The following is a 57,671-nucleotide window of genomic DNA, read 5'->3' as shown; positions in this document are numbered from 1 at the left end:
TCGGCGTCGTCGATGCCGGAATTCGCGCCGCGCACGCCGAAAATCGGCACGAGATGCGCGGCATCGCCCGCGAACAGCACCGAGCCGTGGCGGTAGCGTTCGAGCGTCAATGCGTTGGCCCTGTAGACCGTAATCCAGATCGGTGACCATTCGCCCGTTTCGCCCATCGAGTCCAGCACGCTCTGCACGCGCGGCATCACGTTCTCAGGCTTGATTGCGGCCTCGGGATCTTCATCGTCGCGAAGCTGGTAGTCGATGCGCCAGACGTTGTCGGGCTGCTTGTGCACCAGCACGGTGGAGCCGGGATTGGAGGGCGGATCGAAATAGGCGAGACGTTCGGTGGCGCGCTCGCTTTCCAGTTCGATATCGACAATCACGTAGCGCCCCTCGTACGTGGTGCCGGTGAGCTTGAGGCCGAGCGCCTCGCGAATTGTGCTGCGGCCGCCGTCGCATGCGACGACCCAATCCGCGTGCATTGTCCAGGCGGTATCGCCGGTGCTGAGGTCGAGCGTTGCACCAGTGGCGCCGTTGCCGGTATGTTGTTCAATACCGGTCACGCGGGTTTGCCAGCGGATGTCGATCAGATCGGCATGCTGTTCCACTTCGTCGAGCAGCAACTGTTCGATCTGGTATTGCGCGATGTTGATCATCGGCGGCAGCGATTGCTCGTCGTCCTGATGCATGGCGAAGCGGAACACTTCGGCATCGCGGTAGAAGCTGCGGCCGCCCGTCCACGGCAAGCCTTTTTTCAGGAAACCGTGCACGGCGCCGAGGCGTTTGAAAATCTCCAGGCTGCGGCGTGAAATGCAGATCGCGCGGCTGCCGGTGCAGACACCGTCATCGGCTTCGATCAGCACCGAGCGTACGCCCTGGCGAGCCAGCGCAAGCGCCAGCGTCATGCCGACCGGACCGCCCCCGACAATCGCTACGGCGCGCCGCTGAGGGTCGCACCCGTCGACCAGCGGCGGCACCTCGCCCGCATAGTGACGCGGCGTGAACGGATAGGGTTTGAAACTGCGGCTCATGCGTGTCTCCTGGATCTTCGTTGCCGATGGATTGCCCGCCGCGGCTTGAGTGCTCTCTGGAGGCGGTGCGAATCGATTGGTGAAGTATGAAGGAGGGGTAGCGCGTGGCTGTCCTCATTTTGGGTACAAGGACTGGGCGTTCCGGCGATAGAAAAGGCCGCAGGGCGCTCACGCCCCCTGCGGCCCTTCTGATTCTTGCAATGCAATGCAGACCGCGCGGAATTGCCTAATCGGCCCCGGCCAGATGCGAAGCCTGGCGCGAGTGCTGGACGCTCGCTCCCACCGTGCATTCCTCGATCATCGCGCGGAACGTCGGCGCCGCGTGCGAAGCGCCGGTCGCCCCAGTCTCCGGCCCGCTTTCCGGCGCGCCGCCCACGCCTACAACCAGGGTCGCCCTTGGCCGCCATTCCCGCGTGCGCCGCAGCATGTTGCGCAAATACGGCGGCGATTCCGGCGCGTCGAGCGAGATGATGCAGATGATCGGCGCGTCCTTGAAGCTCGGTTCGTCGGCATGCGCGCTGCGATAGCCCGAGTGCGTGGCCATCATCGGCGCGAGACCCTGCCGGCCGAGCAATTGCACGGCGATCGCGGCGGTGACCTCATCGAATGCGCCGCGTCCCGGTACGCACAGCACCGAGGTCCTGTCGGTTTCATGGCGCATCGCCGGATGGGCCGAAATGTGGCTGTCGTGCCGATCCGAAAGGTCGGCCGTCGCCGATGCCGAGATTGCCCCAGCGGAGTCAGCCGGTTCCGTGCGCGACAGGCGATCCGGCAGGCCGTCGGAAATTTCCAGGTTTTCGACGATATCGACCAGTGCGTCGTTGATTCGCGCCAGTTGCTCAGGCATCAACACCCCGCGCATCGCATCGTTGCGCGCGAGCTTGAGGCCTTCCAGCGCGACATTGTCGTAGTAATCGATCAGCGACATCTCGCGCAGCAGGCGCTCGGCCTGCACGATGGCTTCATGCGGATCGTCCGCCAGAAGCCGCTGATAGAAGTTCTGCGCAGGCGTGAGAGCAGGCTGGTCGCCCAGCAGCACCGTGAGAAAGTTCAGACGATCCGCGTAGCGTCCCAGCGTGACGACGCACAGCGTGAGCGGCGTGGACAGCACGAGGCCGATCGGCCCCCACAACCAGCTCCAGAAAATCGCCGCCACGACCACCGCCAGTGGCGACAGCCCCGAGCGATGACCGTACAGCAGCGGCTCGGCGATCTGCCCGGCTACCACATCGACGACGATAAACAGGATCAGCGTATAGACCGCCATGGTCCATTGCGGCTGGATAGCGGCCGCGAGAAACACAGCAAGAATTGCGGCGATCCAGATGCCGATATACGGCACGAAGCGCAGCAACGCGGCAATCACGCCGAACAGCAGCGCACCCGGCACGCCGATGATCGCGAGCCCGATGGCAATGATCCCGCCCGCGCTGAGATTCACGCCCAGTTGCGCGACAAAATAGCGGCTCAACCTCCCGGCGGCGTCGTTGATCGCGGTGGTGGTGCGGTGCAGATCGCGCGAACCGAAAAGACTGATCAAACGGTCGCGCAGGTCTTCGCGCTGCAGCAGGATGAAGATCGTGACGACCAGCACGATAAAGGTGGTCTCGATCGGCGCAATGGCCGGTGACAGCGCGCGTTGAGCGAGTTGCATCGGCGTGGGCGACGGCTCGTGCACTTCGACGGGCGTCGGCACAGCGGGTGCGTTGCGCGCTGCACGTCCGGTAAGGCGCGGCGGGCTCGGCTTGGTCGGCGCGACGCGTTGCAGTGTGGCGGCGGCGCGGCTCATCAGCGAATCGGCCCGGCCGACGGTTTTCTCCTGCACCGTCTCGATCTTTTGCTCGATCGCCGCCTGATACTGCGGCAGATCGCCCGCCAGTTGCACCAGTTGTGCTCCGATCAGCCCGCCGACTGCCAGCAGGGTGGCGAGGGCGAACAGCACCGCGATAAAGATCGACGGCAACTGGCCCATGTGCAAGCGCCGCAGCGCCTGCACCAGCGGTGCGAGCAGAAAGCTGAGCAGCACGGAGAGCGTGATCGGGATCAGCACCTCGCGGGCGAAGTACAGCGCGCAGACCACCACGACGCCGGTGATGACCGAGGCCAACCCATGCAGACTGGGCGTGCCCGGTGGGTATACGCGGTTCGGCCGCCCGGTTGGCGGTAACGATATTTTCATGGACACACTTCTCGATGTTGTGGCGCTGACGTTTTTACTGAGGGTTCGCGCGGCTGGAACGGCGGCGATCGGTTAAAGCGCCCGAGCAATTCATATGCCCGGATTGTAGGCGCTTTGTAGTGCGGCGGCCGTATCCCTAGCCCATGTGCAAACGCAACAGCTCGAACAGCTGTGAGCTTGCATACAGTAGCAAGCCGATAAAGCCGCCCACAATCGTCCCGTTGATGCGGATGTACTGCAAATCCTTACCGATGTTCAACTCGATTTGCCGTGACATGTCGCGTGCGTCCCAGTTTTTCACTGTATCGCTGATGTGGCGCGTGAGGAACTGGGCAAAATCCGGCGCCATGGCGCGCGCCGCTTCTTCCAGATGGTCGTTCAGCGACTGGCGCAGCGCGGGGTCATGCGCCAGTTCGCGGCCTACCCACTGGCCCATCGCCATCACCCGGGCGTGCAGGGCCGAATCGCTGCTTTGCAGATCGCGTTTGAGCCATGCGCGCAATTCGCCCCACATGTCCTTCACATACGTGCTGAGCGCTTCGCCTTCCACCAGATAACGCTTCAATTCCTCGCCTTTCTGCAGGAATGCCGGATCGGTTTTAAGTTTGACGATCAGTTTCTGGGCGGCGTCGTCGAATTTCTGGCGCAACTGATGAGCAGGGTTCTCACTGATCTGCTCGAGCATCCGGTTCACCGCATTGGCGATCGCCTCGGCGCCTTTTTCCCCAAGCCACGCCGACGGTAGGATCATTTCCATCTTCGGATATTCGCCCTTCACCCATTCGACGATCCGCTCAGCGATAAACTCGCGCGCCTGCGGTTCGCGCAGCAGCGCCACGACCTGTTCGATACCGGCGTCGAGCAGTTCCTGATGACGGCCGTCCTTGGTGAGCGTGTCGAGAATCGAGCCCATGGATTGCGACAGATCGACTTTGGCCAGCACGTCGCGCAAGGCGTCCTTGATAAAGACCTGGATACGCACGTCGTCAGTCAGTTCGAGAATGCCGCCGGTCAGTTTGACCACGTAGTCGCCCAGCCGCGCGGTATTGGCCGGTTTCGTCAGCCAGCCGGTGATGCTTTGCGCCGGGTCGTGTTTCTGGATCAGTCCGACCAGCGACGGCACGTCCAGAAATTTGTCCTGCACGAACACCGCGAGGTTGTCGGCGATCTTGTGCTTGTTCTTCGGAATGATCGCGGTGTGGGCGGAGACGATCGGGATCGGCACGCGGCGAAACAGCGCGACCACGGCGAACCAGTCGGCTAGCGCGCCGACCATGGCGGCCTCGGCTATCGCCTTGATGCCGTCCACCCAGAGGCCGCGCGGCATGAAGGCGGTCACAAGGAAAACGCAGGCGGCGGCCGCCAGCAGCAGTAGCGGGGTGCGCTTGGCCTTCTTCAATTCGGTTTCTTTGTTCATCGGCAGCAGAGCAGCGAGGTTTTATTCGATTGGAATGGTGCGGTGCGATCGGGACGCTGGTCCAGAAACGGGAGTGTAGCGCCGCTGTTCCGGCCGTGTGGGGCCGGCTTGGGACAGTTTTTGACCGCAGGCGCGGTAACATGAGCGCCGAATGAACATCGAGCGACGACGCAATTGAACGGAATGGAGGCACAGTGATCAGGTTTCTGCACACCGCGGACTGGCAGATAGGCACGCAATTCGGTCAGTTCGAGCCGGACGAAGCCGCGCATCTCGCGGAAGCGCGCTTCGAGACCGTGCGCCGGATCGCTGAGGAAGCGGCTGCGCGCAAGGTCGACGCCGTGCTGGTCGCCGGCGACGTATTCGACCTGCAGACCGTCTCGGACACGGTGATCCGCCGCTTGTTCGGCGCGCTGCAGGCGTTCTCGGGGCCGTGGATCATGTTGCCGGGCAATCACGATGCGGCGCTGGTCGAGAGCGTCTGGACCCGTGCGCAACGCCTGAACTGCGTGGCGCCGAACGTACAGCTCGTGCTCGAACCCGGCGTGGTGACGCTCGATGCCTGCCAGTGCGCGTTGCTCTGCTCGCCGCTCACGCAACGCATCACTTACGACGACACGACGGGCTTCTTCGACACGACGGAGACGCCGCCCGGCTATCACCGCATCGGACTCGCGCATGGCAGCGTCAGCGGGATTCTGCAGGAGGGCATCGATTCATCGAACCCGATCGCGCCGACGCGTGCCGCGAGCGCGCGTCTGGACTATCTCGCGCTCGGCGACTGGCACGGTCATTTGCGCGTCGACGAACGCACCTGGTATGCCGGCACGCACGAGCAGGACCGTTTCCGCGCCAACGATCCGGGCTTCATGCTCGACGTCACGCTGACCGAGCCAGGCGCCGTGCCGTCCGTTGAAGCGGTGCGAGTCGGAAAATATCAATGGCATCGTTGGGAAGAGACGATCTCCGTGCCGACCGACGTCGATTCGCTCAAGCTGCGCCTCAGCGCGTTAGGCAGTCACGACGTGCTGCGCGTGACCGTAAGCGGCTCGACCGCACTGGCCGAAGCCGAAGCGATTCACGTCGCGATGGAAGAAACCCGTGCGCGCGTGCGTGCGCTACGTGTCGATCTGAGTGGTCTGCAGGTGCTGCCCACCGCCGCCGACCTCGCCGAACTCGGCGCGCAGAGCGGCTACCTCGCGAAGGTGGTGGCGCGTCTGCGAGGCTTGCAGGAAGACCCGCAGTCCGACCCGCAACAGGTCAAACGCGCGGCCGAGGCGTTATTGCTTCTGGCGCGTTTTCAACGTGAACTGCCGCGCGAAGCGAGGTCCGCATGAAGCTGGAAAGCATCGCGATTCAGGAGTTCAAGCAGTTCACCGGACGGCTCGTTATCGACGATCTGCAGCCCGGACTCAATCTGTTCACCGGCCCGAACGAGGCCGGCAAGAGCACGATCGCCGAAGCCGTGCGGGCCGTGTTCCTCGAACGCTATAAGGCTTCGCATCTGAAAGACCTCCTGCCGTGGGGCAAGGCGAGCGGGCAGCCGTCGGTTGAAGTGACGTTCGATATGGACGGCACGGCGTGCAGGTTGTCGAAGCAGTTCGTCACCCGGCAGCGCTGCGAATTGAAGATCGGTCAGACGGTGTTCGGCGAGGACGAAGCGGAAGACAAGCTCGCCGTGCTCCTCGGTTTTTCGCGTGCAGCGCGTGGGCCGCTAAAGGCGGAGAACGCCGGCGTTCCCGGATTGTTGTGGGTGCAACAAGGCGGCACGCAGGAGGTTCGCGATTCCACGGGACATGCTGCGCAGTATCTGCGCGATGCGTTGTCGCAACTCTCGGGCGGCCATGAATCGGCGGGTGAGGATGCGCTGATCGCGGCGGTGCAGCGCGAGCTCCGGCATCTGCTCACGGCGCGTACGCAGAAGTCCACCGGGCCATTGGCTGAGGCCGAACAGGCGTTGGCAGCGCTGATCGAAGAGCGCGACGAGCTGGAGCAGCAGCGTCAGCAGTTCGACGAGAACATCGTGCGGCTTGCCACGCAGCAGGAAGCCTTCGACGACGCGCAACGCAAGCGCCCATGGGAGCTTCATGAGCAGAAGGCCGTGCAGGCGCAACAGCGCGCTGATGCCGCGGCCGAACTCGAACGGAGTCTTCAGGGCTTGGCGCAATCGCTGCAATTGAAGGACGCGGAGTTAGCGCTTTCGTTGCAACAGGAACAGGCGGCGACTGAACTCGAAACCGCCGTTGCACGCGAGCGGCAGCAACTCGACGCCGCACGAGCCAATGTCTCGACGGTTCAGAACGAGCATGCGCAGGCTCAGGCGAGCGTGGCGAAATTTGAGCAGGCGTCTGCCGATGCCAACCGTGCGTACGAACTGGCGAACGCCGCGGTGACCGCGGGCGATTTGCGCAGTCAGATTGCGTTGCACCGCACAGAAAGCGAACGGCTCGAAGCATCGATCGCGGCTGCCGGCGAGGCGAACGAGGCCGTGCTGGAGGCGACGCGCGCAGCGGCCGCGCTCGAAATCGACGGAGCACAATTGAAGCGGCTCCAATCGCTCGATGCGGAATTGACAGTGCTGCGTGCGCGGACCGAAGCGGCGATGACGCGGATCGAATACCGGTTGAATGGCACGATCACAGTCGGTGATGCGAAGGTAAGCGGCGAGGGCGTGCTGCGGATCGACGAGGAGAAACTGATCGGTCTTGGCGAACTCGGCGAATTGCGGGTGATTCCGGGCGTTTCCGATCTGTCGGCGCGCTTGTCCGAGTTGGCGTCGCTCGAAGCCCAGCATGCGCAGTTGTTGCAGGTGCTGGGCGTGGCGTCGTTGGGTGAGGCCGAGGCCAGGCTCGAGCAGTGGAAGACGCTGGTCGCGCAGCAGAAAAGCCAGGCGAAGATTCTTGAGGTGCATGCGCCGCAGGGTATCGACGCACTGCGGGCAGCGTTGGCTTCGGCGGATGCGCGATTGCAAACGGCTAACGGACGGCTTGCGGCGTTGCCCGATGTCTCCGCCGCGCCACCGCTCGATGAGGCTCGCCGCAACGCCGACATCGCACGCGATGCGCTGGATGCCGCCAGAAAAGTATTGGCGCAAGCGGCGGAAAAGCGCTCGACGGCTACGGCCACGACGGAATCGCTCGCCGCGCAACTCCAGCGCAAGGAAGCGCAACTGGCCGACGAAGCGTTCTGCCGCAACCGCGCGCAGTGGCAGACGAAAATCGTCGAGCAGCGCGTGCAGGTCGAGGCGTTGAAGAAACAGCTTGAAGGTCGCGAACGCGAGTTGGAAGCGGCGCGTCTCGACGATCCGGCGGCTGAGGCGAAACGCTATCGGGCGTCTGCGGAACTTGCGCGCAACGAGCAGCACGAACGGCAACTGCGGATCGCGCAGTTGCGCAGTCAGCTTGAGACGGTTGGCGCGTCTGGGCTCGGGGAGCGTCTCGCGACAGTGAACGCTTCGGTCGAACAGGCCACGCGGCGTAAAGAAGAACTCAGCTTGCGAGCAAGCGCTTTGAGTCTGCTCGACGAAGTGCTTGTCGACGAACGCGATGCGGCGGTGGCGCAGCTGCGTGCGCCGTTGACCGAGCGTCTCGGGCACTATCTGAAGCGGATTTTCCCACAGTCGACGATTGCGCTCGGCGACGATCTGAGTCCGGCAACACTAGATCGTTATGGCCGCGCGGATACGCTGGATGCGTTGAGCTTCGGAACGCGGGAGCAACTCGGCATTCTGACGCGGCTCGCGTATGCGGATCTATTGAAGGCGTCGGGTAGGCCCACCTTGCTCATGCTCGACGACGCAGCCGTGCATACCGACGCGACGCGGCGCGATGCGATCAAGCGCGCGCTGATCGATGCGGCTACGCGGCATCAGATTCTGGTGTTCACGTGCCATCCGGAGCTTTGGGACGATCTGGGCGTCAGGCAGCGGGCGATTGAGGATTTGAAAGTGGCGGCATAGGGCGTCTTGGGACGCCTTGGTTTCGTTGAATGTTTCGTTGAATGACCCGGGAACGTCATGACTCAACTTTATCGCGGCATGGATCAGGCGGCACTGCGTGCGGCCTACGACAACGTGGCGGCAGTGGCCGACGTCGCTGAGCGCATGCTCGGCTTTCAGGAGCGCAGCGCGGCGTTGTATGCCGCTTCGCAGTGTCGGCGTGATGTGGCGTACGGCCCGCGGCCCCGGCAACGTTTCGACTGGTTTCCGTGCGGGAAGCCTGACGCGCCGATTTTCGTGTTCATACACGGCGGCTACTGGCAGGCGCGCAGCAAGGAAGATTTTGCGTTCGTCGCCAGTGGGCCGCTTGGGTGCGGCTTCAATGTTGTGCTCGCGGAATATACGTTGGCGCCGGACGCGTCGATGACGCAGATTGTCGGTGAAGTCGATGCGCTGCTGGCGGCGCTGGCGGCTGATCGTGATGGGCTCGGCACGCGTGGTCCCGTTTGCCTTGCGGGGCATTCTGCGGGCGGGCAATTGAGTGCGCTTTATCGCACGCATGAGTCTGTCGTGCACGCCATGCCGATCAGCGCACTGGTGGACCTGGAACCGATTGCGATGTCATGGCTCAACGAGAAGCTGCAGCTAACGCCGGCGGAGATCGATGCGTATAGCCCGATGCGGCACATCGGCAAAGGTGTGCCGATGACTGTTAGCGTCGGCACGGCCGAGTTGCCGGAGCTGGTTCGGCATTCAGAGGAATACGTGGCGGCGTGCCGGCAAGCGGGTGAGCAGGTGGAGTTCGTGCCGCTCGCCGGGTGTAATCACTTTACGATTCTTGAGGACCTTGCGCGGGCCGATGGGGTGCAAATGGAGGCGTTGGTGAAGGGAATGGGGCGAAGGTGACCCACTGTGCTCACTCATACCACCGCGGTGTGTAAACCCATTCACCGCCATCGATACCGTTAGCAAACGCGCGTGTCGTCGACGACCCGACGATCACCATCGTGCGCATGTCCACATCGGAGGAACGCAGTTCACCGAGCGTGATCGTGCGCATTGTGCTACCCGGTCTGCCGATATCGCGGCCGAGCACGACTTTCGTCGCGGCAGTGCGATATTCCCGCACGATATCCAGCGCTTTATCCAACTGCCACGGGCGTGCGCGAGAGATCGGGTTATAGAACGCCATCACCAGATCTGCTTCGGCCGTATGCCGAAGGCGTTTTTCGATGATGCTCCACGGCTTCAGATTGTCGGATAGCGACAGCATGCAGAAGTCATGGCCCAACGGCGCGCCAGCTTGCGCCGCGGTTGCCATCGCAGCGGACACTCCCGGCACGATGGCAAGTTGGACTGCGCGCCAGTCAGCGTTCGTCGAAGCGCCTTCTTCGAGCGCCTCGAGCACCGCGGCCGCCATCGCAAACACGCCCGGGTCGCCCGAGGACACCATTACCACTGACCGTCCAGTGCTCGCAAGTTCGAACGCATGGCGTGCCCGCTGCATCTCTTCGCGATTGTCCGTGCCGTGTACGCGTTGGTCGGCCCGCAAGGGGCCGGCCATTTTCACGTAGGTTTCGTAGCCGAGAATATCGGTGGCTTCATTCAGCGCCGTTCGGGCGGCGGGCACCATCAGGTCCGCGCTGCCGGGGCCGAGGCCGATCACGGTCAAGCGGCCGCGTGTACGGCCAATCGTGTCTGGGTCGATTGCCAATGCTGCTAGCGCGAGCGCGACTCCTGCTTCCGCGTCGTCATGCAAGGTTTGATAAGGGACGCGCAGCGCGGCGTGCAGCAAATTGCTCGGCGGCTCGCCGTCCTCCGGGCCCGCATGGGCAAAACGCAGCGGCACGTTCAGGCTCGCCGCGGCATCGGCGAGCGCCGGGTTCGCCATGTGTTCGGAAGGAACCAGCAATGCCGCGAGCGAAAGCGGTGCAAGACCGTGCGCGTTCAACGCCTCGTGTACGAGCGCGGCGATTCGCTCGCCGGAAGTCGTCTGCGTATCAGGATCAGAATTGGCAGCAAGGTCTGTATCGGTGCTGGAAGACGCACCCGGACCCGGAACGGCCACCGCCGCCACCACACTCCGCGGATGAATCACTAACTCATCATCGCGCCCATCCCACGCACGCGGCGTTACGCGGATCGCGAGGCGTGCCGATTCCGAGCGCGGCAATTGCGCGTCTTCGAGCCACGGCGCTTCACCCTCAATGCGCGTGCTTTCACCAGCCAGAAGATCCGACACGAAGCGCTTACCTTGCGCTATATCGGCAAGCGCATAGCCCTCAGGCGGATTGAGCACACATGTTCCGAAGCGCAATTCGCCACTCGTCGTAATCGCTGGCGACACGTTCAACGCAGCCGCAATCTCGCGAGCCATCACGTTGACGCCTGCAAGGCCGCCGAGCAAGGGCACGACCGCACTGCCATCTTCTGCAACGGCCAGCACCGGCGGCTCGACGCCCTTATTCGACAGCAAGGGCGCCACGCAACGGATCACGATCCCGGCGGCGCACAACGCGATGATCGGCGTGCCGCGCGCATACAGATCACCCAGGTGCGCGCGGAGCTCCGTGTACGAGACGTCAGCCTCGACTCGGCCCTGCAAGGCATGAACCTGGCATCCGGCATACAGCATCTGGATACGCCGTGCGGTCTCCAACGCGCCCGCACCGAGAATCACGATCGCGGGTGGCGTCAACCTTGCCATTTTTCCCCCGGCACCACGAGCAGCGAAAAATACGGCGAGGCCATCGGATCGACTTCGTCGAGCGGCACGATGCGCTGATTGCCCATGGTCGCGCGTTCGACGTAAAGCGCACGATGCGCGAGCCCCAGTTCGCCGAGCACGCGCCGCACCTTATCGAAATTGCGGCCGAGCTTCATGATGACCGCAGCATCCGCATCGGCGAGACGTCGGCGTAGTTCGTCTTCGGGCAACACGCCGGAGAGCACCGACAGACTCTGATTGCGATACACCAGCGGCGAGCCAAGTACCGCTGCGCCGCCGAGCATCGAGCACACACCGGGCACGACTTCAGCCTCGAACCGGGCTGCGAGGCGGTCGTGCAAATACATGTACGAGCCGTAGAAAAACGGATCGCCTTCGCAAATCACCGCGACGTCGCGGCCCGCGTCGAGATGGCCGGCGACGACCTCCGCAGCGGTATCGTAGAAGTCGGCGATGATCGCTTCATACGACAGCGGCGGCTCGAGCGCTTCGGTCGTGACGGGATAGACGAGCGGCAGATGCTGTTGAGCGTCATGCAAATGCGCCTCGATGATGCTGAAGGCGTTGCCCTTCTTACCCTTCGCGACGAAATACGCGACCACGGGTGCCGCTTTCAGCAAACGCAGCGCTTTCAGCGTGATGAGTTCCGGGTCGCCGGGGCCGACGCCGAGTCCGAATAAACGTCCTTGCACGGTCATTTACTCGACCTCCGTCGCGAGCGCGTTCACAGCAGCGGCCGCCATCGCGCTGCCGCCGCGTCGTCCGTGAACCACGACGAAGGGCACGCCGCGGCTGTCTTCGGCCAGCATCGCTTTCGATTCGGCCGCGCCGACGAAACCGACCGGAAAGCCGAGGATCAGCGCGGGCTTTGGCGCACCGGCATCGAGCATATCGAGCAGATGAAAGAGGGCGGTCGGCGCATTGCCGATCACGACGACGCTGCCGGCCAGCTGCGGCCGCCACAATTCGAGCGCGGCGGCCGAGCGCGTATTGCCGAGTTCGCGCGCGAGCGCAGGCACGTCCTGATGCGTGAGCGTGCAGATCACGTTGTTGTTCGCGGGCAGTCGAGCGCGCGTGATGCCTTGCGCCACCATGCCGGCGTCGCACAGAATCGGCGCGCCTTGCGCGAGCGCCGTACGGCCCGCGGCGCCTGCGCCTTCGGAAAACTGAAGATCTTCAACGACGTCGATCATGCCGCAGGCGTGGATCACGCGCACCGCGAGTTTCTCGAGGTCGGCAGGGATACGCGATAAGTCGGCCTCCGCACGTATCGTCGCGAAGGATTGGCGATAGATCTCCTGACCGTCGCGAATGTAATCAAGCATCTGAGGGGCTCCGGGCCGGGTGTGCCAATGGGTCGAGCATATCGGCGGCCTGTTCGATCGTGAGTTGGTGCGCGACGCACGAGCCGAAACCCGGCTGGCCGTCGCGGCGATAAAGGTCGTAGGTGCCGGGCGCCGCGGCCAGCAGCGTGTACGGCGCGCAATGTGCGGCGGCGCATGAGCGCGGACAGCCGCTCAGATGGACGTCGACGCCGTCGGGCAGGCGATCCGCTAGAAGTAACGCGTCGGCTTTGGTGTTAGCGAGGCTTTTCGCGCAGCCTGTGGAACCGGCGCAGGCGATTAAGTGCGTAATGGGTTGTGCGGGATCGCAGGCGAGCCCCAGCGCATTCATTTCAGCGAGCACGGCGGGCGCGGCATCGGCAGCGATATCGGGCAGTAATACGCTTTGCCAGGGCGTCATGCGCAGCGTGCCGTTGCCTTGCTGTTGCGAGAGCGTGGCGAGGCCGCGCAAGGTCGTGGCGTCGAGGCGTCCGAGCGGCGGTTGGCCGCCTACGTGCAGCATTCCCACAACTCGCTGTGCGTGCGCGCCGAGTCGCAAAGTGGCATCGGCAGGTGTGGGGCGTTGCCAGTTTGCAAGCGATGTGTCGCGTGACAGCGGGAAATCGACGTACGTTTGAGCGTGCTGCAATACGGCGTCGATGGAATGCGCGGCGAGCAGGTGACGCATGCGCGTGTCATCTGGAGCGGCCAGATCGAGGAACGTGTGCAGCAGCGCGCAGACGAGGTCTGTGACTTGCGAAGGCAGCACGGCGGCGAGAGCGCCGGCGTAGTTCGGACGAGAATGGTCAACGGCGCTATGCGCGATGTGTTGGAAGGCATCGGAGTTCGCCGCAGCTGACGGGCAACCCGCCAATCCGAACACAAATCGCACACCGTCTTCGGCCTGCATGGCTGCTAGCCAGACATCGTGCGGATGATCCAACCTGGCAAGGCGCTCACCACCATCGAGCAGTAGCGCGAATTTCGGCGATAGCGCCGCGAAACGCGGTTCGGATTGCAGCAAGGTGAGCAGTTCGACGCAAAGCGGCCTTGTATCGAACAGCGCAAACGGATCGCGTCCGGCAGTCGGGCTCACCATCAGATTGCGCACATCGTCCGCCGAGGTCGCTACCAGCACGCCGGAAGCATCCACCGCACCGCCCGTCGGAATCGGCCCAAGCCCCGCATCGACCAGCGCCGCGATCAACGCCGCCTCATGCCCGCTTCGCACACCACGCACCTGCAGATTCGCGCGATTGGTCAGCTCGACCACACCCGCCGCATGCCGCTCACTGACATCAGCAATCACCGCCGCCTGCGCCGCGCTCAACTCGCCTCCGGGCAATTTAATCCGGCAAATCCCCCCATCACGCGCCGCGACGATGCGCAGCAGCCCCGGACACGCCGAGGGCCGCAGCACGAGAGCCGCGTCGGGCAAAGCAGTGGAGGGCGAAGCTTGATTCAAGACGGACACCGGGTTGAGCGTCGCGCGACGGCCCGAGCAAGCCGCAAAGCGGCCCTTGCTACGGCATCGGTACACCCCGCCCGATGTAGGCTGGCACGAACAGTCTGGCCGGCAGGTCTCCTGGCTGGCAGGTCATGGTCCGCCGCGGCCTTCCCGGTCGAACCAGTGGCGCGGAGCGCAGGCGGACTCGCTGCATACAGTTGCGGGGGCAGCCACAGCGACACTGTGTTCCCTCTTCGGCCCCGAAGGGCACCGGCGGCTGTATTATGCCTTTTTTCGAACAGTACAACGAGGCTGGACGCTTTGATCGGCGTGGCACAGCGGATTATTTGAAGATACAGAAAGAGGATGGATGCATGCCGGCGTGGCTGACCGTGGTGGGCATAGGCGATGACGGCTTCGCCGGCTTGGGGAGGCCCGCGCGGCGCGCTTTGCTGGAAGCGTCGGTGGTTTATGGCGGTGAACGTCATCTGGCGATGCTGCCCGCGCGCCTCGCCGCGCGCCGTGCGGCATGGCCGAAGCCGTTCGATCTCGCGCCTTTGCTGGCGGAGCGGACAGGGCCCGTGTGTGTGCTGGCGAGTGGCGACCCGATGCTGTTCGGCGTCGGCGCAACGCTCGCGCGGCACTTGCCGGCAGGGGAGTTGCGGGTGCTGCCCGCGCCCTCGTCGTTGTCGCTGGCGGCCGCGCGGCTTGGCTGGCCGTTGCAGGATGTCGCCACGGTTTCGCTGGTGGGAAGGCCGTTGCCGACGCTGAATGCTCATTTGCACGACGGCGCGCGCGTCTTCGTGCTGAGTGCCGACGGGCGTACGCCTGCCGCGCTGGCCGAACTGTTGAATGCACGCGGTTTCGGCGCGACGCGGATGACCGTGCTGGAACATCTGGGCGGTGATCTGGAGCGGTGCATAGATGGCCGCGCGCACCAGTGGCCCGCAGGGGAAGTGGCGGCGCTGAACCTGATCGCGCTTGAATGCCGCGCAACGGAAGGCGCGCCGCGTTTGCCGCTGACCGTCGGCTTGCCTGACGACGCCTTTCGCCACGACGGTCAGTTGACCAAGCGCGACGTCCGCGCGATTACGCTGGCGCGCCTCGCGCCGACGCCCGGCGAATTGCTATGGGATGTGGGCGCGGGCAGCGGCTCGATTGGCATCGAATGGATGCGCGCACACCCGACCTGCCGCGCGATCGCGATCGAAGGGCACGCGGAGCGGCAGCGCTTCATCGAACACAATCGCGATGCGTTGGGCGTGCCGGGTTTGCAACTGGTGGCCGGCCGCGCGCCTGATGCGTTGGAAGGTTTGGCTGTGCCGGATGCCGTGTTCATCGGCGGTGGCGTGACGGTGCCGGGTGTGCTTGACGCCTGCTGGGCGCGTCTGCGCGACGGCGGACGTCTGGTGGCCAATGCCGTGACCTTGCAAGGCGAGGCAGCGCTGGCGGCGTGGCGTGAGCAACACGGCGGCACGTTGACTCGCATCGCGCTGGCTGACGCGCAGCCGCTCGGCGGCTTCGATACGTGGCGCCAGGCGTTGCCGATTACGCTGCTGGAGGTTACGAAGCTGGCCAGCAGCGCGGACGGCACCTCAAGCACGAGCGCCGCATCCAGCACGTCCACCAGTTCAGCCGACTCACCATTCCATCCGTAATGCGCGAAGAAACGCCCGAACAACCCGCGCCGCTGCGTAGCGGCTACACGACCGGCAGTTGCGCCACCGCGACGTCGCTCGCGGCCGCGCGTCTGTTGCTCGCGGGTATCGTCAGCGAGGTCGCGGAGATCGTGTTGCCGAAGGGCCGGCTCGTGCCGATGCCACTGGTGTTCTGCCGCCTGACCGCCGATGGCGCGGAAGCCGGCACAGTAAAAGACGCAGGCGACGATCCCGACGTGACGCACGGCGCGATCGTATTCGCCCGCGTGCGTTTGCTTGCCGAACCGGGTGTGATATTCCGCGCGGGGCCAGGCGTTGGCACGGTGACACGCGCCGGCCTCACGCTGCCAGTCGGCGAACCAGCGATCAATCCCGTCCCTCGCAAGATGATGACCGAACATCTGACCGAACTCGCCGCGGAACATGGATACGCAGGCGGCTTCGAAGTAACGATTGGCGTCGAAGGCGGCGAAGCACTCGCACTGAAAACGATGAACCCGCGCCTCGGCATTCTCGGCGGTTTGTCGATTCTCGGCACCACCGGCATCGTGCGGCCGTTCTCGTGCTCGGCCTATATCGCCTCGATTCATCAGGGCATCGACGTCGCGCGTGCGAACGGTTACCTGCATCTCGCGGCCTGCACCGGCAACGCAAGTGAAGACGCGATGCGCGCGCATTACGGTCTGCCGGACATCGCACTGATCGAAATGGGCGACTTCGTCGGCGCGGTGCTCAAACATATGAAGCGCGCGCCGGTCGAGCGCTTGAGCGTGTGCGGCGGCTTCGGCAAACTCAGCAAATTGGCAGCCGGGCACCTCGATCTGCATAGCCGCAATTCGAGCATCGATCTGGAACGGCTTGCAACATGGGCCGCCGAATATGGCGCCGACGACGCGTTACAAGCGGCGATCCTCGCCGCCAATACGAGCCAGCAGGCGGTCGCGTTGGCGCATGCGCAACACGTGCCGCTCGGCAACATTGTCTGCCAGCATGCGCTGGCTGTAGCGCGCGATATCGTGCCGCCGCAGGTCGCGGTCGAAATGTTCGCGATTGACCGCCAGGGCAATCTGATCGGGGTCGCGCAATGACAAGCATTCTGCTGCTCGGCGGAACCGGCGACGCCTTGCGAATCGCGAGGCAACTCGGCCCTGAGCACGTGTACAGTCTCGCGGGCCTCGGAAAGGTGCCGGACGATTTGACATGCGAGGTGCGCGTAGGCGGCTTCGGTGGCAGCGAAGGCATGGCGCGTTATATCGAGGACAAACGCATTAGCCTCGTAATCGACGCGACACATCCCTACGCCGCGCAGATCAGCGCCAATGCCGCGAAAGCGAGCAGTGCGGCGCGCGTACCGTGCTGGGCGCTGCGTCGCGCGGGCTGGCAGCCGCAAGCCGGCGACGACTGGCGCGTGGTCGGCGATTGGCCAGAACTCACGGCCGCGCTAGCCTCATTCAATCGCCCGCTGTTCACACTTGGCCGCGAACCGCTCGCGCATCTCGACGAAATCCGGCCGCAGCAATTCTGGACCGTACGCTGCCTCGAAGCACACGAAACCAATCCACGTGCGCGAATTCTGGCGACACGCGGCCCGTTTACGCTCGAAGGCGAGCGAGCGTTGTTCGACGCCGAAGCATTCGATGTCGTCGTCAGCAAAAACAGCGGCGGCAGCGCCACCGAAGCGAAACTCGAAGTCGCGCGCGAACGTAGCCTGCCGGTGGTCATGCTGCGGCGTCCTGCATTGCCTGCAGTCGATCGCGAGTTTGCAAACGTGGCCGACTTGCTGGAAGCATTGCAAGTCTCAGGTTAAGTGGCGCATGTCATGCATGACATGCCGGCCAAACGAATCATGGAGTAGTGAATGACGGTGTTTTTTATCGGCGCGGGTCCCGGCGACCCGGAACTGATCACGGTGAAAGGGCAACGCCTTGTGCGCACCTGCCCGGTGATCCTGTATGCCGGCTCGCTGGTGCCGGCCGCTGTACTCGAGGAGCATAGCGCGGAGCAGGTCGTGAACACCGCCGAACTCGACCTCGATCAGATCATCGCGTTGCTCAAGGCCGCACACGACAAAGGCCAGGACGTGGCACGCGTGCATTCCGGCGACCCGTCCTTGTACGGCGCGATCGGCGAGCAGATCCGCAGACTTCGCGAACTCGATATTCCCTATGAAATCGTGCCCGGCGTGACGGCAACCGCGGCATGCGCGGCGACACTCGGCTGCGAACTCACCTTGCCCAATATTTCGCAAACGCTGATCCTCACGCGCTTTGCAAGCAAAACGACGATGCCGGAAGGCGAACAACTCGGCGACCTCGCGAGACATCGCGCGACGATGGCGATTCACCTCGGCGTGCGCCATCTCGCGCGCATCGTCGATGAACTACGGCCGCACTACGGCGGCGCGTGCCCGATCGCAGTGATCTATCGCGCCAGCTGGCCGGATGAAGAAAAAATCACCGGCACGCTAGACGACATAGTCGGCAAAGTGCAGTCCACCAACATTGAGCGGACTGCACTGATCCTGGTGGGACAGGTGCTGGCGGCCGAAGGATTCGCGGAGTCGACGTTGTACGCGAAAGGCGGCTGACCCGTCCACCGTCGATTCAGCCGATTCCTTATCCCCCTGACTTCAACTGTGCCCAGAGCCTGCTTTCCAGACGTTTGATCTGGGCGGGCAGGGGCTTGAGCAGAAACAGCGTTTTCAGCACGGATTCAGGCGGGTACACGGTCGGATCGTTGAGAATTTCCGGCCGCACGAATTTGCGCGCGGCGGCGTCCGCATTCGGATAGAACACCTCGTTGGTGATCCCGGCATGAACCTCCGGGCGCTCGATGTAGTTGATCCAGTTGAGCGCCGCTTCCGGATGCGGCGCATCTTTGGGGATCGCCATCATGTCGAACCAGATCGGCGCACCGCCTTGAGGAATGAAGTATTTGACCTCGTAACTCTTGCCGGCTTCGCGCGCGCGATGGCTCGCCATCGACACGTCACCCGACCAGCTCAAAGCAAAACAGATGTCGTCGCCCGCAAGATCGTTGATATAGCTCGTCGCGTTGAACTGCGTGACGTACGGACGGATTTTCTTCAATGCGTCATACGCAGCCTGATAGTCGGCCGGATTCACGCTGCTCGGATCGCGCCCGAGATAGTGCAACGTCACCGCGAAAACATCACTCGGCGCGTCGAGTATGGACACGCCGCAAGTCTTCAGCTTGCTCAGATACTCGGGCTTGAAGAGGATGTCCCAGCTATCGAGCGGCGCATCGTTGCCGAGAATTTTCTTGACCCGTGTAACGTTATAGCCGAGCCCCGTGGTGCCCCATGCCCACGGCACCGCGTACTGATTGCCGGGGTCCGCATCGGCGACCAGCTTGAGCAGATTGTGGTCGAGGTTCACCAGGTTCGGCAGCTTCGATTTGTCGAGTTTCTGGTAGATGCCGGCTTCGATCTGCTTGGCGAGAAAGTTCGAGGTCGGCACCACGACGTCGTACCCCGTAGAACCCGTCAGCAGTTTCGCCTGCAAGGTTTCGTCGCCGTCGTAGACATCGTATTGCACATGAATGCCGGACTCTTTCTCGAAGTTTGGCACGGTGTCTTTCGCGATGTAGTCGGCCCAGTTGTACAGATTGAGCTGCTTTTCGTCGGCGTGCGCGGCGGTGCCGAACGAGCAGAACAACAGCGCTGCCAGCAGCGATGCGCTCGACCTCGACTTCATGAAGGTGTGGGGCATGGTTGTCGTCCAGAGAGGGTTCAGCAGAGCAGTCATGGATTTACATACGCTGATGGCGTTGCAGTTTCTGATTGCGCATCAGGCACACCATGTCGGCGGCAAGGTGGGCCGCGGCGAGCGCGGTGACGTCGCTGTGGTCGTAGGGCGGTGACACTTCCACCACGTCCGCGCCGACCAGATTCACGGCGCCCAGCGCGCGAACGATTTCCAGCGCCTGTGCCGAGCTCAGGCCACCTGCCACCGGCGTGCCCGTACCGGGCGCGAAGGCAGGATCGAGACAGTCGATGTCGAAAGTGAGGTACGTGGGCGCATCGCCGACCATCGACAACACTTCGTCGATGGTCGCCTGTGTGCCGTTGCGATGGACCCACGGCGCGTCGAGAATGCGCACGCCCATGAAGTCCTCGTTCCAGGTGCGAATGCCGATCTGCACTGAGCGCACCGGATCGATCAACCCTTCGCGGATTGCCTTGTAGAACATCGTGCCGTGATTGAGGGAATCGGGGTTGTCGTCCGGCCACGTGTCGCAATGCGCGTCGAAGTGGATCAGGCTCAACGGCTTGCCGTACTTTTCAGCGTGAGCGATCAGCAGCGGGTAAGTGATGTAGTGGTCGCCGCCGAGCGTCAGCATGCGGGTGCCCGTGGCGAGGATCTCGCGGGCGTGGGCGATGATCGCGTCGCGAATGCCGAGCGGGTTGTGGGCGTCGAACCAGCAGTCGCCGTAGTCGACCACGTTTAGATGATCGAACGGGTCGATGCCCCACGGAAACGCGCCCAGTTCGGCCAGTTGCACGGAGGCGGCGCGAATGCCCGCCGGGCCAAAACGCGTGCCGGGACGGAAGGTGGTCGCGAGATCGAGCGGAATGCCCGATACGGCGACGTCGACGCCGGTGAGATCGCGTGTGTAGGGCCGCCGCATGAAGGACAGCACGCCCGCGTAGGTGGGCGGATGAGGTTGGCCGGCCGCGTCAGTGCCTGCGGCAGGAGCGGTCGAGGCGGGGAGCAAAGCGTTCAGGTTCAGGGTCATACACGTCGATCCGGTCAGTTTCAATGAGCGCCGTCACACAAATATTTCTCATGTCTGAAAAACGGCACGAGGCGTGTGAAGAGCAACTGGCGCTATGATTGCGAGGCAATATTCCGGCGAAAAGCGAAGAATCTTGCTGGAAGTATCGATATTTCTAATATCTTCCCTGACCGTGGCGATCCGATGCGTAGACTTCCCCCTCTGCAGGCCTTGCTCGCTTTCGACGCCGCCGCGCGCCTCGGCAGCTTCACGCGCGCGGCGCAAGAACTCGCGCTGACCCAGTCGGCGATCAGCCATCAGATACAGCAACTCGAGGAGTGGGCCGGGGTGCCGCTGTTCCGGCGGATTGGACGCGGCGTCGCGCCGACGGCGGCCGGTCTGCTATTTGCGCAGACCGTGACGTCGGCCATGACGACCCTAGCGGATGGGCGCGATCGCATCGAGCCGTATGGCAATCCCGATTCCGTGATCATCTATTGCGCGCCGCAGTTCGCGACGGGCTGGATCATGCCGCGCATGCCGGCATTTACGGCGGCCATGCCGAACATCGAGATATGGCTCGTTACCGGGGACGAAGTCAACGAGATCGATCGTGTCGATGTCGACCTGATCGTTTCCGCGAAGGAGATCCGCACGCCCGAAGTGATCTGCGAGCCGTTGCTCGACGAGCAGGCGGTCGCTATCTGCGGACCTGTGACCGCGCGCCGTCTGCGTTCGACGTCCTTTCCCGAGGTGTTGACGCAGGCGCCTTTGCTGGTGCTCGAGCAGCGTCCGGAGTGGGCCCCGTGGTTGCCAGAGTTGAGGCGCGGTGGTTTGCGCACGCGGCGTGCGATGACGGTCGACGACCCCCGCATCCTCGTGGCGGCAGCCGAGCAGGAAGCGGGCATCGCGATGGTGTCCCGGCTTACCGCCGGGGATGCGTTGACGAACGGGCGCGTCGAGGTCTTGCCGCAGGTCCCGGGTTTCCCACTCGCGCCGCTCTGGTTGATGCGCTCCGCCCAACCGGCGCGTTCCGCTGCGGTGGATGCGGTTTATGCGTGGATGGTGAGGCTCTGCCGGGACGGCGGTTGAGGTGCAGCCCATGCGTGCTGCGCCTTGAAAATTTCGCAAGCTCTGCACCAGTTCGACAGCACCTCATTCGCGGACGTCAGCGTTCCCGTGTCGCTACGGGCGATCGATTTTTTCGCCGCCACGTTGCCTGCGGGCGGCGAGTAGCAAAGCTCAGTCCTCGAGTGGCGAGAGCGCTTCAAGCGGCACCTGCTTCGCCGGCCCGATGTTGATCGCCGGCACGAAGCCCAACAGCACGACCACAAAAATCGCAATCGCGAAGATCGAGATGAAGGTCAGGTGCAGCGACTGATGCAACACCATGCGGATCATGTCGCTATCGGCAAGACTCGCCACCTGATTCTGCAGCAGCGCCTTCAACTGATCGGACGTCACCACGGCGACGTCCTTCGAGTGACTGAGTCCGAAGTTGAGCACCGCGCCGAACAGCGTCGCGCCGAGCGTGCTGCCGAGATTGCGCGAAAAGAGATTCGATGCGGTGGCGCTGCCGCGCTCGTCCATCTTGACGATCTCCTGGATCAGCACCAGCGAACTGACGCTCGACGTGCCCATGCCGAAGCCCATGATGAGCGAACCGAACGCCGCGATAAGCGGCGAGCCGCCAGGCTGCAGGAACAGCAACAGCACCGCGCCAATCGGGATGAACGCGCTGCCGCCGATCAGAATGCGCCGCAAGCCGATACGGTGAAACGTCTTCGCCGCGAGTGTCGCGCCCGCGGGCCAGCCCACCATCATCATCGTGAGCGCAAGACCGGCAACCACCGGCGAGCGGTGCAGCACGCCCTGAACATACATCGGCAGGAAGGTGGTGGAGCCCATCAGGATCATGCCGGACAGCACGGTTGCCGCATTGCACGCGGCAATCGGCCGACGGCTCCAGAGCGCGAACGAGATCATCGGCTCAGTCGCGCGGCGTTCCTGAAACACGAAGAACAGCAGGCACAGCATGAACGCGCCACCCGCGAGCGATGCCTTGGCGATGTCGTCGTCACCCGCGTAGGTCAGCGCCATCATCAGCGCCGCGATCGCCGCCATGAATAGCGCCGCGCCCGCGAAGTCGATCGACGGGCGCGCATGCCGTTCCGATTCGCGCAGGAACGCGATGAAGCCCGCCGCTGAGGCAAGTCCGATCGGCACGTTCATCCAGAAGATCCACGCCCACGACATGTTGTGAATGATGAAGCCGCCCACCATCGGGCCGACCACTGCTGAAATGGCCCACACGCTGGCGAGATAGCCTTGCACCTTGCCGCGTTCGCGCGCCGGATAGAGATCGGCGACGACGGTCAGCGTGACCGGCTGGATCGCGCCCGCGCCGACACCCTGAATCAGGCGGAACACGATCATGGCGGGCATAGACCAGGCGAAGCCGGCCAGTACCGAGCCAAGCAGAAAGATGGCGATGCCGGCGAGTATGACCGGCTTGCGCCCATAGAGATCGGCAAGCTTGCCGAACACCACGGTCATCGCCGTTTGCGTCAGCAGGAACGACGAAAAGACCCAGCTATACAGATGCAGATCGCCGAGTTGGGCGACGATCTGCGGCATGGCGGTGGAAACGATGGTGGCTTCGATGGCGACCATCGCCATTGATGCCATGACTGCGGCAATGACTAAGGGACGCGACGATTGCGGGCTGCGGGACATGGGGCGGGTAGTATTAGGATGTTGGAAGCGTCTGACGGCTTGAAAGGTAGCACGCACGCCGCGACGCAAAAGCGCGGCCGCACGAAGGCGGCCGATGTCGAGTATGCACCTTGCGGAGAATGTGTGCTGAGCGCCCAGCAATGGCCAGGCTCAAGCGGCTTTGATTCGGCTTCAAGGCATCAGCCTGGCACAGCCTTTGCGCGCTCATCGCTACTTTCGCTAAATGGAGGGTCATTATGAGGATCGAATTCACCGGACGCCGTGAAGTGGTGGCAGCGGCGCGCGTAGCCTTCGAAGCTAATGTCGATGGGGCTGACGTCTGGTGCAGCGTGTCGCTGGATGCGCTGAACGACCATTTCGGCAACGAGGGTCCGTCGGCCCACAATCTGGTCGGTACCTTCGAGGCCAATCGCGCGCGGATTGAAAATGCTACGCGGCGAGTCCTCGAGAAAAACGGGGGACGATCCGTGGAGCTCGAAACCGGGGATTTCAACTGAGGTCTCAACGTTCCGGGCCTTGACCTGGGAGGGCGGTCCGGTATCTATTCGCCGGGCCTGCTCCGATAGCTTTTCACTCGCAAACCACCTACCCTTCAAAGCACTCGAGCACTCGAGCACTCGAGCACTCGAGCACTCGAGCCCTCGAGCCCAATCCGCACTAGCGAAGCGCGATGGATTCGTCTGACCTCACGTCTCACGTCCTCGCGCGCGTGGAGAGCGTCATGAAACCAATGCCAAAGGTCTTCGCCGCCATCGTGGTCGCGTTCGCGGTATTGTGCGCGCCCATGCGAAGCGTTTTTGCTCAAACCGCGGACAGCCTCGTGGGGTCGTGGTCGCTCGTTTCGCTGACGGTGGCGAAGAGCGGTAACGAAGTGGAATTGCTCGGTCCGCATCCGCAGGGGCAACTCATCTTCGGCAATGACGGGCGCTACGTGCTGCTCGTGCTGAGTTCCGATCTGCCGAAGTTCACTTCTGGGGAAAGGCAGCAAGGCACGGCGGAAGAAAACGCGAAGATCGCTCGCGGCAGTGTCGCGCATTTCGGCACGTATACCGTGGACCCCGCGGCGCGGATTATCGTCTTTCACATTCAAAAGAGTTCGTTTCCGAATTGGGACGCGGATGTTCAGCGCCGCCCATTTACGCTCGACGGCGACCGGCTGACGTACATCACGCCCGGCGCCTTCGGCTATGGATCGTCGAAAGTCGTGTGGCAACGAATCAAATAGCGCGCTTCGCCTGTAATCACAGGGATAATCTGAACTGCCCGGTGCGCATGAGCGATGCCATCGAGTCCCGACACGATCAATTGCAACGCCGTCAAGTACGTGAACGTGAGCTTCGGCTTTTTTATGTGCTGCGGTATAGTCGCGCCAACCGATCGCAGATACGCCTTGGACCTTTGCCGCGTGCCTGGCAGGCCGAGGCATTGACTATCCGGAGAACGTCGTGCAGGAAATCATAGAAGGATTCATCCGCTTTCAACGCGAAGTCTTCCCGCAGCAAAGCGCATTGTTCAAGCGCTTATCGATTGCGCAAAATCCACGCACACTGTTCGTGACCTGCTCGGACAGCCGTGTCGTTCCTGAGCTATTGACCCAGGTGGAGCCCGGCGCGCTGTTCGTGATCCGCAACGCGGGCAACATCGTACCGTCTTACGGCCCGGAACCGGGCGGCGTATCGGCCACTGTCGAATACGCGGTGGCAGTATTGGGCGTGCGGGATATCGTGATTTGCGGCCACTCCAATTGCGGGGCGATGACGGCGATCTGCACGTGCACGAACCTCGACCATCTGCCGGCCGTGGCGGGTTGGCTCCGTCACGCCGATGCGGCGAAAGCGATTAACGCATCGCGAACTTATGCGTCAGATGCCGAGCGTCTCGACGCTCTCGTCAAAGACAACGTGATGGCGCAACTCGCGAACATTCGTACGCATCCGTCAGTGGCCGTGGGCCTCACGAACAAATCGTTGCGACTGCACGGCTGGATCTTCAATATCGAAAGCGGCGCCATGCTCGCACTCGATGGGCGCACAGGAGAGTTTTTGCCGTTGGTGGACAACCCTGAAATTTATGCAGTCTAGCTTCGGACCGCAGCCCCACGAAAAGCACATGCGGTAAAACCGGAAAACCTCTTCGGCGTTCCGGATAGCAACCTATACTGCCAGAGCGCCTGAAGCAGGCGGCATCGCTCCAGCGCTTGTTGCAACACGCGCCGATGACGCCGCTCGATGGAGCGCCACGAGCCAGGCAGCTAGCCGCCTTTCGATGCATTGGATCTTTTTCAAGGAGCCGCCATGTCTACCGAATCCGCGCACGTCGATAGCTACCTGTTCGAACCGGTCGCGCTCGGGCCGCTGCAGTTGCCCAATCGCATCGTGATGGCGCCGCTGACGCGCAGTCGCGCGAAGGAGGCCGACGTGCCGAGCGAACTGGCCATCGAGTATTACGCACAACGTGCAACGGCCGGTCTCATCATCGCCGAGGCGACGCAGATTTCGCAGCAAGGCAAGGGCTATGTGTTCACGCCTGGTATTTATGACGACGCCCAGGTACAGGCGTGGAAACATATTACCGATGCCGTGCATGCGAAGGGCGGCCATATGTACCTGCAGTTGTGGCACGTGGGCCGTATTTCTCATCCGTCGCTGCAGCCGGGTAATGCGTTGCCCGTAGCGCCTTCGGCGATCAAACCCGAAGGCCAGGCCTATACCGACGAGGGCTTCGTGCCGCTCGTCACGCCGCGTGCACTTGAAACCTCGGAAATGCCGGGCATCGTCGAGCAATATCGTCTGGCCGCGCAAAACGCGAAGGCCGCTGGGTTCGATGGCGTGGAAATCCACGCGGCAAACGGTTATCTGCTCGATCAGTTTCTGCGCGACAGGACCAATCAACGAACCGATCAATATGGCGGCTCGATTGAAAATCGCGCGCGCCTGTTGCTGGAAGTGGCCGATGCCGTGACGGAGGTCTGGGGTGGTGAGCACGTCGGCGTGCGTATTTCTCCGCTCAGCAGCTTCGGCGATATCGCCGACAGCGATCCCGAACCGCTGTTCACCTATGTGGTAAAGCAACTCAATGCCCGCAAGCTCGTGTACCTGCACGTCATCGAAGGCGACACGGGCGGCACGCGCGACGTCGAGGGCGGTTTCGATCTGCAGGTGTTGCGCCAGGCATTCGATGGATTGTTCATGGCGAACAATGGCTATGACCGGGAGCTCGCGCAGAAGACGCTCAAGGCAAAACGGGCAGACCTGATTGCGTTTGGCCGACCTTTTATTTCGAACCCGGATCTGGTCGAGCGGCTTCGGGTTGGCGCAGCGCTGAACGAGCCGGATCAGAGCACGATGTATGGCGGCGGTGCGGAAGGCTACACCGATTACCCGACGCTGGACGAGGACGCGAAGCGCTGAGTGGACCTACGCTTCCGCGCACACGCCGCTATGGGCGACGTGTGCGCCTCCTTGCATTGCTACACCGTGCAGATCAGTCGCCCGGGCTATACAGATCGAGTAGCTTGAGCGTCACCCCGTTGGTCCATCCAAAGCCGTCCTGCAGCGGATATTCGCCACCGCCGCCACCTCCGGTGCCCGCGCCTTCCACCACGTACTTTTCAACCAGCTTGTTCTCTGACGCGTAAACCCCTTTCACGTCAGTCAGAAAGCGCGTGCCGATCTGCTGCGCAAGCGCATCCTGGCCATAGCGCTTCAAGCCTTCAATCGCGACCCAGTGCAAGGGCGCCCAGCCGTTCGGTGCATCCCATTGCTGCGTGGTGTTGTAGGTGGTGGTCGCAAGGCCGCCCGGTTGCAGCAGGACGGATTGCACCTGCTGAGCCGTCTTCTGCGCACGGTCCGGCCACGCTGCACCGACCCACAACGGAAACACCATTGCCGCAGTCTTGTTGTCGCGCGGCTTCGCAAGCGTCCAGTCGTAATCGCCGTAATAGCCCTTGGCGTTCCACAAGTACCGGTTGATCCCGAGCGCCCGTTTGGCGGCGCGCTCGGCGAACTCGCCGACACAACGGAAATCGCGCGTCTCGCCGCAGCCTTTCGCGATGGTGATTTCAAGGTGGAACATGAGGCTGTTCAAATCGACCGGGATGATCGACGTGGTGCGCACCGTCGCGAGTGTCATGTTGTCGCCGAACCAGCGGGAACTGAAATCCCAGCCGCTCTCGGCAGTCGCCCGCAACTCGCGGTAGACGTCGTTCGGATTGCGGCCCGTTGCCTGCTGGGCGGTCTGAATGTCCTCCAGATAAGACTCGTCACGCGGCGTGTCGAGTTCATCCCAGTAACGGTTGAGCACCGTGCGATCCGGCATCACGACCACGTTGCGGGTGGCCTGGCCCGGCTGCGTCGAGCTTTCTCCCTGCATCCAGTAGGCGTACTCCTTGCGCAGGGCAGGCAAATACTTCTGATAGACGCCGCGGCCTTCGACCTTCTCCGCCAGTGCGACCATGTACGAGAAGAACGGCGGCTGGGACCGGTCGAGGTAGTAGGTGCGATTGCCGTTCGGGATGTGGCCGAACGTATCGATCTCATAGGCGAAGTTGTCGAGCATGTTGTCGACGAGATCTTCATGCCCCGACTCCTGCAAGCCTAGCATCGTGAAGTACGTGTCCCAGTAGTAGCCCTCGCGGAAGCGGCCGCCTGGCACCACGTACGGCTTCGGCAACGGGATCAGCGAACTGTTTGCCGGCGCGCTCGTGGTGGTGCGGGTGAGGGCAGGCCATAGCCAGTTGATGTGCTCACGCAGCGTCTGATTCGCGGGCGGCGTGATGACGGGTTCACTCGGCGGCGTGAAGTACTGGTTGACGAAGTTCGCCAGCGAAAAGCCGGGATTGTTCTTCTGCTGTTCGTACAGTTGCACGATCGCGGCAGGATCGGCGTTCGGCGTTGCGTCGACGAAAGTCTTCTGATCCGGATAGATCTGCGCGGTTTGCACGGCCACGAAAAGATCGCCGTATAGCTTGTCAGGAGCGGGAGGGAGCGTGCCGCCGACCTGGGTGTCGGCGTAACACACGCCGCTGAGACTGGTGAGAAAAACGAAGCTGGAAACGGCGCTTGCTTTTCTTAAACTGGCAGCGCCCAGCGGCGGGGCGAATGACAGACGAGGGGCGACGCCGATGCGGCGCAATTGCGATGACACAATCATGTCTCCTCCTGAGGAATGGACAACAGGATTGGTCTGCCTCGCGCCCGTGTTCTTCTCATGATTGCTGGGGCGCGGCTAGCATCGCACAAAACGGAGGGTGATTCAAACTATGCGGAAGGAATGCGCCGAGGTGCGCTGAGCAAGCCGATGGCTAACGGCGGCTACCAACAGCCCGGCAGCTTGCGCGCTGCCGGGCTGTTAATTAAGCCTTCCTTCAGTTCGATGTCACGAGCGAATCCGACGGCACGATCCTCAGTGCCCCTGGACCCTGCGCCGCCGGGCTCGACCATGACAGGTGCATGCTGGCCGGGCCCGTACCGTGCACATACTCCACCTTGATCGACGCGCGCTGCTTCGCGTTCAGCCAGGTCGTACCGCTCACGGTGCCTGGCGTCGAGGTCTTCTTGTTGATGACCCGCACCCCGTTGATCCACAGACGAGCCACGTTGTCGCTATTGATCGAGAACGTGTAGAGCCCGGTTCTGGCGGCCTCTATCGCACCGGTCCACCGCAGGCCATAACCCGTCGCGTTGACGCCCGCTGAGGCATCCGGCGAATCGGTGCCGCGCTCGGTGTTCAGGTCGAAGTCGATCAACGGCGCAATCGATGTCTTGACCGGCGCGCTGCTGAAGGTCGGATCGTTGTAGTAGCCCACCTGCAGCACCGGCAGCTTCACATCGAACCCACCCGTCAAGGCCTGAGTCTCCGACGTCTGCCACGGATGACCGTCCGGATAGATCGTTCCCTGGAACGGCGTGGCAGGTTCGACGGTGGCAGGCGCGCTTGGCACCTGGCCCCAGTGGAAGCGCGTATTGGTGCGGCCGATCATCAGTTCCCACACGATGAAGCCCGTCGTGCCGCCGTAGTTCGACACAATGCCCGGCATCGTCTGACCCGTCGTGCCAGGGAAGCCACGCTGCAGCGTTTCGGAATTCAGCGCGCTGACATTGCTGCCGTTCACTGGACCCGTGTACGGGTTGTTGTACGGATGGAACGCATAGAAGTCCGAGAAATACGAGCCTTCGTCCTCCTGCACCTGCGGCGAATTGATCGGCTGCGTCGCACCCGCATTCAGGATCGCGATGCGCGCATCGTTCATCATCACGGCGCGCGTTTGCTGCAACGAGCCGTTGCCGCTGCAACCCGGTTCGTTCATCGGCTCCCAGAAAATGATGCGGGGGTCGTTGCGGTGCGGCGCGACGAAGTCGGTGATGTAGCTCGCGAGACTCGCCTTGTACGTGATGCTGGCATTGGCCGCTGTCGGCTGGAAATACGCCTGCTCGACCGGTGTGCCGGGCGACTGGACCCACTGGCTGTTATGCACGCCCCAGACCGGCGCGGGCTGCGGACCATATGCGGGCGTCGGGTTCCAGCAGTCGTCGTAGAAGATCGGCGAGACCTTGATGCCATGCCGCGCGGCGATCTTCAGCAGGTTCTCGAACTTGCTCAGGAATGCGACGCGATCGTTCGCCCACACGAGGTAGTGCAGATACACGGCAATCGTGTTCATACCGTACGTTTGCGCGTACGTCAGCTCGCGGTTGACGATCTCGGGGTCGTAGTTCTCCCAGAAGTCGATCGCATTCACCGCGTTGGACGGCGTGTAGACCGCACCGACAACCTTGGAGAAATCGAAGCTGGGTGACGTAACGGTCGAATACGTGTGGATTGTGATGTTGCTGAAGGTCGCGCCGACGCCGAAGCGCCGCAGCCCGAAGCTGCCCGACTGGAAGGCCGCGGGGAGGGCGTTGGTGGCGTCGTTGACGCTGATCACGCGCTGCTGGTCGAAATCGACGGTGATGGCCGTGCCGCTCGTCGTGACCTTCAGGTGATGCGTGCTGCCGCCCACGATCGAGCTCATCGGATACGCGATGAAGTTCGTCCAGTTGTTGTTTTCGCGGCCGACCTGCAACACGTGCGAACCGGTATCGAGGCCGATGTAGTAGCCGGTCAGGCTATCGGGGCCGCCGGCGGTGGGGTTGGTCGTGCGCACGATAAAGCCGGCGTTAGCGGCGCCGTTACCCACGGGCGCGCTCACCGTCACATCCGCTTCGTAGGACGCCGTGGCATAGGTGCTTGCGAGCGCAACGGTTTTGTCGCCGGCGCCTGTGCCGTTGGTGGCCGGTGGGGCAATCGTGATGGTCGAACTGCTCGTGCCGGGTTGCCAGCCTTGTGTCGATCCGGGCGCGAGGTAGCTCGTGAAGTCGCCGAAGTTGAGGGTCGTGGTGGAAACCGGAGTGGGCGGCGGTGGCGGGGTGTACGGCGGAAGGTTGAGGGTGGGGTCAGTGATCACAAGCGGGGGTGTCGTCGTTTTCATCCCCAATGGAATGGTCTTCGCGGCCCTGAATTCGGCTTCGACGTTGGCGGTGTCCGCGAGAGCCGCCGCAGAGGCCGCCGACGCTGCCGATGCCGCTGCGGAATCGACTGCCGCGATCTGCCTGTTCGCTGACGCAGTCCCGCCCGGTGAACCGTCATTGCCGCCGCAAGCGCCCAACATGGCGAGCGCCGCCAGCACAAAGTAATTGCGCACCTGTATCTCCTGATGTCCCCGCTTAATTGATGGTCATAATTATTATTAAATTTGCATGGGGCCATAGACAGTGTGTCCAATCCCCATGGATGCGGAAATTGCTATGAATAATATTATTAGTTAGCGAGAGCTGTATCGGTACTTACCCGGAATGGTGCAAACAAGAGGCAGCTTGTCAGGTGGGGGCACGCGGGCTTGTCTGGTGGCGCGGATGCGGAATGGGTGAGGGCAGTTTTTCCAGTCGATCGCGCGCGGCGCCGCAGGCATAATCCGTTTTCCGATTACGCCTTCCTTTCACTGGAGGCGAAACCTAAGCGACGCGCAGCTTCGCGCGTTCCCAGGAAAACTCATGCCGCCCATCACCGCCGTCCGGAGTGCAGGCGTGCCGCTGCGTAGCGTCGCGCTGATTCTCGTTTCGATGTTCTGCTTCGCCGTGGTCGACGCTTTGGCGAAATCCGTCGCGCTCGCGTATCCGGCCAATGAAGTGACGTTCTTCCGGATGCTGTTCGGCTTGCTGCCTGCGGTGGCGGTTTGCCTGCGCGGCAAGCCGCTCATCGAGCGTTTCAGGCAGATGGATGTGCGTGGACAGACCTTGCGCGCGCTGACGTTGCTCGGTGCGTCGGGGCTGTTCTTTGCCGGGCTGCCCTATGTGCCGCTCAGCGAAGCGGTGGCGATCGTCTACTCGGAGACCTTGCTGGTGATCGTGCTTGCACCGCTGCTTCTGAAGGAAACGCTCAAGCCGCGCGATGCGCTTGCCGCCGCGGTCGGTTTTATCGGCGTGCTGTTCGTGGTGCGTCCGGACGGTTCGCATTCGAATTGGCTCGGTCCGGTCCTGCTGATTTCGAGCGCGTTTTTCGGTGCTTTGTCGATCATTCAGATCAAGCGGATTCGCGCCACCGACGATTCGGGCACCACGGTGCTGTACTTCACGATGATCGGCACGATCGTCACCGGGGCATCGCTATATTTCGCGTGGCGCACACCGTCGATCGAAGCGCTCGCGGTGATGGCCCTGCTCGGTGGGTTTGCCACGGCAGGGCAGTTGCTGATGACGATGGCATTTCGACGGGCCGATGCCGGCGCGCTCGCGCCGTATAACTACACGAGCATCGTGTGGGCTGCGCTGTTTGGCTACATCGTATGGGGCGAGACGATCGGCAGCATGTCGTTGTTCGGCATTGCGTTGATTGTCGGCAGCTCGATTGCGGTCGCCGTGCGCGGCAAGCAGACTGAAGGTCCGCTCGTGTAGGTCTGTGCTGCCTTCATCGAATTCAAACGACGGATTAAAATCCGCCTTCATTGCTTCGCAGTTCAAACAATCGTCCTAGGAAAGCGTGGTCAGTAAGCTGGCTTTTTCGGACAACACACCCTGCGTGCGCGGACGAATCGACGTTTGGCGACTATAAATGGTGAATAGCACGCATCCAGTTTGCACTCTTATTCGTACGTGACTGCGCCGGCCCGAATTCGCGGTCGTTGCGGCGGCATCGATTGATTCGCTGCGAACCCTCTGATGAATTCGGGCCCGTTTGCGATACGGCAAACGCGCATGTCCACGATTTGAGAGGGAGACGTCATGGTTGTCGAACCCAGGAAGATAGTTCTCACGAGCCTCTTTGTCGGCGCGCTTGCGATCGCGGCTTATATTTCGCAGTCGGACAAAGGCTGGCTGCCGACGGACGAACTCGGCCTGGAGCGCGACAATGGATCTCACGCCACACGTGGCGATACGATAACGGGCTCAGTGAGTTCCGGGCCGGTCGTTGCACGCAGTGATTCAGCGGCGGCTATTGCCGGGGATTTGCAGGCGGCGCGCAACAGTCTGCAGCGCAACGATCTTGTTTCCGCGCAGGCGCAACTGGACGCGGTGCGTTCAGCACATCGGAACGACGATCAGGTTCTTGCGTTGCAAAGAGAAGTCGAGGCGCGTGCGAAGCAGACGCAGCACGCGCTGGCCGTTGTGCATGGGGACAAGCCGACGCAGCGAGGGGCGAAATCGGCGCGATCTTCGGCGACGTCTTCCGGGAAAACAGGCCGCACGCACGAAAGCTACGTAGCGACGCGCGAACGCTCGAACCGTGCGTCCTCCAGTTACTCGAAGACCCGGCATGCTCTCGAAACCGCGGTAGCCGATGTTAGTGCGGGTAGCCTCTCGAACGGGAGAGCGAGTGGCGTTGGCACACCTGCTGGTGCGAGTTCGTCATCCTCTGTTCCGGCCGAGGCGAAGGCACTCTCCGGCGTAACCAGCGCGCCTGCCGTGTCAACGCCGATACGACTGATACAGCCAACAGAGCCAACAGAACCGATATCAGCGCCGCCAGGCTCGCAAGCCCAGCTAAGCCCGCAAGCCATACCGGCGCCATCGACACCTCAACTCGCGCCCGCCGCCAGCGCGTTGTTGAAATCCGGGAGCGGGCCAAAAACCCGCGCACAGGTACGCGCGGAGATCGCCCGCGCCCGCGCCGACGGCAGCCTGCCCACGTTCGGCAATCCGGACCCCGCGGGCCCCGGCGGCGCACCGAGCATGACGGGGGCGCCGCGTCCGTGAAGCTGCTCAGTCCGCAGTTAGTGCAGCGACGCAGCGATCCGTGCAGAACTGGGTTTCTCCGTGCAATGTGATTTCTGCGCGGCCTTTAAAACTAACAATAACTATTTTCAATTTCAGCAATAATGGATTGAATTTGTTTATTTATCTGCCAAGATATTCCAATTAATTTCCATTGGAATTAATTGGAATTATAAATCGGCCTTAATTCGTTGTTGACAGATATTTGCCATGCTATTCTGCGTTGGCTTGATTCTCCGAGAGCAGCATCAAATCAGGCACTTGGGGCGTGCTCGCGAGAGGAGTACGCCCCATTTCATTTTCGGCAGCGGACTGGCTGTTACGTGAAATGATCGGCAATCTAAAAAATCAGTGGCGTCGTATATACACAACGTCGTAATTAACTGAAAAACAGTATTTCGATTAGTGGGATATTCTCGGCCGCTCGATAGCATCCGCTATCCGAATCAGGAGAGAAATCCATGAATAAATTCGTATTGTCGGGCCTCTCGCTCGCACTCATCGGCGCCGCGGGTGCCGCCCACGCACAAAGCTCGGTCACGCTGTACGGTTTGATCGATACGGGCCTGACCTACACCAGCAATTCGGGCGGCAGCAGCAACTTTCAGCAAGCCAGCGGCATGCTGAACGGCAACCGCTGGGGCCTGCGCGGTTCGGAAGATCTGGGCAACGGCCTGAAGGCGATCTTCGTGCTGGAAAACGGCTTCAATCTGTCGAACGGCAAGCTGGGGCAGAACAGCCGTGAGTTCGGGCGTCAGGCCTTCGTCGGTCTGTCGAGCGACCAGTTCGGCTCGGTCACGCTGGGTCGCCAGTACGACAGCGTGGTCGATTATCTCGCTCCGCTCGCGCTGAACGGCACGCAATACGGCGGCACGCTCTCGGCACACCCGTACGACAACGACAACCTGAACAACTCGGTGCGTATCAACAACTCGGTCAAGTTCCAGAGTGTCAACTACGGCGGCTTCAAGTTCGGTGCGTTGTACGGTTTCTCGAACGCAGCGGGCAGCTTCGCGGACAGCCGCGCCTACAGCGTCGGCGCATCGTATGCATTCGGCGGCCTGAAGTTCGCTGCGGGCTACCTGCAACTGAACGGCGCCGGCTCGACGACTAACACGAGCGGTGCCGTGGCAAGCGGCGACTCCACGTTCAACGCAGGCCTTCAGCGCACCTATGGCGCCGGTGTGAACTATGCGTTCGGCGCGGCCAACGTCGGCCTCGTGTTCACGCAGACGCAACTGCACAACGCAACGTCGATCGGATCGTCGGCGTCGGGCACGACGAGCGGATTCGCGCTGACCGGCGGCAGCGCGCGCTTCACGAACTATGAAGTGAACGCACGTTACGCATTCACGCCGGCATGGACGGTGTCGGGCGCGTACACGTTCACCGACGCACGTCTGAACGGCGCGAGCCCGAAGTATCAACAACTGACGTTGCAGACCGACTACGCCTTGTCCAAGCGTACCGACGTGTATGTTGAAGCGGCATACCAGCACGTCGGCAGCGTGGGTGATTCGGGCGTCACGGCGGATATCGTCGGTGTGAGCCGTTCGTCAACCGATTCGCAGGTGGTTGGCACGGTGGGTATCCGTCATCGCTTCTAAGCGGCTGGTGTAGGCAGTAAGCTGTAAAAAAAGCCCGCATTTCGCGGGCTTTCTTGTTTCCAATAGAGCCGTAAGCGCTGCAACCATGAAGGCCTCCGCCGCGCTAAACGAGAATCGCGTTCATTGTGTACCATGCAGATTGCTCTGTGCGCTCAGTGCGCCTCAAGCTCGCTTCGTGCCTTAGCCCCCGCTGGATTGCCGTGAACAGCGCTATCGAATCCGAAGCGCCTGTTATTCCCACACCCTGTGCCGGATGAACTGACATGCAGATAGAGCCGTTTCAGATTGCCGTGCCTGATGCCGACATAGCCGATCTTCACCGGCGGATTCACGCGACACGTTGGGCACCGGCGACGCCGTCGCCCGCCTGGCAGCAGGGCGCCGACTCCGCCTGGCTGCGCGAGCTCGCGCAGCACTGGGCCGAGCGTTTCGATTGGCGCGAGGCGGAGCGCAGGTTGAATCTGCAGCCGCAATTTCTTGCCGAGGTCGACGGTCAGCGTGTGCACTTCGTGCATCGACGTGGCGTCGGCCCTACGACTTATCCGCTCGTGATTACGCATGGCTGGCCGGGATCGTTTTTCGAGTTTCACGCGCTGCTCGACCGGCTATGCGACCCGACCGCATTCGGCTGCGATCCCGCCGATGCGTTCGACGTCGTCGTTCCATCGCTGCCCGGCTTTGGCTTCTCGCAGGCTCCGGTGGGGCCCGGTACTTCCGCGTTTCAGGTGGCGGATTTGTGGGTCGCGCTGATGCGTGGCCTCGGTTATGAGCACTTTGGGGCCCAGGGCGGCGATCTGGGCGCCGGCGTCTCGATCGCGCTCGCGGCACGGCATCATGAGCATGTCGACGGCATTCATCTCAACTTCCTGCCGAGTTCATACGAGCCCGCGAGCGGTGCCGCGCAAACACCGCTTACGCCCGCGGAGGAAGCCTATCTGCGGGAGAAGAACGAATGGGTCGCGCTCAAAGGCGGCTACGCTCATATGCACGCCACGAAACCGCAAACCGTGGCGGCGTCGCTGAACGATTCGCCCGTGGGCCTCGCGGCGTGGATCGGTGAGAAGTTTCGCGCGTGGAGCGATTGCGACGGTGAAATCGAGCGGGTGTTTTCGAAAGACGAGTTGCTCACCAACATTTCGCTCTACTGGTACACGCAGAGTATTGGCACGGCGATGCAGATGTATTGGGAGAACCGGCTGCAGCCGATGCGCTTCGCCGAGGGGCAACGCGTCGTGCCGCCGGTGGGCTTCGCCTGTTTCCCGAAGGAGATCAACCATCCGCCGCGCACGTGGCTCGAACGGACCTTCGACGTCGTGCAATGGACCGACATGCCGAGCGGTGGCCATTTCGCTGCGATGGAAAAGCCCGATCTGCTCGCTGCCGAGATTCGCAAGTTTTTCAGGAAGTTGAGGCGCTAGTCCGATAGCAACTCTGGTGCACGGCGTGGTGCGCTTGCGGACTTAATCTTCAAATAAGGTCAGGACCCACCACGGCGACCGCACAGCCGCGTATGATCGACGGTCGTTGTCGCATCCGGTTTTTCGTTAGCCGACGTTCGCAGCGCCGCCGGCTCGCCGAAACCCGATGCACCATGAAATGGCAGCTCCCGGTACGCGCCTGATTCACGAGGACAGGCATCCGCGGCCATGGAGCAACAAGAGCAATGTCGTGCGAGGGGCCTGGCCACACCAGGTTTCAGAGCAGGCCCGGCGAGAAAACAAAAAAACAATGCAGAAAATGAAGGCCATCAAGCGGCGTGTCATCTACTTCACGCGCGATCCTTCGCCGGCGCTATTGGCGAGTTTCGAGGAGCGCGATTGGCAGGTTGACGTCATCGGCTCGGTTCGTGGCGTGCGCGAGGCCGTGGGTGACGGCTCGCTGGCGGCTGGCCTGGCCGATCTGTCGAGCGTGTTCGATCCCGGTGACATTGCCGCGCTGGAAGCTTGCCTCGCGATGCCGAACATCGGCTGGGTCGCGATGACCGCGGCGCCGGAACTCGATGACGCCGCCATACGCAGGCTGGTGCGCGACTACTGCTTCGATTACGTGACGCTGCCCACCGCGGACGCCAGGGTGATCGATACGGTAGGCCATGCCTGCGGCATGATCTCGCTCGGCGAGCCGGTGTTTGTGGATACGTCTACGGCAGAAGACGAGATGATTGGCACTTGCGATGCCATGCTCGCGTTGTTCCGCTCGATCCGCAAAGTGGCCGCAAACGATGCACCCGTTTTTGTCTCCGGTGAATCGGGTACGGGCAAGGAGCTGACGGCGGCGGCGATTCACGCGCATTCGGCGCGTCGCAACGCGCCGTTTGTCGCCATCAACTGTGGCGCGATTCCACCGCACCTGCTGCAGTCGGAGTTGTTCGGCTACGAGCGTGGCGCCTTCACAGGGGCGAATCAGCGCAGAATAGGGCGCGTCGAAGCCGCTCACGGCGGTACCGTGTTTCTCGATGAGATCGGCGATCTGCCGTTCGAGAGTCAGGCGAGCCTGCTGCGCTTCCTGCAGGAAAGCACCATCGACCGCCTGGGCGGTAACGGTTCGATCGATGTCGACGTGCGCATCATCTCCGCCACGCACGTCAATATGGAGGCCGCGATCGAAGACGGGCGCTTCCGTACTGACCTGTATCACCGTTTGTGCGTACTGAGAATCGACGAGCCGCCGCTTCGCGCGCGCGGCAAGGACATCGAACTGCTCGCGCTGTACACGCTGGATCGCTACAGGAAAGATGCGAGCCGTCGGCTATACGGTTTTTCTCCCGACGCGATCACGGCGATGCATCAATACGACTGGCCCGGCAACGTGCGGGAACTGATCAACCGGGTTCGTCGCGCCATTGTGATGTCGGAGGGGCGGACGATTACCGCTGACGATCTCGAACTGGCGAGTTACGTCGCGACCGCGCCCCTGACGCTTGCACAGGCACGCGAGACAGCGGAGCGGCAGGCCATCGAACTCGCATTGCTGCGCCACCGCGGACGCCCCGGCGACGCCGCGCGCGAGCTCAGCATTTCACGCGCGACGCTGTACCGTTTGCTCGGCGCGCATGGCATGCGATACGGGGGAGACAGCGCCGCCGAAATGTGACACCCGACGCAAAGATTGCGTACGGCAGGCAGGTAACTTGTTCACTCGAATGTTAAGGCGCCAGATATTTTGGCGTACTTTCGACCGGCTGAAAGCCGATTGACGGCACCCGCGTTGCGTCTTGCTGACTCTTGCTGACTTTTGGCGGAAAGGCAACGCAGGGACGTGAAACGATAGTTCATACCTGATGCCTGCGCCCCGGTTCATCCGACTCCATCGCCGCAGATCAGATCACCCGGCTCGAGCGTGACGCCATAAAGGCGCGAGCCGCGGCACGATGGCTGCGCATGGCTGTGCACCTTGCGCAGACTTCTGACTTAGCCCATGAAAGGAGAGGCGGATCAATCCGCGAACGATAGCGGCCACGCTGGAAAAAAGCGAACCGTCTCTCACGCCTGGTGAGGAGCAACGTGAATCTTTTTCCTTGCACGCTGGTTTATGTGGATGTGGACGTGAGTCCGGGTCCCAACTCGACGAATCGCGATCCGCTGGCGTATGTGAGTCAGGCGATCTGCCTGAACAACAGCTTGCGGCGAGCCGGCATGCCGAAGCTGACCATCATGACCAACGCGCCGGCGGTGGTCTCGCAACGGCTCGAAGGCATGGCAAAGGAGCACCGGCCGGCACTGATGACGTTGAAGGCGACAATCGAGTTGCCGAAGAACACGCCGTTCTATGCCGCGCATTTCAAACTGGACCTGATGGATCAGATGGCCGATTCGCTGCCGGCCGACACGATGCTGTTGCTGCTCGACGCCGACATGGTCGCGTTGCGTGCGCTCGAACGTAATCTGATCGAGCGCTGCGCTGAAGCCGGACTCGGCGCATTCGATATTTCGGATCAAGTATTTCCGCCGTACGGCAGCGACTGTGTTGTTGCGGATCTCGAGATCGTGGCGGACAGGCGGCTCAGAAATCCGCGCTGGTACGGCGGCGAGTTTCTTCTGGCGACGCCCGCCGCATTACGCCGGCTGGTTCCGTGCGCGCGTGCCAGTTACGCTCGCTACGTCACCGAAATCGGTCGCGTGAGACATCACGGCGACGAAGCGTTTATTTCCGCGGCACTCAACGTACTGGTCGACGAAGGGCAGGGCCTGATCGAGGTGGGTGCTTATCAGGCCGTTGGCCGTCATTGGCCCGGCAATAATTATCGCGATCTGCGGTGGTTTCGCTGCTGTTCGTTCGTTCACTTGCCAGGCGGTAAGGCGTTGCTGGAACGCGAGGCGCGTTTTTCTGAGTTCGCACCGGACCGTTTCTGGCGCCAGATGCGCATGGCGCATCTGCGCGGCCGTGTACGTCACGCGTTGAAACGGCTCGCCCGGTTGCTCAGTGTCGAACGCCTCGCGACGCTGTCTGCTTACGCCTTGCGCAGCGTAAAGAGCTAGGCGCTCACATCTTCACGTCGATGCGGCCATAAACGCCATTGGCTTCGTCGTTAGGCCCCGCAGCAAAAAACAGCGTGTTGGTCGGCTGATTATCGAGTCCGTTACCGAACGCGATACCCCAGAGCCCAGGCTGCACGAATGTAGTTCCGTTCGACAGGTTGATGGTGCCGAGGGATTGCCCGCTTGCCGGATCGAACGCGTTGATCGTGCCGTCGCCGAAATTGCCGACCAGTATGTCGCCACTGAAGCGGCCGAAGTTGCCAGGCGCCTGTGCGACGCCCCACGGCGCGTTGAGCGGACCTGCTGACGCAAAGTGCTGCAACAGGTTGCCGGACGTATCGAATACGTCGACGAAACCCAGGCCGGAACCGTCGACATTGTCATGTGCGGCTGCGTCCTGTTTGGCGTAGGTCACGAAGAGTTTTGAGCCGATCGCCTGAATGCCGAACGGCGCAAAGCCTGCCGGCAGCGTTGCGTCCTGAAACTTGCCTGGCATCGCGACTTTCGCGAAGTTCGTGTCGAATACGTCGATCCTGTTGTTGTGGAAATCGGTGGCATAGAGGAAGTTCGCCGTGCCATTGCTGGCGAGCGCGAGCCCCTTGTAGACCGCGCCGGCACTGCCGCCATCGAACATGACGATCGCGTTCGTGGGCGCGACCGCCGGCGCCCATGCGGTGATCGTGCCGCCTTCGCCGGAGAAGATAAAGGCGCCTACGCCGGACTTGCCGCCCTGTGTGACCGTAAAATCGGTCGTGCCGTTGAATACGATGCCGGTTGGATTCGCCGTGCCGCTGGTTCCATTCGGAATGCTGACGACCAGGGACTGCGGCACGCCGTTGCCGTCGTAGAGTGTGGCGACTGAGGTCCCGTTGTCCGCGACCCAGACGAAACCCTTTGGATTGAACGCGACACCCCATCCATTTTTCAGATTGGGGTCGGTGTGCGGCGCGGAGACCGCGCCGTCGGAGACCAGCACTGACGAGGTAAACGACTGCGAATTGATAGATCCGGAACTGCCGCCGCACGCGACAAGACTCGTCAAAGCCGCGGCGCTCACCACGGCGCTGAACACTGTAAGCACAGACTTCATGACCGCACCTCTCTCAAGACCGATGGTCGTTGCGGTTATTGAACGAGGCAGGTGGTGGGTTTATTCCTTTGGTGGTTGAACAATTTTGATTTGATTTATCAGATCGTGCCGAACAGTGCCCGGGGGCGATCCTTCAGCGTGCCCGTCAACAGCCGCAACGCGCTCACGAGTTGATCGCGGCTCGTCGCGCAAGCGAGATTGATCCGCACGCCGTGCTCGATCTCCGACCTGTCCACCGCAAATGCAGACGACGGCATCACCACGACGCCGCGCGCCTTCGCATTCGCCGCAAAGTCGTCAGCACGCCACGGCGGCGGCAGCTTGAGCCACACGAACATGCACGCCGGGTCGGTCTGCAGTAATTCCTGTGGCAACAGCTCGCGCGCCAGATCCTGCCGCGCGCGAATTTCAGCGAGCTGCGCGTCCATGATGTGGCGCGCGGTGCCGTCCTCGATCCAGATCGAAGCAATCAGCATCGACATCGGCGCGGGCATCCACGCGGTGGTGCGCACCGCCTCCGCACACAGCGCGGAACTGTCCGGCGGACTCAGCAGGTAGCCGAGCCGCAAACCGGGTGCGAGAATTTTCGAGGTCGCCGCGAGGTGGAACGTCAGTTCCGGACACAGGCTCGCAATGGTCGGCAGGCGCTGCGAAACCAGCGGCCCATAAACGTCGTCTTCGATGATTGCCACGCCATGCCGCCGTGCAATGTCGACGAGTGCCATGCGGCGTTCGAGGCTCATCGTCGTCACGGTCGGGTTCTGCAGATTCGGTACGGTGAAGATCGCCTTCACCGGCATGCGGCGGCAGGCACGCTCCACCTCGTCGGTCAGCAAGCCGTCGCGGTCGCTCGGAATGCCGACGATCTCGAACTGAAACACGGGAGCCAGAGCTTTCAACCCGTAGTAGGTGAGTTGGTCGGCGAGGATTACGCCATCGGTGCCGATCAGGCTGTTCAGCACCGCATACAAGCCGTGCTGCGCACCGCTCGTGACCACCACGTGGTCGGGCGCCGGTGTGAAGCCTGGCGCGGCCATCCAGCGTGCGCCGGCGGCGCGCGCCCAGGCGGGGCCTTGCGGCGGCTGGTACTCCTGCAATTGCGGGTACCGCGGATCGCGCGGCAATTCCGCCAGCGTGCGCGCGAGGCAGTTCAGGAATTCGCCGGTGGCCGGCCGGTTGACGGTCAGGTCGATCGCCGCGTTGCTGGCCGGCTGGGCCGGTTCGACGCTCGGCATGGCGCCGCCGGTCACGAGCGAGCCGCGCCGTTTGCTGCCGATCACCAATCCGCGTAACTGCAATTCCTTGTACGCGCGGGACACCGTCGACACATTGATGCCCAGTTCGGTGGCCAGTTGCCGCTGCGGCGGCAGGCGGCTGCCCGGCGGATAGACGCCGCTGCGAATCTCGTTCTCGATCGAACTGGACACCTCGACATACGTGGAACGCTTCGCCTGCGCCGGCGCGCCGTTGGTCCCACGCGCTGTGTCTTTGCCAGAAGCCATAAGAACTGGTGTCTCCATACAAAATCGACTTTGTCCGCGATTGTGCGGAATTTTGCCGATTCTATACCAGACAAGCGCCGCCGCAACGCCTAAAAACGGCGCTCCAGAACGGTTCGCGTCCGGTGCGCCCGTGTTTGCAAGGACTGCGCCATAGACCATCCAGGGAAAATGCCAGGGCCACACAATGTGAGTTTTAATTGCACACAAAAAAATATTGTGTGATTCTGATTGCCAGAGTTTGTCTGGTGGCGAGTGCGCCAAGGTGTCACCGGACAGTGTCCGGATTCTGTCCCCAGGAGTTTCCCAATGAGTTTTCAGCAGTCTCCTCAAGCCCCATGCGCGCCGAAACCCGGCGCGCTGGCGGGCGAGCGGCATGCCACGATGCACGCGCTCTCCGGCGACGGCTGCGACATGCAAGGACGCAAGTGATGCCGGAGATTGCCATCATCGGAGCGGGATTCATCGGCCTCGCGAGCGCTGCGGCGCTGATGCGCGACGGCCATCGAGTCACGCTGTTCGATCCGGCCGGCGTGGGGCAGGGCGCGTCCTTCGGCAACGCGGGAACCTTCGCGCACTATGCGTGCATTCCGGTCAACAACCCGTCCGTGTTTCGCGATTTGCCGCGCTTTCTGCTATCGAACGAGAGCCCGTTCAGACTGCGTTGGGGCTACCTGCCGCATCTCGCCCCGTGGCTTGCGCGTTTCATGATGAGCTCGCTGCCGCGGCGTTATGAGGCGAGCGCCACGGCACTCGCGGCGTTGCTCGATCGCGCGCACGACGGCTATGCGCCGCTGCTGGCAGACGCGGAACTGGCGCGTTTCGTCCGGCCCCGCGAATGCCTCTATCTGTATTCGAATTCGGCTTCGTTCGATGCCGCGCGTCCTGCACTCGATCTGCGCCGCCTGTTAGGCGTTGCCTTCGACGTGCTGGGCGGCAACGACATCCGTGCGCTCGAACCGTCGCTTGCGCCGATCTTCGAGCGCGGTGTGTTGTTCAGTAACAGTTGGCATTTCTCTAATCCGCAAGGCTTTCTGCAGACGCTTTATCTACAGCTTGCCGACCAGGGCCTGACACTGCAGCGCTCGACTGTCGACGCAGTGCAGCCTGCAACTGACGGCGCGAGTGTGACGATTGAAGGCGCCACGCGCCGCTTCAGTCACGTCGTGATCGCCACCGGTGCGCGCTCCGCCCAATTCGCCAAACAATGCGGTGACCCAGTTCCGCTCGACACGGAGCGCGGCTATCACGTCCGCTTTCCAGGCGCGCAACAACTGGTTTCGCGACCAGTCGGCTGGGCCGAGCGCGGCTTCTACATGACGCCGATGAGCGACGGCCTGCGCGTCGCCGGCACGGTCGAACTGGCGGGTTTTGGCGACACGCGCAACCGCTCACTGATCGATCTGCTCACGTTTTCTTCGAAGCGCGCGTTACCCGCGCTCGATACACCGGATAGCAGCTGGCTCGGGTTCCGTCCGACGTTGCCGGATGGCGTGCCGGTGCTTGGACGCTCGCGCGCGAGCGAACGGGTGATCTACGCATTCGGCCACCAGCATCTCGGACTGACGTTAGCCGGGGTGAGCGGACGCATCGTCGCCGATCTGATTGCGCAGCGTGCGCCGCCACTCGATCTCGCGCCTTACTCGGCAACGCGTTTCTGATTTTCATTGAGTTTTTGACCGCACCGATTTTTTTGTTTCACGACTAGCACCGCAGGACAGATTCGACGCGTCGCGCATCGGATCGGCCAACCTACACATCGCGCGACGTTACATCTCGCAAGGAGCGCATCATGAATCGCCGCAATTGGCTGTTGAGTGCCACAGTTTGCGCACTCGTCACATATCTACCGTCTGCGTGGGCGGCCGATCCTGAAGTCGTCAAGATCGGTTTCGTCGGACCGTTGACCGGGCCGGTCGCGCGAGTCGGTAAAGACTTGCAGTACGGCGCGCAACTCGCGCTCGATGAAGAGAACGCTAAGCATCCAATGATTGGCGGAAAGCCGGTCAAGTTCGAGCTCGACGTGCAGGACGATCAGGCGGACCCGCGCGTGGCGATTCAGGTCGCGCAGAAACTGGTCGACGACGGCGTGGTCGGCGTGATCGGTCACTACAACTCGGGGTGCAGCATTCCGGCTTCGACGGTCTATCACCAGGCGAACGTTGCGATGATCACGCCGGGCTCGACCAATCCGCAACTCACCAAGCAAGGCTACAAGAACGTGTTCCGCACCATGGGGCACGACGGCATTGGCGGTGTCGTGGCGGGGCATTTCGTGGTGGAGCAGATGAAGGCGAAGCGTATCGGCATCATCGATGACCGTACGGCATTCGGGCAAGGGCTCGCCGATGCGTTCGAAAAAGGTGCAAAGGAAGCGAACGGCAATATCGTCGATCGTGAGTTCACGAATGACAAGGCAGTGGATTTTCGCGCCATTCTGACGACGCTCAAGAGCAAGAACGTCGATCTGATTTTCTTCGGTGGCCTGGATGAACAGGGCGCGATGCTGGTCAAGCAGATGCGTTCGCTCGGCATGCAGGCGCAACTGTTCGGCGCGGGCGCGCTGAAGAGCAATGCATTCCTGCAGATTGCCGGCACGGCGGGTGACGGCACGCAGGATCTCGAGCCTGGTCCCGCGCTCGACAAGCTGCCTGCCGCGCAGGAGTTCGGCAAGCGCTACAAGGCGCGCTTCAATCAGGATGTCGAACTGTACGCACCGTTTGCCTACGACGCCGCGCTCGCCGTGATCAAGGCGATTCACGGCGCCGACTCGCTCGATCGCGCGAAGATCGTCGACAGCCTGTCGAAAGTGAAAGTTACCGGTGTGACAGGCAACATCACCTTCGACCCCTATGGCGATCTGATCAAGCCGCCGTACACGCTGTTTCAGGTCCAACAAGGACAATGGAAGAGCATCAAGACGGTGGGCGGCAGCGGCGCCTAGTTCTTCGCGGGAAGTTGCGGATGATTCTGCGTTTATGAGGGCGGGAAAAATCCGTGATACCGGGAATTGCCGGCAGCGGTGGGCTCAGCGAGGTGACCGGTGGCGCCCACCGACAGAAGCGTTTCCAGGGTTCCCGCCCGATTCGACACAAACGTCCATTGCGCGGCTGCGTCTTGCGATTCCGGCGCCGCGCGAACATGGCGCAGGGCAGTCAACAGCGCTTCGCTATCCGGCGAAATCATGACAAAGCCTTCGTTCGCGAGCGCGGCATGGTTCAGTCCCAATTCGAGGCATGCCTGCATGCGCAGCGGCGCCTCGAGCTGATTCGCACGACGCGACTGCTCGACCCGTTCGACGGTCGCAGCATCGACAAGGATTCCGTGCCTTTGCAGCGGCGTCTTCTGCCACGCATCTGAAGGACACGCCTTGTTTTCCGGTGTCAGCACGACGAAAGGATTGATTTCAGCGGGATAGATCCGGCATACCAGCGGTCTTTCTTCGTAGATGCCGCAACGCATGTCGGCGCCCAGGTTGGGACAGGCTCCATCGAACGCCGCGGCGAGAACGATCGAGATTCGGACCGGCAGGCTTCCGCTCATTGCAGGCGAAGAACGCGCCCGTTTGTACTCGGCTTGTGCATTGCCCGGCTCGGGCTCGACGGGCCACGGTATGGCCTCGCAGATGAGTTCCATGTGGCCGCCGCGCTCCAGCCAGGCGATAGCCTCGGCAATGGTCAGCGCCAGGCGCAAATCGTGACAGCATTTGCCGCACGCAGTGCATTCGAAATTGATATCGTTCACGCTAAATCCCTCGCCGCAAAAGTCTACGCGTGCTTTAGTCGAGGCAGAGTAAAAATTCTGACTGCGAATCCGATAAATTTTTGCTGTGAACTCGGCGCGCTGCCCAAGGTCTCCGCCTGGCGGTGGATTGCGTCTGTATGCCTGATCTCTTTTCGTTCATGCGGCGCATGGCGTCTCCGGCCAGCCGAGGCACAATAGAAACAGATCGTCGTCCGATGGCCTACAGTCGGATGGCATGTTCATTTCTAGAAGCTTTCGATGCGAGGCCGACAGCATGACTGCATCCATCACGCTGGTCCTGTTCGATATGGAGGGTGTTCTGTCCCACTACGATCGTTCGGCGCGGGTCGATCGTCTCGCGGCAATTTCCGGGCAGACGCCGGAGGCTGTTCGGGACGCGATCTGGGGATCCGGGCTCGAAGCTCGTGCCGACGCTGGGCAGATCAGCGACGACGACTATCTGGCCGCGCTCGGCGAACTGCTGAGCTATCCCGTCAGCCGGGAAGACTGGCTGAGCGCGCGCCACGCATCGATCACGCCGAATAAAGAAGTGCTCGCGCTCGCCGAACGCGTCGCCGAATATCACCGGATCGCCGTGCTCACCAACAACTGCCGTCTGCTCACCGACCACATCGGCTTTCTCAATCCACCCGTCGCGCAACTGTTCGGGGTTCACGTGTATGCGTCCGCCGCGTTCGGCGCAGCGAAGCCAGCCGCTCAAACCTATCTTCGCTGTGTGGAGCAACTGGGTGTTCCTGCGGCCGAAACGCTCTTCATCGACGATACGGATGCCAACGTAGCCGGCGCACGCCACGCCGGTCTGCAGGGATATCGGTTTGTCAGTGCAGAAGCGTTGTCGGCGGAGTTGGAGCGTTGCGGATTGATCGAGCCAACGTGATGTGACCGTGGCGCGGGCGCGATGCGAGATACGCGATTAAGCGCGCGGCTAACCGTTGAGGTCCGGATTATTCTGCGCGAGTTCGTGAATCCACTCGCTGAATACCCGCACGCACATGCTCAGCCGACGGTGCGGATACAGCAAGGAAAGCGGCAAGGACGGACATTGGTAGGCGCTAAAGAGTTCGCGCAATGCGCCGGCTTCAATCGCCTTGGCGACCATGAAACGCGGAACCTGAATGACCCCCAAACCTGCGGTCGCGGACATGACATACACCAGCCCCTCGTTGACCGCGATGATGCCGTTCACCGTTTTTCTGATTCGCGTTCCATCCACTTCAAACTCGAATGGATAGATGCGTCCGGTGCGCGCGGAAAAATAATTAACGGCACGATGACGGTCGAGGTCGTCGGGGGTGGTGGGTTCGCCCATTTGATCGAGATACGCCGGCGCCGCGCAGATGGTCGTGCGGACGCTGCCGATCGGTCGCGCGACGAGGTTCGAGTCGTCGAGAACACCGATCCGTATCACGCAATCGACACCTTCCTGAATGAGGTCGACGTTGCGATCGGCCAACCCCAGCTTCACGGTGATGTCGGGGTAGCGCGCATTGAAATCAGGCATGACAGGCAGCAGCACGTTGGCGGCGAACGTGGCCGACGTGTCGACGCGAATTGTGCCGCGTGGGCTGAGGCGTTTGTTCGATAACGCGGACTCCGCGTCGGAGACTTCGGCCAGAATGCGCGAGCAGTACTCGTAGTAGAGCGCGCCGTCCTCCGTAACCTGCACGCTGCGCGTGGTGCGATTCAGCAGGCGCACCCCCAGATGGCTCTCCAGATTCTGCACGAGGGTCGACACCGACGCGCGCGGCATCTCCAGCGAATCAGCCGCCTTCGAGAAGCTCGATGCATCGACGACGCGCTTGAACACTGCCATGCCTTGAAGAATGTCCATACCGGCTTGCCCCCTCGAATGTGGCCGACCCGCAGTCTAGAACGGACTGGTGATGGGCCGCAAACGGGAGTGCGTGCGCCGTGGCTCGCTCACAAAAAATCTTGACACTGTTCGTTCACTGCCTATAGTTCACCATATGGCAAAGTCTCCAGTCAGTCAACTCGATCGTACGTTTTCCGCCCTTGTGGACCCCACACGCCGGGCCATCCTCGCTCGCCTCGAGCGGGAGCCCGGCCTGTCGATTACGGAGATCGCGCGGCCGCTGCCGCTCAAGCTTCCGGCGGTCATGAAGCACCTCGACGTGCTGAGCGACGCGGGTCTGGTGGCGCGTAGCAAGAACGGGCGGACCGTTTCGGTCGATCTGGTTCCAGGCCCGATGGAGGAGGCGATGGCATGGTTGAGGCGCTATGAGCGCTTCTGGTCCGCGAGCCTCGACCGGCTTGCCGATTTTGTGGAGGGACACGAGGAATGACCCAGGAAAAGCCGAGCCTGACTATCGTGCGGCGCATCAAAGCCCCGCCAGCCCGAGTTTATGCAGCGTGGACGAGACCCGAACTGATGGCGCGCTGGTGGGGACCTGACGCGGGGCCGGTGCTCAGCGCCGAAGCCGATGCGCGCGTGGGCGGCCACTTTCGCGTGGTGTTCCAGACACTGGACGGCAAAACGCACGACTGCCGCGGCGGATACCTGGAAGTCGAAACGGATCGCAAGCTCGTCTTCACGTGGGAGTGGGTCACCGCGCCCGAGCAACGATCGCTCGTCACCATCAGGCTGCGCCCCATTGAAGACGGCACCGAGCTCACTCTCACGCATGCGCAGTTCTTCGACGAGTTCGAACGCGACGCTCATCAGAACGGCTGGAGCCCCGCACTGGACAAGCTCGACGCATTGGTGGCTCAACTGGACTGAAGATACGACCATGTGCTGCGCAATCGTTGCACTCGCCATGACCTTGCTCGCCAGCTGGCGTAGCGTGTCGGGTACGTTGATCGGTCGTGCCGGCCGTCTGCGCCGAATCGCGATCGTGTTGATTGCGGTCGGCGCCGCCGCCGGCTCCGCGTTGGCGGCCGATCAATTCGCCGATGTCCGCGGCAGACAGTCGTCGTTCTATGCGCGCCTGAGTGCGATGCCGATTTGCGGTCACTTCATTCGCTAATGGTTTATTTTCTCTCGTGAACTCAACAGCTAGTTAATTTTAAAAACATTGGCTGTCGCCACGTCTAATAGCACACTCCGCACTGCAATAAAATAAAGTTTCTCGTAGAAATGTGCGCGTATCCCGCCTTTAGAGGATTAACTCTGCCGATTACCACATCCATTCGATCTGCATACGCCGCGCACTCATTTCGGAAAGATTGTGAAAGGAAGTTGACACGAGAACGTTTGCCAATCTAGGCTACGCACTGTCGCTAAAAACTGACCCGGTTCCTGTCCACCTGCTCGGAGACGCAGGTAAGCCGCCGCTTTGTCCGTCAGTCAGGCGATCGTATGAAACTGCAGAAAGACGGCTTACGTCGTCTTTTTGAAAGCATTGTAATAATCAGGAAGCGTAATTCTAAAATCAGCCACAAGTGCTGAGGCAGTAACACGTCCATATATTCTCGCTAGCAATCCGGCGCTAGTGCGGGAGACCTTTTGTGCTGAAAAAACAGAGAAACACAGCTTAAGCACTCATCGCACTTTCTTTATGCCGATTTTGTCAGTCGAGGATTAACTATGCGTATAAATTTCCGATTGCAGATACAGTGCCTGGCCTTAGCCGGAATAATGGTCCTGGCGGGCTGCGGCGGTTCAGACAGCTCGTCGACGCTCTCGAGCAAGTCCGCCCAGACGCCTGCCGCCGCCTCCGAGGTGGCACTTGCGCCGCCCACTGCGCCGATCGTTGCGGACGCATCGATCAACAAGAGCGTACCGCCGGTCGAATTGCCCGATACGGTCACCCCGATCAACTACAAGCTGTGGTTCCGGCCGAACCCGGCGCTCTCTTCATTCGACGGCCGCGCGGATGTCCAGATCAAGGTGCTGAAGGCCGTCAACGCGATCACGATTGCCGGGCACCGCGTCAAGTTCACGAACGGCACCATCACGCTGCAGCCAGGCAACATCCAGCTGATCGCCACGCCGCAGGATGACGGCGATTTCTATCAGCTTCGGCCAGTGAGCGGACAGATTGCCGCCGGCAACTACTCGCTGCACATGGAGTGGAGCGGCATCATCAACTTCAAGACCTACGACGATCCGGTCGCCAAGACCGGTGGCAGTTGCGGCGACGATCCCTATCCGGGTTGCTCCGCGGCGGAGGGCGTGTTCCGCGTCGACCTGAAGTCGACCGATGGCACGACGAGCGGCGCGATTCTCACGCAAGGCGAGTCGAACCTCGCGCGCCAATGGTTCCCGGGTTGGGACGAACCGGCTTTCCGGCCCACCTACGAGGTGAGTGCGGAAGTCCCGCAGAACTGGAACGTCGTCTCGAACGCGGCGGAAAAGCCGGCTGTGAATGTGGACAGCGGCTACAAGCTGGTGTCGTTCGAAAAGACGCCGCCGATGCCTTCGTATCTGCTTTTCTTCGGTGGCGGCCAGTTCGACATTCTCGAAGACGACTTCTCGAGCCCGCTGCCTGATCACAAGGGTCTGCATTTGCGCATCTTCACGCCACCCGGCATGCGCGATTGGGCGAAACCGGCCATGCAGCAGACCAAGCAGGCACTCGATTACTACTATCGCTACACCGGCATTCCGTTGCCGCTCACCAAGTTCGACACGATCGCCGCTAACGACGCGTTCAAGGAGCAGAAGGATCTGAACTTCGGCGGGATGGAGAACTGGGGCGCGATTCTCGAATTCGCCGACGACATTCTGCCGGCGCCCGGCACCACGATGTCCGATTACGGGGTAACGGTTTTGACGCACGAAGCCGCGCACCAATGGTTCGGCGATCTGGTCACGCTCGACTGGTGGGACGACGTGTGGCTGAACGAATCGTTCGCGACGTTCTTCGAGAACAAGACCAAGGTGCGTTTCTTCCCGGACCGCTTCAGCTGGGTCGACGACGTGAAGAACAAGTATGCGGTGATCAACGCCGATCTGAAATCCACTGCGTTCCCGGTGCAGCCGAACTTCAACGGTTGGGCCTCGAACGACTTCGTGCTGAGCGCAAGCGCCTTTACGTACGACAAGGGCGGCCATGTGCTGAAGATGCTGGAGAATTATCTGGGCGAGGACGTGTTGCGCAAAGGGCTGCAGTCGTATCTGGCCGACTATGCGCTCGGCAACGGCACGCCGAAGCGCTTGTGGGACGAACTGGCCAAGGCGAGCGGCGAGCCAATGGTCGCGATCGGCGACAGTTTCGTACGGCAAACCGGGGTGCCTTTGCTGTCGCTCGACACCCAGTGCGATCTGACGACCAATCAGACCGTGGTCACGCTCAAGCAGCAGCCATTCCCGAACCAGAATCAGTATCCCGGCACGCAATGGACCATTCCGTTGACGCTCGCCTACGGTGACGGACTGACATCGCGCAAGACGGTTGCGATGAAGGACACGCAAATGCAGGTGCGCCTGAACGGCTGTTCCGCGGTGCTCGCGGATCCGAGCGGTCTCGACTACTACGTGACGAACTACAGCAACAACGCGTGGAGTCAGTTGCTGGCGCAGGGGAACGCGCTGAAGGATCCGGTTTTGCTGACCAGCCTGCAACTCGAAGCCAAGCTGCTGGTGAAGAACGGTCTGGCGGATCCGTCGCGGGCAACCAGTATCGGCTCGCTTAGCCCGACGGCTACGCCGCTTGCGCGTCAGTTGCTGATGACCGCGCCGACGACCCAGTCGCTGCGTCCGACGATCCGCTATCAAGGCAAGTTCAAGCTGAAGCCGCAATCGCAGCAAGGGCAATAAGCAAGGAAAGCCCGTAGCTTTACGGGCCGTAGTAAAGGGCAGGGCCGAGGCCCGCATCCTCACACGATGCGGGCCTCGGCACGTCTGCAGCATCGGGCGAGCGCCGCCTTTTCAACCATGCACTGACATCTGCATCCGCATAGATGAGTGGGCGAATGCCGGTGTCGCTCAGGCCGAACTCGGGCGGCGCTCCAGCCAATTCCGCAACAGACCCGCTAAAAGCGCGCTGACGATCACGGCGAGGTAAAGCGAGACGAGACTGTGGCGCCACGTATCGAGTGCAAGCTGGTGCATCACCAGTTTCGAATCAGGCGCGGGGAGAACCACATGCATTGCCACGACGGCTTGCTTCATCCGCAGAAAGCCGACGGCGGATAGCAATGGCAAACCAACGAGCAGGGCCAGCAGGGCGGGCCTCGCGCGTTGCATCGCCGGATAGTGACGCAATCGGAACCACACGCCCAGGCAGCCATGGATCCAGCCTGGCGCGAGCAGCGCAAGTTGCAGACCCTGCGTGCCGCTCGTGATCAGCGATATCACGATCCGCTCGTAGTTAGGCTCGAAGCCATACAGCGACGTCGCGAGGCGCGTTGCTACGGCATGCCGGATGAGCAGCAATGGCAGGCTGAGTCCTGCCCACAACCGGATCCATTCAGCGGGTGGAAGCACCCAGTGACGACGTCCGTAAATCGTGCGCACGGCTAACGCGAAATGGACGAGAGCCGCGCCGTACAGCAGGATCGTGCCGGGCACGCTATGCCAGATCCACAGGGCGAACGTCAGTCCGCGCCCGGCAAGGTCGAGCGACCAGATTCCGAGCGCGTGATTGACCAGGTGCAAAAACAGATAAATGAGCAGCATCACGCCCGATCCGAGTTGCAGGCGGCGCAGAACGGGCCACAATTCCGGTCGCACATTATTCTCCTTTCAGTTTGTATGCTCGGAAGCGGCATGGGAGGCCGCACTCGAATCGCGTCGGGCATGCGGGCGAGCCGGCCTTCTCAAGCTCCTTACGCTCCTCACGCTCTGCGAGTGAGGCGCGACGGCGCGTGTCTGATGTCCGCTCTGTTGAACAACGCCCTGACGCACCGCTTCGGCAAATCGCTGCAATGCGGATAGCGAACCGCACACGCTCTGGTATTCCTCGCGGCCAATCCTGCCCTCGAGGGTGACTGCCATGCCCGAGGCACGGGCCATGTCGATGATGTCCATGATAGCGACTCCTTTCAGGTTCTCTCACCTGCATGACCGCCGCCGCGGCGCGGCTATTCCCACGCTTACCCTGGCATGCGCCATATCAGCCTGCGCGGTTGGATTGGCAGTCCAGCACTATTTTTTCTGTCCCGGGAATAAAACCGGCGGCACGCCAGTCTTCCAGATGAACCGAGTCGTGTGGCCCGCCGGATGATCCCGCGGTTTGCCTGCGAGTCCTTATCGTGAGGTCAACATGTCGTCACATCATTCATCCGATCCTGCCTTTAACCCTTCACGCCGTGGCGCCCTGAAATGTCTCGCTTTCGGCGGCGTAGGTACAGTGTTCGTTCTTGCCGGCGGCATTCTTACGCCGGTGGAGCTGGCTCTCGCGGCCGACGCGAAATCGTCCGCGACGTCCATGGGCGTCCCGCTTTTCCTCCAGATCAGCGATTCGCATATCGGCTTCAATAAAGAAGCCAACCCGGACGTCGCGGGCACGCTCAAACAGACGATCGACTACGTCAATGCCATGCCGGTCAAGCCCGCGCTGACCATCCACACGGGCGACATCACCCATCTTTCCAAGCCGGCTGAGTTCGATCTCGCGGCGCAGTTGATGTCCGGTCTGAATATCACCGAACTCCACACCGTGCCCGGCGAGCATGACGTGACGGACGGCCCCGGAACCGAATACTTCAGCCGCTTCGGCAAGGCTTCGGACAACAAAGGCTATTACAGCTTCGATCACAACGGCGTGCACTTCGTGGCACTCGTCAACGTGATGCATTTCAAGCCTAACGGCCTGGGTGGTCTCGGCGACGAGCAACTCGCCTGGCTCGAAAACGACCTGAAGGGCCGCTCGTCCAGCACGCCGATCGTCGTTTTTGCCCACATGCCGATGTGGACGATCTACGAACCGTGGGGTTGGGGCACAGGCGATGCCGGTCAGGCCATGAGCTATCTGAAGCGCTTCGGCTCGGTGACCGTGCTCAACGGCCATATTCACCAGATCGTGTCGAAGGTGGAAGGCAATATCACTTTCCACACGGCCCGCTCGACAGCCTATCCGCAGCCGACCGCCGGCAACGGTCCCGGCCCCGGTCCGCTCACAGTAGCGAGCGATGAGCTCCCGAAGATGCTCGGCGTGACCAGCATCAAGATCGTGCGTCATCCGCTCAAGGCGACGCTTGCCGATACGACACTTGTTTGATTTCAGAATTTTTTCTTTCGCAGGAGATCAGTTATGCAAACTAAAACTATTTGTCGCACGTTTTTCGTGTTGCTCGGGAGTTCGACGCTGATCGCCGCGTCGGCCGGACTTTCCGTTGCGCGGGCAGAAACGCCGAACGCCGTGGTCATCAAGAATTTCATGTTCTCGCCGATGGCAATCACGGTCAAAGCCGGCTCGACGGTGACGTGGAAAAATCTCGACGGCGAGCCGCATACGGTCGTGAACGACGCGGGCATGTTCCGTTCCGCCGCGCTCGATCAGAACGACACGTTCCAGTTCAAGTTCGACAAGCCGGGCGTCTACAAGGTGTTTTGCGGCATTCACCCGAACATGAAAGAAACGATCACCGTGCAATAGGTGACGGATCGGGTGTGGGGCGTCCTGCGCTCCACCGGGCATGCATGGCGTTTTAAGCGGTCGCTACCGATTGGCACGTTCCAGATAGGCGTGTTTATTGCGTGACGCAGAACTGCCGTGCGTGCCCCCATCGCTGCCTCCAGTCCCCACGCGGAGGCGGCCTGCAAGCGCTCGCGGCCCAGCCCGTGGATACGCGTGGCGTTGAATCTTTTACCTGTCTCATCGACGCAAAGCGGACTCGCAAAGCTCGCGTTTAAAGCGCAGCATTGCTGTGTTGTCGCTACCCGGCGAGCGGGAAAAATTCTTCCAACAACAACGCCAGATCGACCCCGCCGAATCGTATGAACAATGTCTGCCAACGGGTCAGACATGTGAGGATTCCGGAGAGTATTGCGATGCTCAACGATACCGAATTTTCAAAATCTGCCGTAGAGAGTCCGGATGCCGGCTTCGATTCTGGCGCTGAGCCGCCAGTCGCGGCGCCGCCTGTGCGATTCGGACGTCTTGCGCTGTGTGTTGCGACGGCAAGCGCGCTGGCTTTGGGCGTAGTGGGTACGGTCGCTTACGGTGTCTGGTTCAACCACGATCAACAAGCGTATGCCGAGGCGATGGCGCACGCGCGGCAGGCGCTCGGCACGGCTGCGTCAGCGGCTGCAGCACCAGCGTTGGTGAAATCGATTGTGACGCCACGACCGGCAACTTTCGCGGCAGCGCCGCGATCGGCAGCGGGTGGTATGCCGGCGCCCGCAGTTAAACCGGTGACAACGGGCACGCGGGCAACAGCAGTTGCGTCGGCGACCACGAGCACGCAGGCAACGGTAGATCCGCCGGCAACAGCACAAACGCAGGCAGCAACGGCAGCGTCGGACGGCGAAGAGGGCGGAAAACTGGCCTCCTGGTCCGGTCCAGTCACGCGACTCCCGGCGCCGACGGTTAGCGAAACCGTCGTGGCCGATGTAAAACCCGCCCCGACCGCGTCGTCCGCCCCTGCTGCGGCGCCGTCCAATCCTGCGCCTCAGCAGTTGGCGTCCGGCCGGCCCGGCAGGGATGCGCGTCTCGCGCAGCAGGATCGTCGCGCTACTTCGGCGGCAAATGCCAGGCACAAAGGCAGTCTTTTTGCCCGGATGGGTTCGTTCTTTCGTCGCGTAAGTTACCGCCAGCATGACACCGGAAACCGGCAAGACATCTATTCCCATCCCTGAGCGGACGCGTCCCCCCCGCGCCGCTCGCAGAGGCGCGCTCGCGATCCGCTTCAGGCCGGGCCCGGCTGCGATCGCCGCCGCCGCGCTGGTTTGTCTGCTGATCGGCCTTCTGTATCTGGCGCTGCAAATCCGGACGATCTTTTCCGATCAGTTGAAGCAGGAATATGCGGGGCTCGTTCTCGAAGCGGTCGATCGGGCGGAAGGCGCCCGGAATCTGGTCGGCGTCTGGCAACAGTTGCCCGACGCCACGGAAGCCAAGGCCGCCGGGTATCGGCAGGCACGAACCGAACTCGCCCATCGTCTCGCGTCGCTCGCGGCGCTGGTAAACGAGAGTCCGTCGGCGGCGCCGCGTCTGCCGCCAGCTTCGCTCACAGCAGATGCCGATCTGCGCGACACGGACGCCGTGCTCGGTGCCGTGTCGGCCTGGTGGCGGGCACAGCGCGATGCCGATAGCGCCGACGTGCGCGTGAGGATTGCCCACGTTGCGCGCACGCTGATCGCGTCGGCGGCATTGCTGTTCTGTATGCTGATCACCGCGCTGGGGATGTACGCCAAACGGAATCGTTTGCTGGCAGGGCAGTCGCACGAATTTGAATGGGCGGCGCTGCACGATGCGATGACCGGCTTGCCGAACCGGCGCAAGCTGTTTGCCACGCTCGAAGCGGCGGCGACGAAATTGTCCGCGCGCGCCGCGCCTTCCAAAATTGCCGTGCTGTATATCGATCTGGATGGATTCAAGCAGGTCAACGACTCGCTCGGTCACCGTGTCGGCGATGAATTTCTGATCGCGGTTTCGAAACGCTTTCGTGAGTCGGTGCGTAAAGTCGATGTCGTCGCCCGGATCGGCGGCGATGAATTCGCCGTCCTGGTTCGCGAATTTTCGACGAATGCAGAGCTCGGCGAAATCGCCCGGCGGCTGATTGCCTGCGTGGTTCAGACGGACCTGGCGATGGGGGTCGGGATGGTTCGCGCCAGCATCGGTATCGCCAGTTTTCCGGATTCCGTCGACGATTACCATCGCCTTGTAGCCGCGGCCGACGAGGCGATGTACCGGGTCAAGCGCAATGGCAAGAACAGTTATGCGTTCGCGGATCAAGCGAACTGACTGGCGTCTTTACGGCGTTTGCGTTTCCGGCGTTTCCGGCGTTTCAGGTATCTCAGGCACCGCCGGTTTCACCTTGGCCTTGCGGCGCAAAGCGTCATTGATAACCTGATGGCGCCGGTAGTCGGTCATGTTTTTCCACTCGCGAATCTCGTCACGGGTGCGCAGGCATCCGATGCAGAAGCCCGTTTTTCCGTCGATTTTGCAAATGTCGATGCAGGGTGATTGAATTGCCATCTTCAGGCGATCTGTTCCGTTGGGTTGACTTCGACGGTGACGTGCGAGAGTCCGTTAAAGCGTTTCAGCAACGCATGATAGAAACGCGAGTCATGGCGCGTTTCCTGGGTCGCGACGGATATTACCGCACTCATATGACCAGGCCCCACGCGCCACACGTGCAAGTCGAGCACCTTGTCGCCGTTGTCTTCGATCGCGTGGCGCACGTTCTCCGTCATGCGTTGGTCGGGGTTGATATCGAGCAGGATCGCACCCGTGTCGCGCATCAACCCGTATGACCAGTTTGCGATCACCAGCGCGCCGATGATGCCGGCGAGCGGGTCCATCCAGAGCCAGCCGAATTCACGTGCGAGAACGAGGCCGATGATGGCCAGTACCGACACCGCGGCATCCGCGATCACGTGAATGTAGGCCGAGCGGATGTTGTGGTCCCGCTGGGCCGCGCTTTCGGCATCGTGATGGGCTGTGTGAGCGTGGTTGCCACGATTGTCATGAGCGTGACCCTCCGCGTGATCGTGATCCTCATGCCCATGGGCGTGATGTCCGTGCCCATGCCCATGGCTGTGCCCGTGATGATCGCCACGCAGCAGCCACACGCTGGCCAGATTCACCAGCAGCCCGGCCACGGCAATCGGAATCGCTTCACCGAAATGAATGGGTACCGGCGAGAGAAAGCGCGACACAGCTTCATAACCGATCAGCAGCGCAATCATGGCCAGCGCAATAGCGCTTGTGAATCCCGCGAGGTCGCCCA

50 protein-coding genes and 1 riboswitch (2 of these 51 running past the window's edge) are annotated in these 57,671 nt (G+C 62.1%); of the genes, 30 read left to right on the top strand and 20 right to left on the bottom strand.

Annotated features, from left to right (window positions below):
• From M0D68_RS30435 to M0D68_RS30425, 3 genes are all read right to left on the bottom strand, one after another.
• Positions 1-1,025: the 5' portion of an FAD-dependent oxidoreductase gene (locus tag M0D68_RS30435; protein WP_211706677.1), read on the bottom strand. 694 nt of this gene lie to the left of the window's left edge; only the first 1,025 of its 1,719 coding nucleotides appear in the window; the start codon lies at positions 1,023-1,025; its stop codon lies beyond the left edge, outside the window.
• Positions 1,026-1,251: 226 nt separating this feature from the next.
• Positions 1,252-3,204 (bottom strand): AI-2E family transporter, encoded by a 1,953-nt coding sequence (locus M0D68_RS30430; RefSeq protein WP_200618832.1) that lies wholly within the window; start codon positions 3,202-3,204, stop codon positions 1,252-1,254.
• Positions 3,205-3,340: 136 nt separating this feature from the next.
• The gene (locus M0D68_RS30425; RefSeq protein ID WP_200618833.1) at positions 3,341-4,621 is read right to left on the bottom strand and encodes a DUF445 domain-containing protein; all 1,281 of its coding nucleotides are present in this window, start codon (positions 4,619-4,621) and stop codon (positions 3,341-3,343) included.
• 194 nt (positions 4,622-4,815) lie between these two features.
• Here M0D68_RS30425 and M0D68_RS30420 point away from each other — a divergent pair, with 194 nt between their 5' ends.
• From M0D68_RS30420 to M0D68_RS30410, 3 genes are read left to right on the top strand one after another with little or no spacing between them, the layout of a single operon-like run.
• Positions 4,816-5,958, top strand: coding sequence for a DNA repair exonuclease (locus M0D68_RS30420; RefSeq protein ID WP_266226241.1), 1,143 nt, complete (start codon positions 4,816-4,818; stop codon positions 5,956-5,958).
• Positions 5,955-8,579, top strand: a complete 2,625-nt coding sequence (locus M0D68_RS30415; protein WP_211706675.1) for an AAA family ATPase — start codon at positions 5,955-5,957, stop codon at positions 8,577-8,579. The genes M0D68_RS30420 and M0D68_RS30415 overlap by 4 nt, the downstream gene beginning before the upstream one ends.
• Positions 8,580-8,636: 57 nt before the next feature.
• Entirely contained in the window at positions 8,637-9,464 is an 828-nt protein-coding gene (locus M0D68_RS30410; RefSeq protein ID WP_211706674.1) for an alpha/beta hydrolase, read from the top strand.
• A 10-nt stretch (positions 9,465-9,474) separates the two neighbouring features.
• Here the strand turns inward: M0D68_RS30410 and cobJ are convergent, their stop codons facing one another.
• From cobJ to cobG, 4 genes are read right to left on the bottom strand one after another with little or no spacing between them, the layout of a single operon-like run.
• Positions 9,475-11,265, bottom strand: coding sequence for a precorrin-3B C(17)-methyltransferase (cobJ, locus tag M0D68_RS30405; RefSeq protein WP_211706673.1), 1,791 nt, complete (start codon positions 11,263-11,265; stop codon positions 9,475-9,477).
• The gene (locus M0D68_RS30400) at positions 11,253-11,984 is read right to left on the bottom strand and encodes a precorrin-2 C(20)-methyltransferase (protein WP_093644341.1); all 732 of its coding nucleotides are present in this window, start codon (positions 11,982-11,984) and stop codon (positions 11,253-11,255) included. The genes cobJ and M0D68_RS30400 overlap by 13 nt, the downstream gene beginning before the upstream one ends.
• Positions 11,985-12,611 (bottom strand): precorrin-8X methylmutase, encoded by a 627-nt coding sequence (locus M0D68_RS30395; RefSeq protein WP_211706672.1) that lies wholly within the window; start codon positions 12,609-12,611, stop codon positions 11,985-11,987.
• Positions 12,604-14,073: a precorrin-3B synthase gene (cobG, locus tag M0D68_RS30390; RefSeq protein ID WP_244869768.1), complete on the bottom strand. Its 1,470-nt coding sequence runs from the start codon at positions 14,071-14,073 to the stop codon at positions 12,604-12,606. Before cobG ends, M0D68_RS30395 begins: the two co-directional genes overlap by 8 nt.
• A 92-nt stretch (positions 14,074-14,165) precedes the next feature.
• Positions 14,166-14,345, bottom strand: a riboswitch (cobalamin riboswitch).
• Positions 14,346-14,429: 84 nt separating this feature from the next.
• Between cobG and cbiE the strand changes: the two genes are divergently transcribed.
• The 4 genes from cbiE to cobM are packed head-to-tail and all read left to right on the top strand — an operon-like array spanning position 14,430 to position 18,300.
• Positions 14,430-15,713 carry a precorrin-6y C5,15-methyltransferase (decarboxylating) subunit CbiE gene (gene cbiE / locus M0D68_RS30385; protein ID WP_211706670.1) on the top strand — a complete coding sequence of 428 codons (1,284 nt, stop codon included), beginning with the start codon at positions 14,430-14,432 and terminating at the stop codon, positions 15,711-15,713.
• Positions 15,713-16,801, top strand: a complete 1,089-nt coding sequence (locus tag M0D68_RS30380; RefSeq protein ID WP_211706669.1) for a cobalt-precorrin-5B (C(1))-methyltransferase — start codon at positions 15,713-15,715, stop codon at positions 16,799-16,801. Before cbiE ends, M0D68_RS30380 begins: the two co-directional genes overlap by 1 nt.
• The gene (locus M0D68_RS30375) at positions 16,798-17,520 is read left to right on the top strand and encodes a cobalt-precorrin-6A reductase (protein ID WP_211706668.1); all 723 of its coding nucleotides are present in this window, start codon (positions 16,798-16,800) and stop codon (positions 17,518-17,520) included. The genes M0D68_RS30380 and M0D68_RS30375 overlap by 4 nt, the downstream gene beginning before the upstream one ends.
• Before the next feature lie 51 nt (positions 17,521-17,571).
• Complete coding sequence (cobM, locus tag M0D68_RS30370; RefSeq protein ID WP_200618842.1) at positions 17,572-18,300, top strand: precorrin-4 C(11)-methyltransferase; 729 nt, start codon at positions 17,572-17,574, stop codon at positions 18,298-18,300.
• A 28-nt stretch (positions 18,301-18,328) separates the two neighbouring features.
• Here the strand turns inward: cobM and M0D68_RS30365 are convergent, their stop codons facing one another.
• Both M0D68_RS30365 and speB read right to left on the bottom strand, forming a co-directional pair.
• Positions 18,329-19,429, bottom strand: a complete 1,101-nt coding sequence (locus M0D68_RS30365) for a polyamine ABC transporter substrate-binding protein (protein ID WP_266210789.1) — start codon at positions 19,427-19,429, stop codon at positions 18,329-18,331.
• A 55-nt stretch (positions 19,430-19,484) separates the two neighbouring features.
• Positions 19,485-20,471: an agmatinase gene (gene speB / locus M0D68_RS30360; protein ID WP_266226239.1), complete on the bottom strand. Its 987-nt coding sequence runs from the start codon at positions 20,469-20,471 to the stop codon at positions 19,485-19,487.
• A gap of 183 nt (positions 20,472-20,654) precedes the next feature.
• Between speB and M0D68_RS30355 the strand changes: the two genes are divergently transcribed.
• Positions 20,655-21,542 (top strand): LysR substrate-binding domain-containing protein, encoded by an 888-nt coding sequence (locus M0D68_RS30355; protein ID WP_211707142.1) that lies wholly within the window; start codon positions 20,655-20,657, stop codon positions 21,540-21,542.
• 150 nt (positions 21,543-21,692) lie between these two features.
• Here M0D68_RS30355 and M0D68_RS30350 read toward each other — a convergent pair whose 3' ends face one another.
• Positions 21,693-23,186, bottom strand: coding sequence for an MDR family MFS transporter (locus M0D68_RS30350; RefSeq protein WP_200618844.1), 1,494 nt, complete (start codon positions 23,184-23,186; stop codon positions 21,693-21,695).
• 236 nt (positions 23,187-23,422) lie between these two features.
• Between M0D68_RS30350 and M0D68_RS30345 the strand changes: the two genes are divergently transcribed.
• From M0D68_RS30345 to M0D68_RS30330, 4 genes are all read left to right on the top strand, one after another.
• A complete protein-coding gene (locus M0D68_RS30345) occupies positions 23,423-23,683 on the top strand; it encodes a DUF1488 domain-containing protein (protein WP_054035399.1) in 261 nt (86 codons plus the stop codon).
• A gap of 224 nt (positions 23,684-23,907) precedes the next feature.
• Positions 23,908-24,411, top strand: a complete 504-nt coding sequence (locus tag M0D68_RS30340; RefSeq protein WP_211707141.1) for a lipocalin-like domain-containing protein — start codon at positions 23,908-23,910, stop codon at positions 24,409-24,411.
• A 220-nt stretch (positions 24,412-24,631) separates the two neighbouring features.
• Positions 24,632-25,267, top strand: coding sequence for a carbonic anhydrase (locus M0D68_RS30335; protein WP_093644324.1), 636 nt, complete (start codon positions 24,632-24,634; stop codon positions 25,265-25,267).
• Between the two features lie 213 nt (positions 25,268-25,480).
• Positions 25,481-26,596, top strand: a complete 1,116-nt coding sequence (locus M0D68_RS30330) for an alkene reductase (protein ID WP_211707140.1) — start codon at positions 25,481-25,483, stop codon at positions 26,594-26,596.
• A gap of 73 nt (positions 26,597-26,669) precedes the next feature.
• On the opposite strand, the gene treA is transcribed toward M0D68_RS30330, so the two are convergent.
• Both treA and M0D68_RS30320 read right to left on the bottom strand, forming a co-directional pair.
• Positions 26,670-28,337, bottom strand: coding sequence for an alpha,alpha-trehalase TreA (treA, locus tag M0D68_RS30325; RefSeq protein ID WP_211707139.1), 1,668 nt, complete (start codon positions 28,335-28,337; stop codon positions 26,670-26,672).
• Between the two features lie 214 nt (positions 28,338-28,551).
• Positions 28,552-30,867, bottom strand: a complete 2,316-nt coding sequence (locus M0D68_RS30320; protein ID WP_244869798.1) for a PA14 domain-containing protein — start codon at positions 30,865-30,867, stop codon at positions 28,552-28,554.
• Positions 30,868-31,216: 349 nt separating this feature from the next.
• On the opposite strand from M0D68_RS30320, the gene M0D68_RS30315 reads away from it, so the two are divergent.
• The 6 genes from M0D68_RS30315 to M0D68_RS30290 all read left to right on the top strand — a co-directional run bounded on the left by M0D68_RS30315 (position 31,217) and on the right by M0D68_RS30290 (position 39,518).
• Entirely contained in the window at positions 31,217-32,116 is a 900-nt protein-coding gene (locus tag M0D68_RS30315; protein WP_211707138.1) for a DMT family transporter, read from the top strand.
• Positions 32,117-32,443: 327 nt separating this feature from the next.
• Positions 32,444-33,415, top strand: a complete 972-nt coding sequence (locus M0D68_RS30310; RefSeq protein ID WP_200618847.1) for a DUF4148 domain-containing protein — start codon at positions 32,444-32,446, stop codon at positions 33,413-33,415.
• Between the two features lie 479 nt (positions 33,416-33,894).
• Complete coding sequence (locus M0D68_RS30305; RefSeq protein ID WP_200618848.1) at positions 33,895-35,040, top strand: porin; 1,146 nt, start codon at positions 33,895-33,897, stop codon at positions 35,038-35,040.
• A gap of 263 nt (positions 35,041-35,303) precedes the next feature.
• Positions 35,304-36,458: an epoxide hydrolase family protein gene (locus M0D68_RS30300; protein ID WP_211707137.1), complete on the top strand. Its 1,155-nt coding sequence runs from the start codon at positions 35,304-35,306 to the stop codon at positions 36,456-36,458.
• 319 nt (positions 36,459-36,777) lie between these two features.
• Complete coding sequence (locus M0D68_RS30295) at positions 36,778-38,133, top strand: sigma-54 dependent transcriptional regulator (RefSeq protein WP_211701021.1); 1,356 nt, start codon at positions 36,778-36,780, stop codon at positions 38,131-38,133.
• Positions 38,134-38,543: 410 nt separating this feature from the next.
• The gene (locus M0D68_RS30290) at positions 38,544-39,518 is read left to right on the top strand and encodes a hypothetical protein (RefSeq protein WP_200618850.1); all 975 of its coding nucleotides are present in this window, start codon (positions 38,544-38,546) and stop codon (positions 39,516-39,518) included.
• A gap of 4 nt (positions 39,519-39,522) precedes the next feature.
• Here the strand turns inward: M0D68_RS30290 and M0D68_RS30285 are convergent, their stop codons facing one another.
• A complete protein-coding gene (locus M0D68_RS30285; RefSeq protein ID WP_200651836.1) occupies positions 39,523-40,608 on the bottom strand; it encodes a TIGR03118 family protein in 1,086 nt (361 codons plus the stop codon).
• 98 nt (positions 40,609-40,706) lie between these two features.
• Complete coding sequence (locus M0D68_RS30280; protein WP_200618852.1) at positions 40,707-42,110, bottom strand: PLP-dependent aminotransferase family protein; 1,404 nt, start codon at positions 42,108-42,110, stop codon at positions 40,707-40,709.
• Positions 42,111-42,416: 306 nt separating this feature from the next.
• Here M0D68_RS30280 and M0D68_RS30275 point away from each other — a divergent pair, with 306 nt between their 5' ends.
• The 3 genes from M0D68_RS30275 to M0D68_RS30265 all read left to right on the top strand — a co-directional run bounded on the left by M0D68_RS30275 (position 42,417) and on the right by M0D68_RS30265 (position 45,051).
• The gene (locus M0D68_RS30275; RefSeq protein ID WP_266210777.1) at positions 42,417-42,539 is read left to right on the top strand and encodes a hypothetical protein; all 123 of its coding nucleotides are present in this window, start codon (positions 42,417-42,419) and stop codon (positions 42,537-42,539) included.
• Positions 42,539-43,768, top strand: a complete 1,230-nt coding sequence (locus M0D68_RS30270; protein WP_211707135.1) for an FAD-binding oxidoreductase — start codon at positions 42,539-42,541, stop codon at positions 43,766-43,768. Before M0D68_RS30275 ends, M0D68_RS30270 begins: the two co-directional genes overlap by 1 nt.
• A 131-nt stretch (positions 43,769-43,899) precedes the next feature.
• Positions 43,900-45,051 carry a branched-chain amino acid ABC transporter substrate-binding protein gene (locus M0D68_RS30265; protein WP_211707134.1) on the top strand — a complete coding sequence of 384 codons (1,152 nt, stop codon included), beginning with the start codon at positions 43,900-43,902 and terminating at the stop codon, positions 45,049-45,051.
• A gap of 32 nt (positions 45,052-45,083) precedes the next feature.
• Here M0D68_RS30265 and M0D68_RS30260 read toward each other — a convergent pair whose 3' ends face one another.
• Positions 45,084-45,851, bottom strand: a complete 768-nt coding sequence (locus M0D68_RS30260) for a YkgJ family cysteine cluster protein (RefSeq protein ID WP_211707133.1) — start codon at positions 45,849-45,851, stop codon at positions 45,084-45,086.
• Positions 45,852-46,125: 274 nt separating this feature from the next.
• On the opposite strand from M0D68_RS30260, the gene M0D68_RS30255 reads away from it, so the two are divergent.
• Positions 46,126-46,749: an HAD family phosphatase gene (locus M0D68_RS30255; RefSeq protein ID WP_200651832.1), complete on the top strand. Its 624-nt coding sequence runs from the start codon at positions 46,126-46,128 to the stop codon at positions 46,747-46,749.
• A 48-nt stretch (positions 46,750-46,797) separates the two neighbouring features.
• On the opposite strand, the gene M0D68_RS30250 is transcribed toward M0D68_RS30255, so the two are convergent.
• The gene (locus M0D68_RS30250) at positions 46,798-47,703 is read right to left on the bottom strand and encodes a LysR family transcriptional regulator (protein WP_211707132.1); all 906 of its coding nucleotides are present in this window, start codon (positions 47,701-47,703) and stop codon (positions 46,798-46,800) included.
• 136 nt (positions 47,704-47,839) lie between these two features.
• Here M0D68_RS30250 and M0D68_RS30245 point away from each other — a divergent pair, with 136 nt between their 5' ends.
• The 4 genes from M0D68_RS30245 (at position 47,840) to M0D68_RS30230 (ending at position 51,594) form a co-directional block, all read left to right on the top strand.
• Positions 47,840-48,175, top strand: coding sequence for a helix-turn-helix transcriptional regulator (locus tag M0D68_RS30245; RefSeq protein WP_093644291.1), 336 nt, complete (start codon positions 47,840-47,842; stop codon positions 48,173-48,175).
• Entirely contained in the window at positions 48,172-48,612 is a 441-nt protein-coding gene (locus tag M0D68_RS30240; RefSeq protein WP_211707131.1) for an SRPBCC domain-containing protein, read from the top strand. Before M0D68_RS30245 ends, M0D68_RS30240 begins: the two co-directional genes overlap by 4 nt.
• Positions 48,613-48,622: 10 nt before the next feature.
• Positions 48,623-48,859 (top strand): hypothetical protein, encoded by a 237-nt coding sequence (locus M0D68_RS30235; protein WP_211707130.1) that lies wholly within the window; start codon positions 48,623-48,625, stop codon positions 48,857-48,859.
• A gap of 560 nt (positions 48,860-49,419) precedes the next feature.
• Positions 49,420-51,594 (top strand): M1 family metallopeptidase, encoded by a 2,175-nt coding sequence (locus M0D68_RS30230; protein WP_266210776.1) that lies wholly within the window; start codon positions 49,420-49,422, stop codon positions 51,592-51,594.
• 168 nt (positions 51,595-51,762) lie between these two features.
• Here the strand turns inward: M0D68_RS30230 and M0D68_RS30225 are convergent, their stop codons facing one another.
• Together M0D68_RS30225 and M0D68_RS30220 are read right to left on the bottom strand one after the other, a co-directional pair.
• Positions 51,763-52,455 (bottom strand): hypothetical protein, encoded by a 693-nt coding sequence (locus M0D68_RS30225; protein WP_054035479.1) that lies wholly within the window; start codon positions 52,453-52,455, stop codon positions 51,763-51,765.
• 66 nt (positions 52,456-52,521) lie between these two features.
• Positions 52,522-52,806 carry a hypothetical protein gene (locus M0D68_RS30220; protein WP_211707144.1) on the bottom strand — a complete coding sequence of 95 codons (285 nt, stop codon included), beginning with the start codon at positions 52,804-52,806 and terminating at the stop codon, positions 52,522-52,524.
• A gap of 235 nt (positions 52,807-53,041) precedes the next feature.
• Here M0D68_RS30220 and M0D68_RS30215 point away from each other — a divergent pair, with 235 nt between their 5' ends.
• From M0D68_RS30215 to M0D68_RS30200, 4 genes are all read left to right on the top strand, one after another.
• On the top strand, positions 53,042-53,998 hold the full coding sequence (locus M0D68_RS30215; protein WP_093644281.1) for a metallophosphoesterase: 957 nt from the start codon (positions 53,042-53,044) through the stop codon (positions 53,996-53,998).
• Positions 53,999-54,031: 33 nt separating this feature from the next.
• Complete coding sequence (locus M0D68_RS30210; protein ID WP_093644279.1) at positions 54,032-54,376, top strand: cupredoxin domain-containing protein; 345 nt, start codon at positions 54,032-54,034, stop codon at positions 54,374-54,376.
• Positions 54,377-54,771: 395 nt separating this feature from the next.
• Entirely contained in the window at positions 54,772-55,578 is an 807-nt protein-coding gene (locus M0D68_RS30205; RefSeq protein WP_211707128.1) for a hypothetical protein, read from the top strand.
• Positions 55,538-56,683: a GGDEF domain-containing protein gene (locus M0D68_RS30200; RefSeq protein WP_211700880.1), complete on the top strand. Its 1,146-nt coding sequence runs from the start codon at positions 55,538-55,540 to the stop codon at positions 56,681-56,683. Before M0D68_RS30205 ends, M0D68_RS30200 begins: the two co-directional genes overlap by 41 nt.
• Positions 56,684-56,692: 9 nt before the next feature.
• Here M0D68_RS30200 and M0D68_RS30195 read toward each other — a convergent pair whose 3' ends face one another.
• Positions 56,693-56,917: a DUF1289 domain-containing protein gene (locus tag M0D68_RS30195; protein WP_200618861.1), complete on the bottom strand. Its 225-nt coding sequence runs from the start codon at positions 56,915-56,917 to the stop codon at positions 56,693-56,695.
• Between the two features lie 2 nt (positions 56,918-56,919).
• On the bottom strand, positions 56,920-57,671 hold the 3' portion of the coding sequence (gene dmeF / locus M0D68_RS30190; RefSeq protein WP_211707127.1) for a CDF family Co(II)/Ni(II) efflux transporter DmeF. The gene runs 283 nt beyond the window's last position; the window shows 752 of its 1,035 coding nt (coding positions 284-1,035); its start codon lies beyond the right edge, outside the window — the gene reads right to left on this strand; its stop codon occupies positions 56,920-56,922.

Origin of the sequence: Paraburkholderia sp. SEWSISQ10-3 4, assembly GCF_030464785.1 — a bacterium.
In the GTDB taxonomy this organism is placed as follows: Bacteria; Pseudomonadota; Gammaproteobacteria; order Burkholderiales; family Burkholderiaceae; genus Paraburkholderia; species Paraburkholderia aspalathi.
This window is presented reverse-complemented; position numbering and strand designations above follow the sequence as displayed.

Coding starts and splice junctions, on each gene's coding strand:
- M0D68_RS30345 (WP_054035399.1), top strand. CDS start 23,423: ATGAGGATCGAATTCACCGGACGCCGTGAAGTGGTGGCAGCGGCGCGC.
- M0D68_RS30295 (WP_211701021.1), top strand. CDS start 36,778: ATGAAGGCCATCAAGCGGCGTGTCATCTACTTCACGCGCGATCCTTCG.
- cbiE (WP_211706670.1), top strand. CDS start 14,430: ATGCCGGCGTGGCTGACCGTGGTGGGCATAGGCGATGACGGCTTCGCC.
- M0D68_RS30210 (WP_093644279.1), top strand. CDS start 54,032: ATGCAAACTAAAACTATTTGTCGCACGTTTTTCGTGTTGCTCGGGAGT.
- M0D68_RS30400 (WP_093644341.1), bottom strand. CDS start 11,984: ATGACCGTGCAAGGACGTTTATTCGGACTCGGCGTCGGCCCCGGCGAC.
- M0D68_RS30200 (WP_211700880.1), top strand. CDS start 55,538: ATGACACCGGAAACCGGCAAGACATCTATTCCCATCCCTGAGCGGACG.
- M0D68_RS30235 (WP_211707130.1), top strand. CDS start 48,623: ATGTGCTGCGCAATCGTTGCACTCGCCATGACCTTGCTCGCCAGCTGG.
- M0D68_RS30315 (WP_211707138.1), top strand. CDS start 31,217: ATGCCGCCCATCACCGCCGTCCGGAGTGCAGGCGTGCCGCTGCGTAGC.
- cobM (WP_200618842.1), top strand. CDS start 17,572: ATGACGGTGTTTTTTATCGGCGCGGGTCCCGGCGACCCGGAACTGATC.
- M0D68_RS30350 (WP_200618844.1), bottom strand. CDS start 23,186: ATGTCCCGCAGCCCGCAATCGTCGCGTCCCTTAGTCATTGCCGCAGTC.
- M0D68_RS30240 (WP_211707131.1), top strand. CDS start 48,172: ATGACCCAGGAAAAGCCGAGCCTGACTATCGTGCGGCGCATCAAAGCC.
- M0D68_RS30205 (WP_211707128.1), top strand. CDS start 54,772: ATGCTCAACGATACCGAATTTTCAAAATCTGCCGTAGAGAGTCCGGAT.
- speB (WP_266226239.1), bottom strand. CDS start 20,471: ATGACCCTGAACCTGAACGCTTTGCTCCCCGCCTCGACCGCTCCTGCC.
- M0D68_RS30230 (WP_266210776.1), top strand. CDS start 49,420: ATGCGTATAAATTTCCGATTGCAGATACAGTGCCTGGCCTTAGCCGGA.
- M0D68_RS30300 (WP_211707137.1), top strand. CDS start 35,304: ATGCAGATAGAGCCGTTTCAGATTGCCGTGCCTGATGCCGACATAGCC.
- M0D68_RS30215 (WP_093644281.1), top strand. CDS start 53,042: ATGTCGTCACATCATTCATCCGATCCTGCCTTTAACCCTTCACGCCGT.
- M0D68_RS30265 (WP_211707134.1), top strand. CDS start 43,900: ATGAATCGCCGCAATTGGCTGTTGAGTGCCACAGTTTGCGCACTCGTC.
- M0D68_RS30305 (WP_200618848.1), top strand. CDS start 33,895: ATGAATAAATTCGTATTGTCGGGCCTCTCGCTCGCACTCATCGGCGCC.
- M0D68_RS30225 (WP_054035479.1), bottom strand. CDS start 52,455: ATGCTGCTCATTTATCTGTTTTTGCACCTGGTCAATCACGCGCTCGGA.
- M0D68_RS30355 (WP_211707142.1), top strand. CDS start 20,655: ATGCGTAGACTTCCCCCTCTGCAGGCCTTGCTCGCTTTCGACGCCGCC.
- M0D68_RS30395 (WP_211706672.1), bottom strand. CDS start 12,611: ATGCTTGATTACATTCGCGACGGTCAGGAGATCTATCGCCAATCCTTC.
- M0D68_RS30375 (WP_211706668.1), top strand. CDS start 16,798: ATGACAAGCATTCTGCTGCTCGGCGGAACCGGCGACGCCTTGCGAATC.
- cobJ (WP_211706673.1), bottom strand. CDS start 11,265: ATGGCAAGGTTGACGCCACCCGCGATCGTGATTCTCGGTGCGGGCGCG.
- M0D68_RS30425 (WP_200618833.1), bottom strand. CDS start 4,621: ATGAACAAAGAAACCGAATTGAAGAAGGCCAAGCGCACCCCGCTACTG.
- M0D68_RS30365 (WP_266210789.1), bottom strand. CDS start 19,429: ATGAAGTCGAGGTCGAGCGCATCGCTGCTGGCAGCGCTGTTGTTCTGC.
- M0D68_RS30255 (WP_200651832.1), top strand. CDS start 46,126: ATGACTGCATCCATCACGCTGGTCCTGTTCGATATGGAGGGTGTTCTG.
- M0D68_RS30310 (WP_200618847.1), top strand. CDS start 32,444: ATGGTTGTCGAACCCAGGAAGATAGTTCTCACGAGCCTCTTTGTCGGC.
- M0D68_RS30285 (WP_200651836.1), bottom strand. CDS start 40,608: ATGAAGTCTGTGCTTACAGTGTTCAGCGCCGTGGTGAGCGCCGCGGCT.
- M0D68_RS30220 (WP_211707144.1), bottom strand. CDS start 52,806: ATGGACATCATCGACATGGCCCGTGCCTCGGGCATGGCAGTCACCCTC.
- M0D68_RS30410 (WP_211706674.1), top strand. CDS start 8,637: ATGACTCAACTTTATCGCGGCATGGATCAGGCGGCACTGCGTGCGGCC.
- M0D68_RS30270 (WP_211707135.1), top strand. CDS start 42,539: ATGCCGGAGATTGCCATCATCGGAGCGGGATTCATCGGCCTCGCGAGC.
- M0D68_RS30415 (WP_211706675.1), top strand. CDS start 5,955: ATGAAGCTGGAAAGCATCGCGATTCAGGAGTTCAAGCAGTTCACCGGA.
- M0D68_RS30280 (WP_200618852.1), bottom strand. CDS start 42,110: ATGGCTTCTGGCAAAGACACAGCGCGTGGGACCAACGGCGCGCCGGCG.
- M0D68_RS30380 (WP_211706669.1), top strand. CDS start 15,713: ATGCGCGAAGAAACGCCCGAACAACCCGCGCCGCTGCGTAGCGGCTAC.
- M0D68_RS30330 (WP_211707140.1), top strand. CDS start 25,481: ATGTCTACCGAATCCGCGCACGTCGATAGCTACCTGTTCGAACCGGTC.
- M0D68_RS30430 (WP_200618832.1), bottom strand. CDS start 3,204: ATGAAAATATCGTTACCGCCAACCGGGCGGCCGAACCGCGTATACCCA.
- treA (WP_211707139.1), bottom strand. CDS start 28,337: ATGATTGTGTCATCGCAATTGCGCCGCATCGGCGTCGCCCCTCGTCTG.
- M0D68_RS30275 (WP_266210777.1), top strand. CDS start 42,417: ATGAGTTTTCAGCAGTCTCCTCAAGCCCCATGCGCGCCGAAACCCGGC.
- M0D68_RS30340 (WP_211707141.1), top strand. CDS start 23,908: ATGAAACCAATGCCAAAGGTCTTCGCCGCCATCGTGGTCGCGTTCGCG.
- M0D68_RS30195 (WP_200618861.1), bottom strand. CDS start 56,917: ATGGCAATTCAATCACCCTGCATCGACATTTGCAAAATCGACGGAAAA.
- M0D68_RS30245 (WP_093644291.1), top strand. CDS start 47,840: ATGGCAAAGTCTCCAGTCAGTCAACTCGATCGTACGTTTTCCGCCCTT.
- M0D68_RS30250 (WP_211707132.1), bottom strand. CDS start 47,703: ATGGACATTCTTCAAGGCATGGCAGTGTTCAAGCGCGTCGTCGATGCA.